Below are 51,497 nucleotides of genomic sequence, written 5' to 3' on the forward strand. Positions count from 1 at the left end.
GACTGGCACACGCAGTGATGGCCCCAGCCTCGCGGCGGCGAGCCTGCCACGGAGGGCGCCAGGAGTTCCGGCGGACCGCGTATAGAGTTTTCGCGTGCACACTAGGTCAGCGTGGCGGAGGCTAGGCGCACTCACTGCGCGCTTATCCCCGCCACGCCCGCGACGCCTTCGGGGGTCGATTCGTCGCTCTGAATCTTTGCGGCATTGTCGACTACACCTGAGATTGCTCGATGACGAGATTAGCTCGACGTTGTCCAGATGTTTTGCCATATCACCCCACTGTCTCAGTTAAGACAGATGGATGTGTCGCAGCCGCCAGCTACCGTTGTCGCTGGTCCAAACCATCGTGAACGGCGCCCGAAGCTCAGTAGACGGCTTGTCCTTCGGGCCCACGAGCTAACACGTACGCCCGTTACGACTGCAGTGCTACCGAGGCGTTGCACGTTCACGTCTTCGGCGCGGAGCTTGATCACCGCATCCGAATTGAACAGCGCCTCAAATGCCGCAGGCTTCAGGATGTGAACCGAAGGTGCCGACGGGCCGATCTCGGTGAATCCGGCAGCAGGGATGTAGCGAAGGACGCCAGCCAGATCCCGTGCAGTCATCCGCGCGTAGAGGTCAACCGCAGTAGCAGCGATATCGGCAGCAGCGACCTCCTTGCCTATCGTCGAGGCCGCCCGTGCCGCGGCCAACACGACGCCGGTGTCGCGCCGAGAGATGGCCGCGTTCACTTGGCGACCTCAAAGCCTACGGCCCTTAGCGCAGCAACAGCCACGTCGTGGTCTTGCTGGGCATTGCCGCCGGAGATGCCAATGCCACCGACCACACGACCGCCCACCACGATGGGAACGCCGCCACCCACAGCCATGACGCGCGGATGGTTGGCCAGCGGGGCCGTGGCCGGCTGAGCGACAACCTGGTTCCAGGTCATCGTGTCCAGACCGAAGGACGCGGCAGTCCAAGCCTTGTTGATCGCCACTTCGGCGGCCAGGAACGGCGTGGCATCGGCGCGCTCGAAGGCGATCAGGTGGCCGCCGTCGTCGGTGACCGCAATGGCCAGGTTCAGACCGATCTTGGTGGCCGCGTCGCGCGCAGCGATGGCCAGGGCCAGCGAGCTGTCGCGGGTGATGGAAGCCTTGGTTTGAACTTGGGTGGCGTTGCTTTGAGACATGGCGAATTTCCTTGAGATGAAGTTGACGGAGGAGTGCAACAATCGAAATGGTGCGTTTGGGTGCTCGTCGGACTGCAGATCAGAAGCCTTCGAGCACGATCTTGCCCACGGCCTTGCCGCTTTCGATCAGCGCATGCGCGCGGGCCAGGTTTTCCGCGTTGATGCGGCCAAAGACGGCGTTGGCGGTCGTCTTGACGCGGCCGGAGTCGACCAGCTCGGCCACGCGCCGCAGCAGCACGCCCTGCTCTTGCATGTCAGGCGTCTCGAACATCGAGCGCGTGAACATCAACTCCCAGTGCAGCGAGAGCGATTTGCTCTTGAGCGCGATCGGATCCAGCCCTTCCATGTCGTCGATGACGGCCAGCGCGCCCTGCGGCTTCAGGCTTTGGATGATCTCTTGGTAGTGCGTGCCGGTCTGCGTGAGCGAGGCCACATAGTCGACTTGCTCGATGCCGGCCGAGCGCAGCGCCTGCGACAGCGGCTTGGAGTGATCGATGACCGCGTGCGCGCCCAGCTCCAGGCACCATTCCCGCGACTCTGCTCGCGACGCCGTGGCGATCACGCGCAGCTTGGTCAGCTGCCGGGCCAGCTGAATCAGGATCGAGCCCACGCCGCCAGCGCCGCCCACGACCATCAACGTCTGGCCTTCGCCACCGCCTTGGGCGATGCGCAGCCGATCGAACAGCAGCTCCCATGCGGTAATGGCCGTCAGCGGCAGCGCCGCGGCTTGCGCATCCGAAAGCGACTTGGGCGCCTTGGAGACGATGCGCGCATCCACTGAATGCAGCTCGCTGTTGGCTCCCGGGCGCTTGATCGAGCCGGCGTACCAGACGCGGTCGCCGACCGCAAAGCCAGTGGCCTGCGCACCAACGGCCTCGACCACGCCCACGGTATCCCAGCCGAGCACCTTGACCCCGCCCGCGGCCGGCGCACTGCTGGCGCGGACCTTGGTGTCGACCGGATTGACCGAGACCGCGTGCACGCGCACCAGCAGGTCACGCGGCCCAGGCACCGGCACGGGCAGCTCCACGTCCTCAAGCGCCTTGGGCGCGTTGATCGGCAGATTCTTGCGATAGCCAACAGCTTTCATGGCACCTTTCCTTCCAGCGTTGAAGTGATGTCGAGGGAAGGCAATGTAGGTAATATTGCGGCGCTTGATAAGGTGGCCTTTCGATGTTTCACTTTCAAACCAGAATTGAAAATATCGCCGACCTCCAGGTGCTGCTGCACACGGTCGGCGGAGGATCATTGACGGCAGCGGCTCGGGCGCTCGGCATCACGCCAGCGGCGGCCAGCGCGACGCTCAAGCGGCTCGAGACGCAGTTGGGTACGCGGCTCTTTGAACGCTCCACACGTGCAATGCGGCTTACGCCGCCGGGTCAAATCCTTCTGGAGTACGCCCAGCGCGCGTTCGAACTGCTTGCAGAGGGGGAATCCCAGCTCGATGCCGAACGCGGCGCACTGGTGGGCACCGTGCGTGTCTCTGCACCGTCGGACCTTGCTCGAACCGTGCTGATGCCAATGTTTGACGAGTTCCTGCAGCTTCACCCCGGCGTGAAGCTGGCGCTCAATGTCGGCGACCGCGTGCTCGACGTGCTACGAGACGAGGTGGACCTGGCTATCCGGTACGGCGAGTTGAGCGACTCCCGCCTCGTGGCTCGTCCACTTTCGCTTGCGCATCCTGTCCTCAGCGCTTCTCCCAACTATTTGAGCCGACACGGTACGCCGCGTACACCAACCGATTTGGTGGACCACAACTGCATCTCTTTCATGCGCGGCGGGCGCACGTTCAGTTCCTGGCGCTTCGGCCAGAACGGCCAATGGGCCACGGTAAGGGTCAGTGGCGACCGGGTCGTGGATGACGCCTCGCTGGCACGCGAATGGGCGGTTTCGGGGGCCGGAATCATCTTCATGACGGAGATCGAACAACGGCGCGATCTGCAAAGCGGCAATCTGGTGCGGCTGCTGACCGAATGGGAGACAGATCCGTATCCGTTGCATGCACTCTTACCTAGCGGGCGCTTCGTTCCCAGTCGCATTCGCGCACTCGTGGACTTCATCGCTGGGCGCTTTGCTGAAATGCGCCTTTCAAACGCGGGGCGCTGAAGACAACAGAAGTTACTGACGCTGCATGTTTGCGAGATATTTCGGGCCACTGGCTTTGTAAAAGCCAGAATGTCGTTTCTAGACTCCTGCTTTTTTCGGAGACCAGAAATCGGCACAGGCAGCGTTGTCGACAAACTCCACTGGGCGTCCAGCCTATAGGATGCAAAGTCCTGCCTAAGCCCCGAACGTGTGGAAGTACATGTAAAAACAAAGATTGAAAAGGTGGCGGTGCAGATTCAAAGATGAATTGAAAGTCGCAGTGGATCGTCATGCGTGCATGGCTGCAAATGCAACACATCGTCGCCAGCTTCTTTCATGCATCAACATGCATATGCGAAATCATGAGGCTTTCGCTGTTTGGTAATGCCGCGCCAGACGATGATTGCTAAGCGCTGCCATCTCACTTACCGGACCGTGCTCGAACACCCGGTCGCCGGCCTGATTTACCTGATGCCTTCTTGACACTGTTACTCAGCGGTTTCGTCAGGATGGCGCTCGCGATAACGTGGAAGAGGTGGTCGGCCCGCGATGCGAAGGAGGGTTGGCCGGCGAGCCAACCGAGCGCCGACATCATGGCGAACAGATCCTCCCCATCCATGTCGGCACGCGCGGTTCCTTCGGCCTGGGCACGCAGCAGCAATCGCGCGCCCACGGCGTGCACCGCGGCGCATGAGGTGTAAAGCGCGGAGTTCGGGTCCGCGTGCGCGCTCGCCATCAAGTCGACAACGCCGCGGTAGCTTTGCACGAATGCCACTCCTTCCCGGAACCAGGATACGAGCGCTTCATCCGGTGACTTCGACGTTTCGAGTTCGTCCGCCTGCTGCGTCAGCGCGTCCAGGTTCGAACACATCAGCGCTTCGAACAACGCTTCTCTCGTCGGGAAATGACGAAGCAGTGTGGCCAGGCCGACGTCGGCCCGGCGAGCGATATCCCGCATGGACGCGTCGACACCGTGCTCGGTGACGACCTCGCGCGCTACGGCAAGCAGGTGACTGTAATTTTTTCTGGCATCGGCTCGCATGGTTTGCCTTGACAAATGGATCAGTGCTCCATATATTTGGACCACTGATCCGATTATATGGATCAGCGATCCACAAGATACAGCGCACCGGTATAAATGGAAACAAGGGCGCTGTTCCGACACGACGAAAGGCGAAAAATCATGGGAAAGCTTGAAGGTAAGGTGGCAGTGATTACGGGCGGATCGAGCGGCATGGCGTTGGCAAGCGCCAAGCGGTTCGTTGAAGAAGGGGCGTACGTTTTCATTACGGGCCGGAGGCAAGCGGCGCTCGATGAGGCCGTGAAGCTCATTGGCCGGAATGTGACTGGCGTGCGCGGCGACGCGGCCAACCTCGACGACCTCGACCGCCTGTTTGAAACCGTCAAACGTGAAAAAGGCCGGATCGACATCCTGTTCGCAAGCGCCGGCACGGGCGAGGCCGTCCCGCTGGGCGAGATTACCGAGCAGCATTTCGATGCGACGTTCGGCCTGAATACGCGTGGCACGATGTTTACGGTTCAGAAGGCGTTGCCGCTGTTCAACGATGGCGGATCGATCTTCATGACCGGGTCGGTTGCTTCAGTGAAGGGTTTTCCTGGTTACGGCGTGTATGCGGCGAGCAAGGCGGCGTTGCGCTCATTCGCACGCACCTGGCTCAACGAGCTGAAAGGCAGAAACATCCGGGTGAATGTGCTGAGCCCGGGGCCGATCGCCACGCCGATGCAGGACCAGGTTCTCACCGAGGAGGCGAAGCAGATGTTCGAATCCTTGATCCCGCGGGGAAAGATGGGACGTCCCGAGGAAATTGCCACGGTCGCGGTGTTTCTTGCTTCCGACGATTCGAGCTTCGTCAATGGCGTGGAGTTGTCTGTCGACGGCGGTTTCTCGGCCATCTGAGGTCGCGCCTAAAAGCGCACTCCGGGAAGACGCCGGTCACACCTGGATCGTTCGGGGCAACCCATCTCAACAGGAATCGGAACGCCAACATGAATTACGCAATCGTAGGTTTCGGCGCGGTTGGCCAGGCGCTGGCCCGCATGTTCGCCCGCAAGGGCATCGACGTGGCGGTGGCAAGCCGGCATTCGCCTGAAACACTTGCGCCGCAGGCAAACGCGATCGGTTCGACGATCGTTCCCAAGACCTTGAAGGATGCGCTCGAGGCCGACATCGTGCTGCTGGCTGTGCCGTACTGGCAGCATCGGGAAGTGGCGAAGGCACGGGCGAGCTGGAAGGGCAAGATCGTCATCGACGTGACGAACACGCTCGACGATTTGGATGGCGTGCCCTCCTCGTCGGTCGTCGCCCAAGCGCTGCCCGGCGCGCAATTGGTCAAGGCGTTTAACCATCTGCCTGCCCGCGTTCTCGCGGAAGACCCGGCCATCAACGGCGGGCGACGAGTCGTGTTCCTGTCCAGCGACGATGAAAGCGCGACGGCAACGGTCGCTGCCCTGGTCGAGCAGCTCGGTTATGCGCCGGTGAATCTCGGCAAGATCGCGGAAGGCGGCCTGCTCGTGCAGGGGCGGAACGGGGCATGGGCGCCCCTGATCTTCCAGGACCTGTTCAAGAAGGCACAGTGACTGCGCAGTAGCAGCGACAGGAGCCGCCTCGGCTAACGACAGGATACGGACTATTGGTTTTTATCCTGCTTGCCGCTCAAAGGTGACAGCACCAGCACGCCTGCGTAGCCGGTTGCCAAATCGGTGTTCTCGTTGCGCCGGTAAGCGCCGTCGATCGCCGTGATGCGCAACAGCTGCGCCGGCCAGCGCTGGCTCGAAACCGTGCGGCGACCACAGCACCCCACTGCGTTGGCCCGGAACCGCCCGACGCCGCGCCCATGTCGAGTGCCGCTGCATTCACATGTCGAGTTCGGATTTCGTCATTCGTCGTCATGGCGAATGGCGCGATTCCAACGCAACGCACACCACTGTTCAGAAGACTCCCATATGGAGGCTTTGCATGGCCAGGTTCGTATTCGAATTGAACGTATCGCTGGATGGCTATATCGAGCACCAGCATTTCGGGCCGCCTGATCCCGCACTCTTTCGTCACTTCACAGAGCGCGTACGCGACCTGGCCGGCATGGTGTACGGCCGCCATATGTACGAGGTCATGCGTTATTGGGACCAAGACCATCCCGATTGGGATGCGGAAGAACGCGACTATGCAGCGACATGGCGGGGCAAACCCAAATGGGTCGTGTCGCGCACGCTGGCATCAGTCGGTCCGAACGCCACCCTGGTTGCCGATGACGTCCAAGCGTCGGTGCGAAAACTGAAGGCCGAGCTTACCGGGGAGATCGAAGTCGCCGGAGCGGATCTGGCGCGAAGCCTGGGCGATCTTGACCTGATCGACGAGTACCGACTCTACCTCCATCCCATCGTGGTGGGTCGCGGCAAGCCGTTCTTCGCTGGCCCGCGGCCGCGGCTCCGGCTTGTGTCCAGCGATATCATCGTCGAGGACGTGGTTCGATTGACGTACGTGCCTGCTTGATGGCGTGACGCGCGCCACCGGACCGGCACGAAAGCCATCACTTCTTTTGCACGTTGTTTTTTTCGGGCGCCTGACCTGAATGCTGTGCATCGCGCGCGAAGTTGTTGGTGGACTTGAATTCTTTAGCCTGCTCGACCACCGAAGTAATTTTCTTGCCGGAATAAACCGAGTGAATGGCCGCTACCGACAAAGGCTTGGGTGAGTTGTTCATACGAGCACCTGGAAAAGGACGGCTTGAACTGTCGAACATACTCCGAAACGGCCAGCCGCGCTGCCTGTTTGCTTTCGTATATCAGCCCAGCCCTGCCGGTACACCATCTGTGATGTATCATGGGTCTTTGCAAGCCGCCTGCCTCTTCCCGCGTCCCGCGCGACTTTCGTGGTTGCCCGCTTCGCTTCCTCATCTCACGCGTTAAGCATTCTCCCTTGCGGGAGTGGCGCCCTTCGCGAGCATCCATGCCGTTTCAATCGCAACCATGACTCCGCCAAGCAGGCATGCCAAAGGCAAGGCGCATTGCTCAATTTGCGATGCCGTATGCTGCCGCCTGGTGGTGGTGCTGGAAGCCGGGGACGACATTCCCGCTCATTTCACCAGCCAGCTTCCGCAAGGCCACCGTGTGATGGCCCATGCTGAAGACGGCTGGTGCGTCGCGATGGATCGCACGCACATGAATTGCAGCATTTATGAAAACCGCCCCGCCGTATGCCGGCGATTCGTGATGGGCGGCCCGTACTGCAAGGCCATTCGCTCGGAGTACGGCAAACAAGACATTGGCAACACAACGATCATTCCCAAATGAGAGGAACCCCACCATGTCCAACTATCGCCAACCCAGCACGCCTTACACCGGTTCGAGCTCGCCCAAGACGCTGACCAGCGAGCGCATCGCGGCAGACATTGCCGCTTTCAACAAAGCCGGCGGCCATATTGAAGTGCTGGGCAATACGCCGTTCCACCATAAGCCCCAAGACGCCAAGGCATCCGCCGAAGCTAGCAGCGCTGCGAAAGAGGCGGAGTCCTCTTCCGGCAAGAAGTAAGCACCCCATGCATGGAGAGCTGCATTGCGCGCAGCTCATCAGCAACATCTGATTGAAGCGAGATAAATCACTTGGCAAAGACAAACTATTCCTTTGAAAAGCGTCAGCGTGAGTTGGCGAAGAAGAAACAACAAGACGCGAAGCAGGCCAAGAAGAAAGCGGCGCGCGATAGCACTAGCCCCGGCGATACCAAGCCCGGACCGCCCGACGGCTACGTATGAATGCTTCCGGGCCCGCCGCGCCGCAGATATGGGTGGATGGCGATGCGTGCCCGAGCGTGATCAAGGCCATTCTTTTCCGCGCGGCCGAACGGGCCAGGATCCACGTCACCTTGATTGCCAACCACAGCTTGTCGCGGCCGCCATCGCGCTACATTCGCGCGCTGGTGGTTAGCGGTGGCCTGGACGAAGCCGACAATGAAATTGTCGAGCGCATGCAGCCGCGCGACCTGGTCGTCACACAGGACATTCCCCTTGCCGCGCGCGTCGTCGAGAAAGGCGGCGTGGCGATCAATCCACGCGGCGAGCGCTACACGCCTGACAACATGGCCGAACGCCTGTCGATGCGTAATTTCAGTGAAGAATTGCGCGGTGCTGGTGTTCAAACCGGTGGCCCATCGGCTTTTCACGCACGCGATCGACAGGCCTTCGCCAATCAACTTGACCGCTGGCTGGCCCAGCACGCGCCGAAAAACATCGTGTCCGGCGAATGATCTTCGGGCTGATGGAACACGCCGGTGCCATCGCTCAATCTGAAGACTATGCGATCATGCTGCATGACCGCCTTCAGCAAACTCCCGCTCAAACCCGCCTTGCTCGCCAGTGTCGAAACACTCGGCTACAGCGAGATGACGCCCATCCAGGCGCAAAGCCTTCCTGCCATGCTGGAAGGACGCGACGTCATCGCCCAGGCACAGACCGGCAGCGGCAAAACCGCTGCTTTCGGCCTGGGTTTGCTGCAGGCCCTGCAGGTGGAAACCATCCGCCTGCAAGCGCTGGTGCTGTGTCCCACGCGTGAACTGGCCGATCAGGTCAGCAAGGCCATCCGGAAACTCGCGGCCAATATTCCCAACGTCAAGCTGCTGACCTTGTGCGGCGGCATGCCGCTGGGGCCGCAACTGGCTTCGCTCACGCACGATCCGCACATCGTGGTCGGCACACCCGGCCGCGTGCAGGAGCATTTGAAGCGCGGAAGCCTGCATGGCGGCGGCATCAAGGTGCTGGTGCTGGACGAAGCCGACCGCATGCTGGACATGGGCTTCAGCGATGCCATCGACGACATCGTGGGCCGTATCGCCAAGCATCATCAGACGCTGCTTTTTTCGGCCACCTATCCGGATGGCATCCGCGAAGCAAGCCGGCGCATGCAGCACAATCCGGTCGAGGTCATCGTCGAGGCGCCGCACGATGCGCAACCTGCGATCGAACAACGTTTCATCGACGTTGAACCCGCCCGCAAACTCGACGCGCTGGCGACGCTGCTTACGGGCGAACGCGGCCAGCACGCATTAGTGTTCTGCAATATGCGGCGCGAGGTTGACAACGTGGCGAGCGAACTGGACAGCCGTGGCTTTTCCGCGCTGGCGCTGCATGGCGATATGGAACAGCGCGATCGTGACGAAGTGCTGGTGCAATTTGCCAACCGCAGCTGCGCCGTGCTGGTTGCCACCGACGTGGCCGCGCGCGGGCTCGACATCACTGCGCTGCCGCTGGTGGTCAGCTACGACGTTGCCCATGATCCTGATACGCACACCCATCGTATCGGCCGCACCGGCCGTGCCGGGCAAACCGGCTTGGCGATAACGCTATGCACGCCGCGCGAGCAACCCAAGGCACAGAACATCGAACAGGTGCTCGGCAAGCCGTTGCCATGGCATCCATTGAAGTTTTCGTCCACACACGGCAAGACATTGAACCTGGCGCCGATGAAAACGCTGGTGATCGATGCCGGCCGCCAGGACAAGCTACGCCCCGGCGACATTCTTGGCGCGTTGACCGGCAGCGCGGGATTGAGCGCGGATGATGTCGGCAAGATCGATGTTTTCGCCACTCGCGCCTACGTGGCGGTGAAGCGGATGCTGGCGAACAAGGCGTTGGAGCGTTTGCGTGCCGGGAAGATCAAAGGGCGCAACTTGCGGGTGCGTGCGCTGGGTTAGTGCTTGCTCCACGCCATCGACCGAAGGCTAGGCTGGGATGGAAATCCCGCCTGCTTTTGGCTGCTGATACTGCGATTTCATTCCAGCCTGCGTGCTGGAATTCAAAAATGTCATAAGCTCAATGCTGTTATTCCCGCGAAAGCGGGAATCCGTTTTAAGCGCGCATCAGAGCAAAATGGATTCCCGCTTTCGCGGGAATGACGGCCGTGTGGATTGCCTGCGAAGCAGCGCAAAATACGTGCTGGACAGCAGTGAGCTTTCGCTGGAATGACGGACCGGGGGATTTGGCGTAGATGTCAAAATGCCAAAGGCGCTGGATTCCAGCCTTCGCGGGAATAACGAGCAAAGATTGTGGCGAACCTTGAAATATCCGCTCCAGCCAACACCATGGAAGCCAAATCGTTAGCCAGTCAAAGAACACACTGCCGATGACGCCGGAGAATGCAGATGATGAAAATGCTTTCCTTCTTGGCAGCGAGCATGGTGCTGGGAACCTCGGCACAAGCAACCGCGCTGGCTTCGACCTCCGCCACCACCACCTATCACCGCACCCGCGTCGATGGCGTTGGCATTTTCTACCGCGAAGCCGGCCCCAAGGACGCGCCGACCATCGTGCTGTTGCACGGCTTTCCATCGTCCTCGCGGCAATTTGATGCCCTCATTCCGCTGCTCGCCACGCGCTTTCATCTGATCGCGCCGGACTACCCCAGCTTCGGCCAAAGCGATACGCCTGCTCCATCCACATACACGTATACGTTCGATCATCTGGCAAAGACGACCAACGATTTGCTGGAGCAACTCGGCGTGAATCGCTACACGCTGTATATGCATGATTACGGCGGCCCGGTCGGCTTTCGAATCATGCTGGCGCATCCGCAGCGCGTGCAGGCTCTGATCATCTCCAACGCCAACGCGTACCAGGAAGGGCTCGGTAAAAAGTGGAGCGCGATCGCGCAGTACTGGGCCGATCCCAAAGCGCATCCGGAAGTGCTGGATGCCTTCATTTCGTTCGATGCCACCGAAAAGCGCCACACGCTGGGGACCACGCATCCGGAACACTACAACCCGGATAGCTGGACGGACGAATATGCGCATCTGTCGCGCCCGGGACAACGCGAGATCCAGGGCGACCTGCTTTACGACTACCGTACCAACGTGGCCGCCTATCCGGCGTGGCAAGCATGGCTGCGGCAGCACCAGCCACCGACGCTGGTGGTCTGGGGCAAAAACGATCCATCGTTTATCGCCGCCGGAGGGGATGCGTACAGACGCGACCTGCCGAATGCCGAGATCCACCAACTGGATGCCGGCCATTTTCCGTGGGACGAAAAAGTGGACGAGATCGCTGCGCTGATCCTGGCTTTCATGGCTAGGCAGCGCTTGTAGTTTTGCGTGCTGGCGCGCTCAAACCGTGAGCGCGCTATCGACGTATCGGCCACGTTTCGCGGAGTACGTGCAGCGTTCCAGCAACAGCGGCAAAGCCACTCACCACTTCATCCTGAAACCAAGCGTGCCGGTCACCTCATGGCTGTCACCGAAGTGCGACAACCCTGTTTTCCCCTGCACTTCGCCATAGACGGAATAGGTACCGCCACCCCAGTCGAGCGAACCGCCAACGCCCAGGCCGCCCCACAAGCGTTCATTGCGGCTGGCCAGGTCGGTGCCGGAAACATCCACGCGCGTAGCGCCCTCGGCATCGCGATACAGATTGGCGATGACGTAGAGATGGCTGTCGATGGTTCCACGCGGTCCTTGCCAGGCACTGCGATAGTCGACCGCCATGCCGGCGCGGCCGACCAGATCCCTGCCTTGCTGCACGGACACATAGGCGCCGTACGGGTCATTGAAGGCGTTGAATGCCGCGCGCCCGTAACTCACCTGCGCCTGCGGGATCAGCGACCATGCGTCGCCAAGGCGGAAACGCTGGCCCACTTCCACGCCGATGGCATAGCCGCTGCCGTGGTTGCCGCTCTTGAGTACTTGCGCAGCCGTCGTTGAATACAGGTCGCTGTCGAAGCGCGTCCAGCGCCATTGGCCATCCACGTAGAAGCCGCCGTCGCCGTACCAGGTGAGCGTGGTGCCGATGCCGTAGCTGCTGGTCTTGATCCGCCCCATGCCGTAGATCGAATCGACGTTGGTCTGGTAACGGCCGACCTGCAGCGCCATGCCGCCGACCAGCACGCCGCCGGCGGCATCGTTGAACTTGGCGTCGACACCCGCCTGCGCCTTCCAGGTGGAAATGTCGTAGTCGGCGCCACTGGAGCTGATCTCCGGCTTGTACGTCTGGTCTGCGCCTTGTACGCGTACCCACGCCCCATTGCCTGGCGTCATGGCGTCTGTCGCGGGCGTATTGCCCGCCCACGTGCGATCGCCGACGCGCTCATACAACGAGTCGAGCGTATTGATCTGCCGCAACATGGCGCCGTAGGCCTCGTACAGCGGCACGCCGGGCTGATAGAGCGGTGGCGGTGGGGTGGGATCGCCGCCGCCACCCGTGCTGCTGGAGGGATTGATGAGCGCCGAACGCAAATACCAGTCGCCGTCGTTCGGCGTGCTGGTGCCGCCCTGATAAAGGCGATAGGCGTACGCGCCCGCCACTACCGCTTGTTGTCCCTGGAACACGTAATTGCCGGCCAGCGTAAAGCTGCCGTTCGATGCGCCCTGCACGTCGATCAGCTTGATGCCTTGCGTGGTCGGCGCACCGGTGCCGCCCACATTGGTCACATGCACGACGCTGCTGCCGGACGTATTGCCGTTGACGATCAGTTGGTCCGTGACGGAGTTGTCGCCACCCAGCACGGTGTTGAAGTCCAGTGTGCCGCCCTGGCCCAGGTAATCGCCCTGCACCGTCAGCGTGGTGCCTGGCGCGCTGCCGAAATGCACCGTGCCTGCATGGGTCAGCGACGCCACGTTCTGCGCAAAGCCGGCAAGATCCAGCGTGCCCGTTGCCGCCACGGTGACTGCCGACGAAGCACTGAACGCATTCGCCACTGCCGCTTGCAGCGTACCGGCAGTGACGGTGGTCGCGCCGCTATAGGTGGATGCGGCGCCGAGCACCAGCGTGCCGGAACCGGTCTTGGCAAGACTGCCGCTGCCGGTTACAGCACGGCCCAGCGTCAGCGTCGTTCCATCATCGGCCTGGAATGTACCGTTGCCGGTGAGGCTTACCGCGCGCTTGGTCTGGAAAGTTGCGATGGTATGCAGCGTGCCGTCGCCCAGCGTCAGCGCGCCTGCGCTGTTGCCGAGGTTGGCGTCACTCGATACCTGCAAGGTGCCGGCCTGTACCGTAGTGCCGCCGGCGTAGCTGTTGTTGCCGGTGAGCACCAGCGTGCCGAGGTCATCCTTCACCAGCGTGCCGGTACCGGCGAGCTGCGCATCGATCGTTGCCGTCATGCTGGCGCCCGCCGCGGTGCCATCACCCACGCGAACGGTTGGCGTGCTGCCAGCCAACACCAACGTACCGCCAGTGAGGTGATAGCCATCGACCTCGAATTGCAGGCCGGACGCCTGCACCTGGCCGTTGCCGTTGTCGATCGCCACCGTGCCTGGCGTACCGGCGAACACGGCGAACGCGCCGTTCGAATACGGCGCATTCACCGCGCCGCTGGCCTCCGTCCAATCGTCGTTGTCGGTAAGACGCCAGGTGCCATTGCCGCCGTTGATCACATGGTTGTCCTGGCCAGCGGGACCATCCCAGAAGTTGAGCGCGAGGCCGGTGTTGTCGACCAGGTTGACCTGGTGCGCGATCGAAGTCTGCACGTAGAGGTTCGCCGCAGGCAGCGTGCCGAGCACGAGGCCATTGTCGGTGAGCGTGCCGTCGTAGTTGAAAACGCGATACACGCCAGGGCCGAAACTTCCGCCGGGTGTCGTGCTGACGTTGAGCGTGCCGGCCAGCGTCAGGTTGCCGTGCACCGCGGTGAGATCGTTGAGTGCACCGCCCGCCGTGCCGGCCTGGCCGAACTGGTAATCCAGGGTGGCGCCGCTGTTCAACTGCAGGTTGCCATTGATCGTGAGCGTGCCGGCGGCGCCGATATTGCCGGGACTGAGCGTGGCGCCGCTGGCCAGCGTGACGTCGCCGCCGAGCGTGCCGGTGCCGCCCAGGGTGGCGCCGCCCTGCACGGTGGCAAGGCCGGTCGCGGCGGATTGATCGCCGTTCACCAGCAGCGTGCCCGCCTGCACCGTGGTCGAGCCGGTGTAGGTATTCGTGCCGTTCAACATGGTGATGCCGCTGCCGGCCTGCACCACGGCGCCGCGGCCGGAGATCACGCCACCGAAGGTGTTGGTATCGGAGCGGTTGAAGGCCAGCATGCCGTTGTCCACCACGTCACCGGTGATCGAGCCGCTGGCGCCGCCGTTGCCGAGCTGCAGCGTGCCCGCGGTGATGGTGGTGCCGCCGGCATAGGTGTCGGCGCCGGCAAGCACCAGCGTGCCCAGATCCGCCTTCTGCACACCGCCGGTACCCGTCAGCACTGCGGCGATGGTGGCCGTCATGTTCGCGCCATCGCTGGTGCCATCGCCCACGCGAATGATGTTGGGCGCGCCCACCAGCGTGATCGGGTCACCCTGGATGGTGTAGCCGTCCACGGCGAACTGCATGCCGGCACTCCTTACGCTACCCAGGCTGTTGTCGACCGTCACCACGCCAGGCGCGGCGGTGAAGATGGCGAAGCTGGCGTCCTGGTATGGCGCATTCACGCTGCCGTCGACCAGCGTCCAGTTGTCGTTGCCGGTGTTGTTCTGCCACAAGCCGGTGCCGCCTTCGATGACGTTGTCGTTCTGGTGGCCGGGGCCATCCCAGACATTCACCGGCAGCCCGGCCGTGTTCACCAGGTTCACCTGATGGTTCACCGACGTCTGCACGAAGAAATCCGGCGACGGCATGGTGCCGACCGCAAGCCCGTTGTTGGTCAGCGTGCCGCCGTAGTCGATGACGCGGTAGATGCCCGGATCGAAACTGCCGCCGGAGGTGGTGGTGACGTTGATGGTGCCGCCGAGGGTGAGGTTGCCGCTCACCGTGGTCAAATCGTTGTAAGCGCCGCCGACCACGTTGGCCTGGCCGAAGTTGTAGTTCAACGTGGATGCATTGCCCAGCGCGAGGTTGCCCTTGATGCTGAGCATGCCCGGGACGGTGCCCACGTCGCCAGGGTTGAGCGTTGCCCCATCGGCAATCGCCACGTCGCCGCCGATGATGCCGTCGCCGCCAAGCGTGGCGCCGCTTGCCGCCGTGGCGAGTCCGGTCGCCGCCGTTTGATCGCCGTTGACGATCAGGCTGCCGGCGTTGATGTCGGTGGCACCGGCGTAACGGTTGTTGCCGGTCAGCACGGTGGTGCCGGCGCCTTGTTGCGTCACGAAGCCGGTGCCGGAAATCACGCCGGCAAAGCTGCTGGCGTCGGAACGGTTGAAGACCAGTGTGCCGTTATCGACCACGTTGCCGGTGATGGCGCCGGTGGTACCGCCATTGCCGAGCTGCAGCGTGCCCGCCGCAATCGTGGTGCCGCCGGCGTAGGTGTCGTTGGTGGTGAGTATCAATGCCGCCGTGCCGGTCTTGGCCAACGCTCCTGCGCCACCGATCGCGCCGGACAACGTGAGATCTCCGATGGTCTGGAACGTGCCGCCGCCCGCGTTCAGCGTCACCGTGCGTGCGGAAGCGAGCGTTGCCGTGTTCTGCAGCGTGCCGCCGTTCAACGACAGCGCGCCGGCCGCATCGCCCAGGTTCGCATCGCTCGCCACCGAAACGGCACCGCCATTGATCGCCGTGCCACCGGCGTAGGTGTTGGTGGCGGTCAGCGTCAACGTGCCCGCGCTGGTCTTGGTGAGCGCACCGCTGCCGCCGATGACGCCGTCCAGTGTGAGATTGGCTTGCGTGTCGAACGTGCCGCCGTTCGCGCCAAGCGTGACTGCGCGCGGTGAGGTGAATGCAGCGGTGTTGCGCAGCGTGCCGTCGTCGAGTGTCAAGGCACCCGCGGCATCGCCGAGATTGCCATCGCTCGATACCTGCAAAATGCCACCATTGATCGCCGTGCCGCCGGCGTAGGTGTTGGCGCCGCCGAGCACCAGCGTGCCGAGATCGGTTTTCTGCAAGCCACCGGTGCCGACCAGTGCGGCGTCGATGGTGGCCGTCATGCTTGCGCCGGCCGCCGTGCCGTCGCCGACGCGAATGATGTTGGGCGCACCGGCCAGCGTGATCGCACCACCGGTGATGGTGTAGCCATTCACCGCGAACTGCATGCCCGACGAGGTGACGTTGCCGAGGCTGTCGTCGACGGTCACCGTGCCCGGCGCGGCTTCGAACACCGCAAACGCGGCGTTGGCATACGGCGCATTCACCACGCCGGTGCTGTCCGCCCAGTTGTCGTTGCCGCTGGCGTTCTGCCATACACCGTTGCCGCCGTCGACGGCGCTGTTGTTCTTCGGGCCGACTGCGCCATCCCAGAAATTCAAGGTGAGGCCGGTGCTGTTGACCAGGTTCACCTGATGATTCACCGAGGTTTGTACGTAGTACGTGCCAGCCGGCGTGCTGCCGACGCTCAAGCCGTTGTTGGTGAGCGTACCGGCGTAATTGATGATGCGGTACACGCCAGGATTGAAACTGCCGCCCGGCGACGTGCTGACGTTGAGCGTGCCACCCAGCGTGAGGTTGCCGCTGACGGTGGTCAGATCGTTGAGTGCGCCGCCAGGCGTATTGGCCTGCCCGAATTGGTAATTGAGCGCGCCGCCACTGTTCACCGCCAGATTGCTGTTGATCGCCAGCGTGCCCACCGCAGCGGTGTCGCCGGGATCGAGTGCGCCACCGCTGGCGATCGTCACGTCGCCACCGACGGTGCCGGTGCCGCCAAGCGTGCCGCCGCCCTGCACCGTGGTCGCACCCGTGGCGGCGGATTCGTTGCCATCCACCAGCAGCGTGCCGGCTTGCACGGTGGTGGTACCGGAGTAGGTATTCGTACCAGTGAGCGTCACTGTGCCGGTGTTGATCTTGGTCAATCCGCCGGTACCACCGATCGCACTGGTTACCGTGAGATTCGCCGCTGCATCGAACGTGCCGCCGCTCGCGCCGAGCGTGATGGTGCGTGCCGTGCTGAACGCTGCACTGTTGCGCAACGCGCCACCATTGATGGTGATGCCGCCGCTTGCAGCGCCAAGATAGGCATCGCTGGCAACCTGCAACGTGCCGGCAGTAATGGATGTGCCGCCGCTGTACGTATTGGTGTTGGTGAGCACGGTGGTGCCCGTACCGGCCTGCTGCACACCGCCGGCGCCGGAAATCAAACTGTTCAACGTCACCGTGTCGGAACGGTTCACCGCCAGCGTGCCGCCGACGATGATGATGTTGTTGCTCGCGACGGAACCGGTGGTGCCGCCGTTGCCGATCCACAGCCGGCCCTGGTTGATCACCGTGTTGCCGGTGTAGGTGTTGTTGCCGGTCAATACCCAATCGCCGACACCGTTCTTCGCCAGCGTGGTCTGGCCGGTCGTCGCGTTGGCATCGCCGATCGTGCCGCCCAGGGTGTTGGTGCCGGTGTTGGTGCCATCCAGCGACAGCGTGCGCGGCCCCGCGCCCACCAGCGTCACGCCTGCCGTGTTGGTGAAGTTGACCGGCCCGGTGCCGGACGAGGCAATGGTCGAGGTACTGCCAGAGAGCGAGAACAAACGATTGGTGCTGTCGCCGCTACCGGTGTAGAGCAGCACGGAGCTGTTGCCGATCACCAGGTTGGCGGGTGAATTGGTGGACGAACCGATACTGCTCGGCAAGCCGGCATCACTCAGCTTGCCGACGCCGAGCGTGCCGCCGTTGATGTTGGTGATGCCGGTATAAGTGCTGCCCGGATTCTGCAATATCCAGGTGCCGGTGCCGGTCTTGCTGAGCGAGGTCTTGCCGGTGCCGTTGTCGGTGAGCTGTGCCGACAAACTGTTGTTATCCGCATCTGTTCCGGTGAGTGTCAGCGTCTGGCTGGAGTTGGCCGCCGTGAAACCGATCGCCCCCGTATTCGTGAAGCTGACGGCACCTGTGCCGGAAGAGTCGAGCGTGCCACCGCCGGTACCGAGCGAAAACAGATGATCGGTCGTGCCGGCGCTGCCGCCGGTGCCGAGGTATTGCAAAGAGCCGTTGTTGCCCAGCAGCAGATTGCCCGACGCCGCCGTCGCCGCGCCGATGCCGCTCGCCTGGCCCGAGTTGGCCAGGCATTGCACGCTCAGCGTGCTGCCATTGATGTTGGTGACGCCGGTGTAGGTGTTCAGGCAACCGTTCATCTGCTGCGGATAACCGCCACCCGTGCGCGTCACGCCGCCGCTGCCACTGATCACGCCGTCGAAGGTGCCGGCGTAGAAGCCGTTGATGGTCAGCGTGCCGGTGCCCAGCGTCACGTTGCCGTTGCCGCCGAGGCCGGTGACCGTATTGTTGAATCCGTTGAGATCGAGCGTCGCGCCGGCTTGCACGCTCATGCCACTGGTGGGGAGCGCGTTCGCCGAACCGGTGCGCAGCGTGCCGGCACTGACGTTCGTGCCGCCGGTCAGGCTATTGGTGCCCGATAGAACCAGTGTGCCGGCACCCGTTTTGGTCAATCCGCCAGCACCGCTGGCGATGCCGCTGAAGGTCAGCGTGGTGGCAGCATTGCTGACATTGATGCCGGCACCGGCGGTGTCGGAGAAACCGCGATCGGTGCTGACCGTGGCGCCGGTATAGGTCAGCGTACCGCCGTTGAAGACGAGATTGGACGACGCGTTGCTCGACGCACCGATACCGCTCGGCGAACCGCCATTGGCCAGGCAATCGGTGCTGATGCCTGCGCCGTTGAGCGTGGTGATGCCGGTGTAGCTGTTGTTGCAACCCTGCATCACGTGCGCGCCGCCGCCGCCGCTGGTGGTCAACCCGCCGGTGCCGCTGATCGTGCCGGTGAAGGTCTGGCCGTAGTAGCCGAACAACGTGAGCGTTGCCGAACCCAAGGCCACGTTGCCCCCGCCGATGAGGCTGTAGAGGGAGTTGTTGTAATTGTTGAGATCGAGCGTTGCGCCGGTCGCGATGGTGGCGGAGTTGGTCGATGTGGTGTTGCCGAACGCGGATGTCGAACCTGCTTGCAGTACGCCGGCATTGACGGTGATGCCGCCGGTGAAAGTGTTCGTGCCGGAAAGCGTCAGCGTGCCCGCCCCGCTTTTGACGAGCTGGCCCGGGCCTATCGCCGTTCCGCTGACGTTCAAGTCCGTGGCCGCGTTGGCAATGTCAAAGCCACCGTTGCCGGAACTGAGCGTGAAACCGCGATCGGTGCTGCTCGTCGCGCCGGTGTATTGCAAGGCGCCGCCGCCGCTTAGAACGAGGTTGCTGGACGCATTGCTCGACGCGCCGATGCCGCTCGCCAGCCCGCCGTTGGCGAGCGTGGTGACGCCAAGCTCGCCGCCGGCGATGTTCGTGGCGCCCACATAATTATTGGCGGCGTTGGCCAGCGTCAGCGTGCCGGCGCCGGTCTTGGTGAAATCCGAATTGTCGGGGCTGGTGACCTGGCCGGTGAAAGTGAGATTGGCGGCGGCGTTCGCAACGTTGATCGTGCGCGAAGGACCGCCATTGACCAGCGTAAAGCCGCGATCAGTGGTTGCCGTGGCGCCGGTGTAATTCAAAGTCCCATTCTGGATGACCAGATTCGACGGTGCGTTGCTCGATGCGCCGATACCGCTGGCAGTGCCACCGCTGCCGATCGTGCTGACGTTGAGTTGCCCGCCGCTGAGCGTGGTCACACCGGTATAAGTGTTGCTGCCGGAAAGCGTGACCTGCCCCGTGCCGGCCTTGGTGAAGCCGATCGCGCCGCCGCCGCTGTCGACGATGGTCGATGCGACCGTGAAAGTACCTGTGCTGTTCTGCAGAATGCCGAGTGTGCCGCCGCCTGAAAACCCGGTGAGATTGCCGCCGGTGATGGTGTCGTTGTTCGCGCCGACCGTGCTTGCCACGATGATGGTGCCGTTCACGCCAAGCGTGTTGCCGGCGCCTACCGTTACCGTCGAACCCACCGCGACGGTGTACTTCATGCCGCTGAGCTGCACGCTGCCGGCCACCGTGCCGAAATAAGGCGAATTGGCCGCGCCGCCCGCATCGCTGACGACGTCGCCGGACAGCCATGTCGCGGCATTGTCCTTGTTGGCATAGTTGGTGAAGCCGTTGATCACGCCGCTGCTCACCTGCGCGTAATCCGTGCCGTTGACGGTGGCCCAGCCCAGCGCGCCATCCGCATTGGTGGTGGTGATGCTGCCGCTGCTGGGCAGCACGAAATTCACCAGGCCACCGGTGCTGCTGATGGCGCCGAGGTTGAGCGTGGCGCTGCCGCCGGCACCGGACGTCACCGAGATCGTGTTGGTGCCGGCCGCGGCGGCCATGCCGTTGAACGTCTGGCTGTTGGACTGGCCGGCTGCGCCGGTGATCCTCAGTGCGCCACCGGACATGGTCAGCGCGGACGAACTCGAAAGAATGTTGCTGGCCGGCGCACCCGTCGCCGCGAAATTGAGCGCGAGCGTGCCGCCATTCACCACCGTGTTGCCGGTATAGGTGCTGGCGCCGCTGAGCGTGAGCGTGCCGGTGCCGCCTTTGGTAAGGCTGCCGCTGCCGGTGATGCTGCCGGCGTAACTTGTGCTGGTCGTGCCGCTGACGGTGAGCTTGTTCGCACCCAGCGCCACCGAGCCGCCGGTGCCGGCCAGCGACACGAGCGTCGCGTCGTAGCCGCCAAGATCGAGCGTGCCGCCGTTCACCGCCATGGCATTGCTTGCTGCGCCGAATGCCTGCGCGCTTCCCGCGCGCAGCGTGCCGCCGTTGACCGTGTTCGTGCCGATGTACGTGTTCGCGCCGCTCAGCAGCCACACGTCGGAAGGGCCGCCGTTGACGGTGAGATTGCCCGAACCGCTGATGACGCCGGCGGCCGTATTCACGCCGGCATACGAGCCGCCGAGCGTCAGCGTATCGGTCGAGCCGGCGATGAAACCGACATTGCCGGTAAGCGTGACGGCGCCACCGGCGCTGTTGTTGTTGATGCCGCTGCTGTTCTGTACCGACCAGGTGAAATCCGTCGCCCCGGCAGCGGCGCCGGTGTAGTTGACCACGCCGGTGACCAGGCTCAGTTGCGTCTGGCTGCCACTCAGCGGTTCGGTGCCGGTACCGAACGAACTGGCGCTGCCCGTGTTGGCCAACGCGCTCGCGTTCACGGTGACGTTATTGATCTGCGATATGGCGCTATAGGTGTTGGCGCCGCCCAGCGTGATGCTGCGATTGGTGCCGCTGCCCCTGAAGAAGTTCTCCGTGAAGTTCTTGGTGGTGTCGACACTGCTGCTGATGACGCCGCTCAGCACCAGGTCGGCCGACTGTGCCGTGAAGATGTACGCCACGCCCGATGGATAACCCGGCGTGCCGTAGCTTTCGGCGATATTGCCGCTGAGTGTGAGTGTGCCGGTGCCGCCATTGACGAGCGTCTGTCCGCTGTAATAGGCGCCGCCCAGCGACCAGTTGCGGTCCGAGGAATTCCCTGCGCCCGTGTAGACAAGGCTGCCGATGTACTCGTTGACCGCAATCGTGCCGTTTGCGGCAGTGGTCGGCGCCCCGAGCGAACTCGGACCGCCGCCGACGTCGCGAATCGAGGTAAAGGTCACCGTGCCGCCGCCGTTGAACGTGGTGGTTCCGGTGTAGCTGTTGTTGTTATTGGAAAGATTGACGTTCTGTGCGGCGATCAAACTACCGGCACCCGTGTAGAGCGCGGCACCGAGATCGGCCGAACTCGAGCCGCCGGTGAGCTGGAGCGTGCCGCTGGAAATATTGACCGTGCGGCTGGCGCTGAGCGCGGTGCCGTTGTTGGTCAAACCAGCCGTGCCGGTCGTCGTGATGGTGTTGCTGGTCGGGCCGAGCGACGCATCGCCATTGAAAGCGAGCGTCGCGCCGTTGATGTTGATGCCGCCGGTGAACGTGTTGGTGGCATTGAGCGCGAGCGTCGCGCCTGCGCTGGTGCCGGCCACGGTGAGCCCGGCGTTGCCGGCGATCACCGAGTTGATCGTCGCGGTGTTATTGCTGCTGACGGAAATCGTCGGCGTCGCGCCTCCGAACGTCAGCGCGCCGCCGGTGAGCGTGTAGCCGGTGGTTCCAAAATTGAGGCTGTTGGCATTGATCGGCGTGCCGAGCGTAACCGTACCGGCCGTGCCATTGAAGAAGGCATGGTCGAACGTCGCGTTGTTCCAGGCCGCGTACGGGCCGCTGACGCCATCGTTGTTCGGACTCCAGAGCAACGAACTGGTATCCCACGTGCCGGTGCCGCCGCTGCCCGGCGAGGTGCCGTTGGCGTCCCAGTATCGGTTCGACTGAGCCCATACCTGCACGGGTGCACAGGCCGCCAGCAGGGCCGTCATTACGCCCAGGCGCAACAGCCAGGATGACGTCATCCGCACCTGCGTTCGGACGGGTGCCTGCCGCGTGCGCCGTGCGTCGATACTGCTGCGCTTGCCGCGCCGCATCGTCAGCTCTGAGGTGACCACCCAGGTGCCAAGCGCGCTGGACCAAATGACGCGAAAAATGCGATTCATCGTTCGTCCCCTGTCGAATCAAATGCAAGAAGCGCGGTGATTCGCATGCGTTGCGCAGTGCTTTGCCGCGTACAGCCCAGGCGCTTGGAAAAACAGGCCTGCGATCAGAAACACTTGATGCGAAGACGCACCCTGCCATGGCCGGCGATGACTCGCCGACACCTCATGCCCTGCGGAGAACGCGCCTGCTTACTCAGGCAGGCGTGCTTGCGTGCATGTCCGGCGGTGCGCCCTTGCGCACATGGAAGGCCGGATTGAATCTCTGACGGACGGTGTCAAGATGGATCGACATTTGCCAAAGTCCCCTTTTCGCGCTGCCCCTGTGCTTCGTCCGTGCCCGTGCACCACGCCCTTGTCCTAAAGCGTCAAAACCTGTCCCTAAGCGCCCTTATTAGAAAACGATTTCTTGCACGAGCGAAAGTCCCGTTCCGGTAAAAGAAATACCCGTATTCGGCATCGTCTATACAAATTCGGCAAGGGGTCTTGACTCATCACGAAGGAATCGAGCCTTTGGTTCTTCGCACCCATGGCAAGCCAGGCCGAAGCAGGCGGAGCAGCGCGGCCAGCGAAACGGCAACGGACCGGCAGCCTGCGCACCCGGCAAGCCCGCAGCGCCCAGATGTCATTCCAATCCGGCTTTATCCAGCCCGTAGGCCTTGTCGGCAGTGCCGGGCACGCTGGTGAACGCGACGTTGATGCGGTTCCACGCATTGATCGTCATCACCGCATAGGTGAGATCGGTGAGTTCTTTTTCGGAAAACTGTTCGCGCACGTGCGCGTAGAGGTCATCCGGCACGCCGTGCGACGGCAATTGCGTCAGCACTTCGGTCCAGGCAAGGGCGGCGCGTTCGCGGGGCGAGAACAACGGCGATTCGCGCCACGCCGCCAGGTGATGCAGGCGCAGCGGGCGCTCACCGTGTATCACCGCCTGCTTGATATGCATGTCCAGGCAAAAACTGCAGCCGTTGATCTGCGAGGCGCGGATCTCGACGAGGTAGTTGATGGTCTCTTCCAGGCCGGACTTGCCGATCTGCATATTCAAGGCGACCAATTTGTTGAAGAGCTCAGGCGATTGTTTTTGGTAGTCGATGCGCTGTGCCATGGTGCGGATCCTCAGTGGGGATGGCCATCTCCGGCCGGTCGGCGGAGATGCCCGCTAGCGTACGAGGGCATAAAGGCGCCCTGCGTAAATTTGGCGTGATCGCCTCTGGCGGACTGAACTTGCTTCACCCAAAAGCGGCGCGCCGTTCCTCATGCGGCTCGCCGCGAAGGGATCCTACGGACGCAAGCGCGTTATCCACCCGGCCCAGAGTTGAGCGTATCCACGTACTGCTGCAGCAAGTAAATGGCCGCGTGCAGGCCAGCGGCTTGCACCGGGTTGAGTGGCCAGTACGTCAGCGTGCTGGGTGGGGCGTTGGATTGCTTGCTGGCTTCACTGCGTTCCAGCAGCCCTCGAACGACGTTGATGGCCAACGAGGCGCCGGCGAGTTTCGCCATGCGGTTATCGAAGTTTGCCAATCCAAGGCCCAACGGGTCGCGCTGGTCGATGAACGGATCGGGCGGGGATAGTGGTTCGTTGCGAACCGGAGGGCGTGTGCGTGCCGTATGATCTATGGAGGCCATGATCAACATCCTGTGTGTTGGTTGTGGTTTAGCAGGTCGTGGGAGTGTCCGCTCTCACGATCTGCGCTTCTCCAAGCATTGCTGCATGGGTCATCGACGTCGCCCGGTTAAAGATGGCGTCGATGACGGAGCGAACGTAGCAAAATCATGCTTGGTGTGTCTGTAAGGGTTGATTGATCGGTCGTGTGCGTGGCATGTAGGCTGCCTTCCTGCGAGTGATGATCGTGGCGACATCAACTCAAACGCCTCTCTTTATCGTCAGCACGGGCCGTTCCGGCTCGACGATGCTGTCCAACCTGCTTTCGCTGCATCCGGACATACTGAGCTTGTCCGAGTTGTTCAATGCGTTGCATCCGCTTGGCTTCCAGCAGGGTTCTTTCGACGGGCCGCGTTTCTGGACGAAGCTGAGCGAGCCGCGTCCGCGCCATACGGCGTGGCTCCGCCTGATGGAGCGCGGCCTCGTCATCGATGAGTTTCGCTACCCGATGCCCGCCGCACTGCGCTTCCGCGAGACAGGCATTCCGCCATTGTTGGCGATGACGCTGCCACTGCTCAGCGAAGACCCTGATGGGCTGCACGACGAGTTGCGCGTGTTCGTGCAGTCACTGCCGGCAGGCCACGTTCCCCAGCACTATCTTCAAGTCTTTGAATGGTTGTGCGTGCGGCTTGGCCGCCGATTCTGGTGCGAACGCTCGGGTGCATCGCTTGGTCTTGTGCAGGCCTTGTCGCATTTCTTTCCCGACGCAAAATTCATTCACGTCTTTCGCGATGGCCGCGAGTTTGCAGTATCGGCACACCGCTTTGCGCTGACGCGGATGGGCATGATCAGCGCCATGTTCAAGCGCAGGTTCGGCTCAGCGCCCTATCTCACGCCAGCCTACGAAGCACCCGAAGACTTACCTCCGGCATGGCGTGGATTGCTGCCGGAAAGTTTTGACGTGCAGGTATTCCAGAACTTCGCGCTGCCGATCGAGCCGATTGGAACCGCCTGGTCCGAGATGGTTGCCATAGGCCTTGGCATGCTCGAAAAGCTGCCCGCCGAGCGGATCCTGCACGTACGCTACGAATCGATGCTGGATGCGCCGCATGTCGAGCTTCAGCGCATTGTTCGCTTTATGGACCCGGGCCTGGATGATCCTGCTTGGCTTGCACAGGCGGCGGGGCATGTGTGGAAGAATCCAGCGAAGTGGGTGAGCTTGCCTGGCGATGAGCGGATGCGCCTCGAAGCAGCTTGTGCGCCTGGCATGACATTGCTTCGGCCATTTTCGTGAGTCGTTGAAGAAGGCGTGGACATACGTTGGTGTTGCCTTAAGTGTTTCGTTATTACCGAGCAGGCACCCATCGAAGCTGGTAGCCCAATGCATTGGCGACCTTCATTGCCGTTGCCAGGCTCGGGTTGCCATCCGCTGACAACGCCTTGTAGAGACCTTCGCGAGTAAGGCCCGTGTCGCGCGCCAGCTGGCTCATGTTGCGTGCACACGCCACCGCGCCAAGCGCTACGGCCATCAGAGCTGGGTCGTTCTCATCGGAACAGGCATCGAGATAGGCTGCAATATCTTCTTCGCTTTTCAGATAGTCGGCTGAATCGTACCGGCTGAAAGATTCTTTCTTGGCTGCCATATCAGTTCTCCCAAGTGTCTGCGATACGGATAGCCTTGGCGCTATCTTCGCTAGGCCACGCTGCAAAATCTTGCGCACTCGCCAGCAATCATTCGCAAGACTCTGCATGGCAGTTCTGGCGCAAGGCATCCGGCAACTATGTGACCCACGCCACAAATCCATGTCAGGCGCGCATGCTTTACGTGGCGAAGCGTAAGGAACGCCGCTTCATTCACCCGGCAACGACGAAATCCACCCTAACCTCCGCCGGCCATTCGGCACCCCTGGGGAGGGGAGTACAGGGAACAGTACGTCTTCTAGTTTTCCTCGATTCTTTCTTTCGATGTCACTGACTACTTAACTTTGAGGAGTAGCTCCATGACCAGACAAGATTCGATTGGAACACGCACGACAAAAGGATTTCTTTCAACGCGCAAGACCGGTGCATTGTCATTGGCCGTTGCGATGGCGTTCGGCGCCAGTGCGGCGGCGAATGCGGGCCAGTTTTACACGCATCACGTACGTAACGCGGTAAGCAGCAACACGGCACAGCTGGTAAGCAGCCTGCCGGCCGGTCAGCTCATGAGCCTGGACGTGGTGCTGCCGGTGCGCGATCAGGCGGGCCTGGACAATTTCGTGGCGCAAGTCACCGATCCGATGAGCTTGAACTACCACAACTATGTCACGCCGGCGCAATTCACGGCGCGCTTTGGCCCGACGCAAAACGACTACGACACCGTCGTGCAATACCTGCAGCAGCACGGCCTGGTGGTGGCGGGGGGCAGCCGCGATCGCATGGATATCCAGGTGATCGGTCCGGTGTCGGCGGTGGAGTCGGCATTCAACGTAAAGATGCGCACGTATCGGCATCCCACCGAGAACCGCACGTTCTACAGTCCGGACCGCGAGCCGACCACGTCGCTGGCGATTCCGCTGTGGCACGTGTCGGGCTTGGATAATTTCTCGCAACCGCATCCGTTGTACGTGAAGAAGAGCGACTACGCGGCCGCGCACGGCATCAGTCCGGATGCGGTCGTGAGTCATGCCACCACCGGTTCGGGTCCCAGCGCCTCGTTCCTCGGCAGCGATATGCGCGCAGCCTATTATCCTGGCGGCACGCTCACCGGCACCGGCGAGAGCGTAGGCTTGTGGGAGTTCTACGGCATCAACACGTCCGACGTGGCGCTGTACTACTCGACTGCAAAGCAGACCAATCCCAATAACCTGCGCGTGCTCTCTACCGACGGCACGTCGACCGGTTGCAGCGGCAACTGTTCCGATATCGAGCAGACGCTCGACGTGACGCAAGCGCAAGGCATGGCGCCGGGCCTGAGCAATGTATTGATGTATGTCGGCTCCACCGATACCGCGATCATCAGCGCGATGACCGTGTCGACGGATGGCTATGCACCGCCGGCCACCATCGGTTGCTCGTGGGGCTGGACGCCGGCCGATCCGTCCACGCTCAATCCGTATTGGCAAAAGATGGCCGCGCAGGGCCAGAGCTTCTTCGCCGCCTCCGGCGACAGTTCCACCTGGTCCAGGCGCAATGAAGCGTGGCCGGCCGATGCGGCCTATGTCATCGGCGTCGGCGGCACCGATCTGACCACCAGCGGCGCAGCGGGCCCATGGGCCTCCGAAACGGCATGGGTGGACAGCGGAGGCGGCATTTCGCCGGACAAGATCGCCATTCCTTCGTGGCAGACCGGAGCGATCAACGGCAGCAACAAAGGCTCGACGACTTACCGCAATGGGCCGGATCTGTCGGCCAATGCCAACTTCACCTTCATGGCGTGCGGCAATGGCAGCTGTACTTACAACCAGTACGGCGGCACCAGTTTTGCGGCACCGATGTGGGCGGGCTTCGCCGCCTTGGTCGACCAGTCATTGGCCAGCCATAGCAAGTCGAACCTGGGCTTCTTCCTGCCCACCGTCTACAGCAACAACATCAACAACAGCAGCATCTACTCGGCGACGTTCCACGACGTCACCAGCGGCAAGTCCGGCAGCTATTCGGCTGTGACGGGCTATGACCTGGTGACGGGTTGGGGCAGTCCGGTGGGTTCGGGCTTCATGTCGCAGTACGGACAGTAAGCGCGTAGTGCAAGCAAGTGGTGAACGGAGGCCATGCGTGGCCTCCGTTCCTTTTTTGCGATGCGCGAGCGGCAAGGCGAGTATAAATGCGAGGTCTTTTCCGAAGAGACCCTCGCATGAACATGGTCCGCCGCATGCTCCTGATCACGCTGGTTGGATTCGTATCGACGCCGCTGGTTTCTCATGCACGGACGCAGGGCACCACTACGATTGTCGCCGGCAATGCACGTTTCGAATTCCTCACGCCCTCGTTGCTGCGCATGGAATACGCGCCGAGCGGGCATTTTGTCGACGTACCGTCGGCGGTCGTGCAGAAGCGCGATTGGTCGCCCGTCGGCGCTCAATCTTCCAAGGAAGACGGCTGGCTGGTGGTGCGCACCAGCAGCGTAACCTTGCGTTACCGCTTGAACTCCGGATCTTTCCAAGCGGACAACCTCGAGATTGCCTGGGCCAACCCCGGCGGCGCGCCACATACCTGGCATCCCGGCCAGGTCGATACGCAGAATCTCGGCGGCCTCACCTACTCGCTCGATCACGTCAGCGGCAGCAACTTGACCCAAGACGACACGCAGAGCCCGGTCAACGACATCATTCCCGGCATCGACATTCCGTTGTTGCCGGCCAAGCCGGGCTTGCTCAGCCGTAGCGGCTACGCCTTTATCGATGACAGCCAGACGCCGTTGTGGGACGGGAAAATGGCCTGGATCACAGCGCGCCCCACGCCTTACGGACAAGACTGGTACCTGTTTACCTATAACCACGAATACCCGCGCGTGCTGCAGGAATACGCGCAGCTTTGCGGCGGCATCCCGATGATTCCGCGCTACGTGCTGGGCAACTGGATCACCGATTTCAACTTCGAATATTTTCCGGATACCGCCGACGCGCATACACCGGAGTTCGAGCGCTACAACCAGCAGTACCTGGAAGACGAACTCTCGCGCCTGCGCGATTACCACATTCCGTTCGATACGCTGGTGCTGGATTTCGCCTGGCACAACTACGGCTGGCAAGGCGGCTATGACTGGAGCCCGCTGATTTCGCAGCCCACGCAGTTCCTGTAATGGCTGCACCAGCGCGGCATCAAGCTCAGTCTCAACGATCACCCCGGTTATGCGGGCACGAAGGAAAGCATTCTTTCCCATGCCGACAGCCACGCGGCCCAGGTGCTGACGGATCTGCGGCAGCCATTGCCGCCGAAGCCATCCTTCGATCTGGACGTTTCGGCGGGGTGGAAGTTCATGCCGGATGCGCACGATCAAGGCGTACAGCAACATTGGTTCGCCGCCGGCTACGACGATCATGCGTGGCAACCGATACGCACCGATCAATCATGGAATCGGCAGGGTTATCCGGATTACCAGGGCATTGGCTGGTATCGCACCTCGGTGTCGCTGCCGGCGGAGCTGCCGGATGCCTTGTATCTGTATCTGGGCGAGGTTGGGCAGGCGTATCGTCTCTTCGTCAACGGCACGGAGGTCGAGCACAGTCACGTGCAGTGGCCGAGGCGCCTTACGTATGCCGATATCAAGCCGTACGTTCACCCGGGCCAGCCCAATGCAATCGCCTTGCGCGTGGTACCGGGCGAGCAAGGCGGCGGTATTTTTCGTGGCCCGGTGGCGATCAAGAACGTGGCGCCGCCGCCGCGCATCGCGTTCGATCTTTCCGACCAGCGGCAGGCGGACGTGTTCATGCGCGATCTGCATGGGCCATTGATGCAGGCCGGCGTCAACTCCTGGTGGGTGGATGGCGGCGGGGGCACCACGGCGATGCCGGGGCTCAATCCGCAGTTCTGGACCAACCGGGTGTTCTACGATTTCTCGCAACAGGCCACCGGCCAGCGCGCTTTCATCCTGGGTCGCTACGGCGATTGGGGCAGCGAGCGCTATCCCGGCTTTTTCACCGGCGACACCTATTCGGAATGGCCGGTGCTGGCGTACGAAGTCGCTTTCACCGCGCGCGGCGGCAATGTGCTGGTGCCCTACATCAGCCACGATATCGGCGGCTTCCATGGCGCGAAGATCGCTTTTGATCTTTATGCGCGCTGGATCGAATTCGGCACTTTCAGCCCGATCCTGCGCATGCATAGCGCGCATGCCAATCCGCACGAAGGCAATGTGCGCATGCCATGGGTATACGGCGACAAGGGAATCGCGCTGATGCGCAAATACTTCAGCCTGCGCACGCAGCTTATTCCCTACATCTACACGTATACGTGGCAAGCTCACACCTTGTCGCTGCCATTGCTGCGTCCGTTGTACTTGCAGTATCCGCAATCGGAAGAGGCTTATCGCCACTCGCACGAGTACTTCTTCGGCGACGAGATGCTGGTGGCGCCGGTGCTGGACGCCAGCGGCAATCGCGCGGTGTATTTGCCGGCCGGCGAATGGATCGACTTCTTCAGCGGGAAGCGCTACGACGGCGGCAAATCCTTCACGGCGCACTACGACGTCGACCAGACGCCGGTGTTCGTGCGCGAAGGCTCGATTGTTCCGGAGCAGGAGCCGAGTGATTATTCCGATGCCAGGCCGCTGGATGCGCTGATCGTCAACGTGTATGGATCAGGCAAGGGACATTTCGATTTGTACGAGGACGATGGCGTGTCGCTTGATTATGCGAAGGGGAGTTATGCCATCACGCCAATGAGCTATGAGACCCGGGCGGACGGTTCGCATGTGCTGACGTTGGCGGCGGTGAAAGGGACGTACAAAGGCCAACCGTTGCAGCGTGCGTATGAAGTGCGGATTCATGCGATGACCAAGCCGCGGTCGGTCTGTGTAAACGGCAAGGTGGTGACGGCCTGGCATTGGGATGACAAAGAGGCGACGGCCAGCGTTACGGTGCCGCGGCGGGATATTCGCGATGCGGTGAGCGTCGGCTGGCGCTGAGTCGTGTTCTTGCCGCATACGGGCTCCCTACGTGTAACAGGGAGGGAGCTACGTCTGCGCAGAATGACCACTCTCGCGCGCATCAGCCAGCGGTTGCTGCACGCTGAAGCGCAACCGCCCCGCCTCCACGCGCACGTGCAGAGCACGATGCTTCACCAGGTAGCGCAACCCCACCAACACCGCGCCAAACCCCGCCGCAGCGCCCACGCCCAACGACCATCGCGGCCCAAACGTATCGGCCACCCAACCGACCACCGGCGCACCCAGCGGCGTACCACCCAGCGCAATCGCAAGCAGGATCGCCACCACGCGGCCGCGCATGGCCGGCTCCGTAGCGAGCTGCACCAGGCTATTGGTGGAGGTGGTGAAGGTCTGTGCGCAAACACCGATCGCCATCAGCATCGCCGCAAACATCCAGAAGTCGAACGACAGCGCCGCCAACACCAGCCCGCCACCGAATAACCCCGCCGCCGCAATCAGCAGCGGCACGCTCGGCCTCGCCCGCCGCGCCGCCAGCAATGCGCCGATTACCGTGCCGACCGCCATGCTGGAGGTAAGCAGGCCATAACGGCTGGCGCCGGCATGGAATACCTTCACCGACATGGTGGAAATAAAGATGGCGAAGTTGAGTCCGAAGGTGCCGAACAGGAATAACATCACGAGCACTGCGCGCAGGTCCGGCCGACGCCATACGTAGCGGAAGCCTTCGGCAAGACGCTCGCGTGCGCGATGGCCGCTCGTCTTTACGTGCAGCTCTTCGGGCCGCAACAAGCGCAACGAACACAGCACCGCCACGAACGATGCCGCATTCACCACGAATACCCAGCCCGTGCCTACCGCGGCAATCAATAAACCTGCGACAGCCGGACCGAGCATGCGCCCGGCGTTGAACGAGGTGGAATTGAGCGCTACGGCATTGGAAAGGTCATCCTCGCTCACCAGCTCCGACACGAACGTTTGCCGCGCCGGTGCATCGAACGCCGTGACGCAACCGAGCGCGAATGCAAAGGCATACACCTGCCACAGCTTGATCAAGCCCGTTACGGTGAGCAGGCCCAGGCCCAACGCCAGTACTCCCAGCGACGCCTGGGTGACGAACAGCAGCTTGCGTCGATTGATGTGGTCGGCCGCGTAGCCCGTCAGCGGCAACAACAGAATCTGCGGTCCGAACTGCAGCGCCATCACCACGCCGACGGCCGAGGCATTGTTGTGCGTGAGTTGCGTCAGCACCAGCCAATCCTGCCCGATGCGCTGCATCCACGTACCCACGTTGGATACCAGCGCACCACCGGCCCACACGCGGTAGTTGTAGCCGCGCAGCGAGCGGAACATGCTCATGCATTGCCGCTGTTGACGCGCCCGAAGGTGTGCGCATTGAACAACGCAAGCAACAGCGCGCCCAAGGCCGCCGCGATCATGTCCGGGATATGGCGCAGGTTGAAGTCGCCCACGCGGCAGAGCAGCAGATAGCCGATCACCGCATTGAGGAAACCCCACAGCACGTTGACGGTAGCGGACGAAAGCCCCCGGCCCGGTGGGCTGGCGAACGGACTTTGAAAAGCGCGCCCCATCGTGCCGCTGACGACATGCGGCACGGCGTTGAGCAGGAACAGGCCGCCGAAGAAGTAAGCCACGTAGTGCATGAGGAGACTCCGGGATGCGTTTGTGCGATGGCCGCCGTGCGCACTCATCGCGCGCAGGAAGAAAACTTCAAGGCTCGACGAGTCGTTTCAGCAGCTCGACGGCGCCAGCGAGTTTTTTCTGCTCGGCCGGCGAAAGCCGTGTCTGGATGGTGTGGAACAGCCAGTCTTCGCGCGCCGCGCGACTGGCCTTGATCCAGGCGCGCGCTTTCGACGTCAGTGAAAGCATGGTGCGGCGGCCGTCGGTAGGATGCGGCGCGCCTTTCAGCAAACCGGCTGTTTCGAGCGAAGCCACCGTGGCGCCCATCGATTGCTGGCGCACGCCTTCGAGTTCGGCAAGTTCCGTAACGGTTTTGGAGCCATCGCGTTCCAGATGGCCAAGCACCGATACCTGCGACCAGCTGAGCCCGTACGAACCGGTTTCCTCGCGCAGGCGGCGTTTCAGCTTGCCTAGCAGTACGCGGAGTTCGCCGGCGGTAGCCATGGCGGTATCGGAAGTGAGCGCGTTCATGGCGCGCAGTCTAGGGTATAGGAAGGTTAACTGCAAAGTTAGGCTTTCTATATGTCCCAGCCGCAAACCGGCGCCGGCACAGCCAGGCAGGTTGGGCTACCCCCAAGGGCACTAACTTGCGCCCAGAAACTTGCGATCGCCGCGATCGCCGCAAGCCTCGGGATGCACGCACAAGCCATTGTCCTGGGAATATGCGGATTTAGTCCGAGCAACCCGACCTGCGGTCAATCCTGCCGTCCCTTCCATGCGCCACCAAGTTCGGCGGTGGACATGCCGTAGACGGTATTGCGACCGGCCAGCTTGGCGGTATAGAGCGCGCGATCAGCCGCGTGCAGCAGGGCATCGCACGTTTCTTCCACGCCCTGGCCGTGCGGCACGCTGCCCAGGCTGGTCACGCCGATGCTCAACGTGAGCTTGCCGTAGCGGCTTTGCACGTGCGGCATGTTGAGGGCATTGATGGCATGCAGGATCGCGCCGGAAACCTTCAAGGCGCCGATCGCGTCGGTGTCGGGCAGGATGGCGATGAATTCCTCGCCGCCGTAGCGGCCGACCACGTCGCAGTAGCGATGCAATGATTTGCGCAGTTCCGCCGCGACGACACGCAAGCAGTCGTCACCACGCAGGTGGCCGTAGTGGTCGTTGTATTTCTTGAAGTAGTCCACGTCGATCATCAGCACCGACAGCGGATGGCCGCTGCGCATCGCGCGCTGCACTTCATCCACCAGTACTTCGTCGACGCGGCGGCGATTGGGCAGGCCGGTCAGGTGATCGTTGTTGGCGTAGTACTCGAGCTGGCGGTTGATGTCGGCCAGTTTCTGCTCGGCCTGCTTGCGATCGGTAATGTCGGTGAGCGCGGCGGTGATGCCGATCACCTGCCCCATGCGGTTGTGCACGGGATTGGCCAGCACCTGGTAGTGCTTGTCCTGGTGTTCGATTTCCTGCGCGGGCACATCCTGCCCTGACTCGAGCAGCCTGAGGCTGCGTCGGATGACCTGGCCGGCGCCCGGCATCAACTCGGCTACCTTGCGGCCTACCAGCGTTTCCGCGCGCACGCCGTGGATGGCGGCGTACGCCGTGTTGGCGGCCAGGTAACGGCCATCGCGGCCGATCAGGCACAGCGCGCTGGGGGCGGTGTCGTAGATGGCCATCATGCGGTACACGTTTTCGGCGTGCGTGAGATCCATCACGCCGTGCGCGACGCCACGATAGCCGGAAAATTCGCCGGCCTCGTTTTCCAGTGCCATCGCGTCGGATTCCAGCGCCACGGTGCTGCCGTCCGCGTGCAGGTGACGGCTGATGGCGCAGGAAAACGCCTTGGGGCGCGAGGCGAAGAAGCGCCGCACGCGGATCGCCTCGGTCGGCGCCATGAAGGCGTTCACCGGCTCGCCAAGCACGTCCGCGCGCTGGCGCCCCAGCATCTCAAGCAGGCCATCGGCCACGGTGGTGAAGCGGTGGCGCTCGTCGATCTCCCACTGCCACTGCGGATGCGCATGGATGACCGACTGCAGCCGATCGAGCGCGGCGCCTTGCATGTCCTTGAACATTGTCGATACCTCGCACCCGTTGCCGAACAGAAGATCCCGGCAGGCAGTACTCACAGGGGGTAATGCATGCCTGCCGCCGGCGTTAACTCGCCGACACACGTCCATCCGTGGGCGCGCGGGAAATCACGAACGCCATGGCAGTGGCGTTGCTTTATGGACGAGAAGGATGCGTTTTGGGGGTGGGTGGCTGTATCGGACGATTCCTAAAATGGAATCGTCGTGGCACCGCGCTGTGCTCCCTCCCCTGCGACGGCAGGGAAGGATTGGGGTGGGGTTGCTTGTGCTTTAGCGTGCAGCCGCATGTCGCCGAGATATGTCTGGCGGCGGCGTTTGGTCCTCGCCGCGCGTGGCGACCAGCCGCTACAACAACCCGTACGTCCGCGCATACTCAAACAACTGCGTATTGCTGGTGATCCCCAGCTTGCGCATCGCATCGTTCTTCTGCTGGCTGACGGTCTTCACGCTACGGTGCAGCTGCTCGGCGATCTGGGTCACCGACAGCCCCTGCGCATACAGGCGCACCACCTCGGCCTCGCGCTGGGAGAGCGAGGCCGGGTCGGCGGCACGCTCCGATCCTTCCGGGGACCAATCCATGACGTGTTCGCGCATGGACTCGCATATGTACGTGCGGCCGTTCATCACCGCGCCGATCGCCAGCTGCAGCTCTTTGGTCATCGCCACCTTGGCGACCAGGCCGTTCACCTCGGCGGCCAGCATGCCGCGGGTCAGGGCGGCGTTGTGCACCATGGTCAGCACGATGATCGGCAGCCTGGGATGCTCGCGGCGCACGCGCTTGAGCAAGGGCAGGCCATCGCCGGAGCCGTCTTCGTAAGGCATCGAAAAGTCGGTGATCAGCAGGTCGCATGGCGTGCTCGCCAGCAAGGCCAGCAATTCACGGCCATGGCTCGCTTCGCCAAGCACCTGCATGCCGCTGTGTTCTTTCAGCAGCGCACGGATGCCAAGCATCACGACGGGGTGATCGTCGGCAATGACGATCCGGGTTATCTCGCCAATCGGGGGCATAGCGGGGAGGCTCGGATTCCCATAGCGACGGCATGTCCAGCCGTCATGGTTAGGATTCTACCGAAGAACGCGCAGCCTCTTTCCCCAGCCGACATGTCATCATGCGCCCACAGCCGCTACGGAGCCGGCTGCACAGGGACAACTTTCTTTCTCAGCACGCCCTCACACGCCACCGTGACCCTAGCCCTATTCCTCAGCGACGCGGCCGCCGGCTGGTTCGATACCGGCCCGATCGGCATGGCGGTGGTGGTGCTTGCCGCCCTGCTCAGTCTTACCGCCCTGCTCGCGCTGGCGGTGTTGCGCATGCTGTTCCTGCAGCGGGAAAAACTGGCCGAAGCGGAGAGGAAACTCGCGCAGCAAAGCGCGGTGACGCAGGCGCAGCTGGATGCCGTGCCGTTTCCGGTGCTGGTCAAGGATGCGTCCGGCACCTACGTGGCGCTCAACCGTGCGTGCGAGCTGCGGCTCGGTATCGATGCGGCCAGCATGCTGGGGCACGAAAGCCTGGCACTTCCGGCGCAGCGCTGGGTTCCGCTGGCCGACGGCAGCTCGGCGCCGCAGCGCCTGCAGCAATCGAGCATCGACGCGCTACGCCAGAACAAGGTGCAGCGCTGCGAACTGGATTACCTGAGCAGCGATGGACACCAGCGCACCGGCCTGCTGCTGGAAGCGCCCACCCACGCGCCGCACGGCGGTGTGGAGGGCACCATCGCCATGCTGCTGGACATCACCGAATACCGGCAGATCGAACGCAGCGCGCGCGCCACCGAGCAGAGCCTGCGCGACATCACCCAGCGCATTCCGGTGGTGGTGTTCGTCGTGCGCCGCGGCGACGACCGGCGGCAGCGGCTGGCCTTCCTCGCCGGCAACCTGCACGCGTTGTTCGGCCTGGAACATGCCGATCTCTTGGAACAGGACGACGTGCTGCGCGACTGGCCGTTCCACGACAGCATTCATCCGGAAGATGCGCCGGCCCTACGCCGCCTGCTGCAGCGCGCGACGCGCCATCGCGGCACCGTCACGCTGGATTTTCGCGCCTACGGTGCGGAGGGCCTGCGCTGGATCCACCTGGTGATGGGCACGCGCCAGCTGGCGGATGGCCAGCTGGAATGGATCGGCTACGTCATCGACACCACCAGCATCAACGCGCACAACCAGACCCTGCTCGCCGCGCGCGACGCCGCCGAGCGCGCGTCCAAGGCGAAGGCCGACTTCCTCGCCACCATGAGCCACGAGATCCGAACGCCGATGAACGGCGTGATCGGCATGCTCGAACTGCTCGGCCGTACGCCGTTGAATGACGAGCAGCACGAATTGGTGCATGCGGTGGAAGATTCCGCCGGCGTGCTGCTGCAGGTACTCAACGATGTGCTGGATTTTTCCAAGCTGGAAGCCGGCAACGTGCGCCTGGACGACGCGCCGTTCGATCTGCGCACACTGATCGACAACGTGGCCGGCATGATGAGCGGTTCGGCGCACAAGAAAGGTTTGGGCCTGGACGTCGGCGCGGACGCCACGCTGGCCGGCAAGCTGCTGGGCGATAGCGTGCGCATCCGGCAGGTGCTGATGAACCTGCTCAACAACGCGGTGAAGTTCACCGAGCGCGGCAGCGTCGCCGTGGGTTTGCACGTGATCGGCGACGACGGTCACGCGCAGCGCGTGCGCATCAGCGTGGCCGATACCGGCATCGGCATCGCCGCCGACAAGCAGGCCAACCTCTTTACGCCGTTCTCGCAGGCCGAATCCTGGACCACGCGCCGCTATGGCGGCACCGGCCTGGGGCTGGCGATCTGCCGTCACCTGGTGCAATTGATGGGCGGCAGCATCGAACTCAGCAGCCGCCTCGGCGAAGGCACCAAGGTGACGCTGGAACTGCGCTTGCCGGTGGCGCAGCGCGAGGTTGAGCGTCCTGCCGAACTGGCCGGCCGGCATGCGATCGTGCGGCTGGCGTCGGTCGACACCGCCAATGCCCTCGCCGCCCATCTCACGACCTTGGGTCTGACGGTGGAGCAGATCCCGCCGGCGCAACCGATGCGGCGCGGCGCCGCGGCCAACCTGCTCTTTATCGACCAGCATGACCAGCAAAGCGCCGCGATGATTGCCGCGCAGCCGATCCTGGTCGATGCCGGCGCGAACGGCATCAGCGGCCCGCGCGGCGAGCGCCTCTGGCTCAACACCAATCCGCTGAAATGGCAGGCGGTGGCACGCGTTTGTGCCCGGACACTGACGCCGTCACCTGCGCCGCGCGAAGTTGTCGCGCCCGTGATGGCGCCGGTCGATGTCCTGCCGGCAACCGGCCGCATCCTGGTGGCGGAAGATCATCCGATCAGCCAGTCGCTGATCCGCCGCCAGCTTGGCTTGCTGGGCTGGGACTGCGACGTGGTCGGCGACGGCCAGGCCGCGCTGGCGGCCTTGCGCCAACGCGATTACGCGATGCTGCTCACCGACTGCCAGATGCCGCTGATGAACGGCTATGAATTGGCAACGGCGTGGCGCCAGCACGAATCGTCCACCCGGCGCGCCACCCACCTGCCGGTGATCGCCATGACCGCCAACGCGCTCGATGGCGAGATCGAACGCTGCTTCAAAGCCGGCATGGACGACTACCTCAGCAAGCCGGTGCAGTTGCGCCCGCTGGAAGACAAGCTGCGCACGTGGACCCCGCGCGCGGCTACGCCGAAAACGGAAGCCGGCTTGTTCGACGACGTGTTCGCCGAACCGGGCATGGAAGACCTGCGTGCCGACATGCTGCAGGCGATGTTGAAAACCAGCGGTCCGGATCTGGCCAGGCTCGAGCAGGCCATGGCGCAAGGCGACGGCGTGCAGGCGCAACGCACATTGCACCGGCTGCTGGGCGCGTTGCAGCTTTTTACGAATGGGCAAGTGATGGCGGAAGGACGCGAGTTGATGGCGGCGCTGGACGGCGAAGCGGCTGGGGACGCGCTACGGCAATTGCCCGGTTATCTGCAAAGACTGCAGCGCGAGCTGTCGGGATTGGCAGCGCAGGCCCATTCCGCGTAAGGCATGGACTCCCTGCGTCGAGCCCATTCGAAGCGAATCGTCATTCCGGCACCTGCGCCGGAATGACGAGCAAGGCTTCTGGCGATTGAACCATCCGGAAACCTGTTGCAAGCAACTGCAAGTTTCTCCGCGCAACAACAATAACTGGCACCCCGCCCTCGCATCCCGCACAATTCCCCCACCATTCGGCATCCCGGCAACCCTTGGACCCAAGGTTGCGCGCCGTTGCCGGCCCATGACGAACAGGGGGCGTCTTGATGGTTCTCAGGGGGAATGATGTATCCCACCCGTAACAGGTTGCTGCCACGGCTGGCCGCGCTGCTTTTGCTCGTTTCGATCGCACCGATGCTTTCCGCTGCCGACTGGACCTACCGCGTCCGGCCGCAGGACAACATCTGGGATCTTTCCAGCCGTTATCTGAAACCCGACGTGCCCTGGCAAAGGCTGCAGGCGTACAACAAGGTGGCCGATCCGTATCACCTGCCGCCGGGCATGACGCTGCGCGTGCCGATTGCCTGGCTGCGCGTGCAGCCGGCGAACGCCACGGTGGTGGCGGTGATGGGTAACGCGCACGTGCAGCTGCCTGGCGAAACGCAAACGGAAAACGTCACGCCGGGCATGACGCTCGGCTACGGCACGCACTTGAGCACCGACGCCAACGCCAGCCTCACCCTGCAATTTGCCGACGGCTCGCGCGTGCTGATGGAAGAAGACAGCGCGCTGGACCTTGACCAGATGAGCGCCTACGGACGCACCGGGATGGTAGACACGCGCCTGCGCCTGCAGCATGGCCGCGTCACCAATGCGGTAACGCCGATGACCGGCATCGGCGCGCATTTCAGCGTGGAAACGCCCGGAACGATTTCCAGCGTGCGCGGCACGCACTTCCGCGTGACCGCCGACCAAGGCCAGTCGCGCACCGAAGTGCTGACCGGCCGCGTGGACGTGGGTGGCGATCACGCACACGTGCTGGTGCCGAAAGAACACGGCGTGGCCGTGAGCGATGGCGCCAAGCCCACGCAGGCGCAACTGCTGTTGCCAGCGCCGACGTTGCACTGCCCCACGCAAGCCATCAACAAGCTGCCGTTCGTGCTGGCCTGGACGGCGCTCGATGGCGCCACGCACTATCGCGTGCAGTTGGCGCCGAACGACAAGTTCGAGATGCTGCTGCTCGATCACATTAGCAGCGCCGCGCAGCTCAGCCTGCCCGACCTGCCGGATGGCGACTACGCCATACGCGTGCGCGGCATCGATGCGCAAAAACTGGAAGGCGACGATGGCGTGTGCACGCTGCACATGAACGCCCATCCGCAGCCGCCGCTGGTGATCGATCCGCTGCCCGGCAGCAAGGTGCGCGATACGCGTCCGCGCTTCCATTGGACGGAAAGCCTGGAAGCGGCTTCCTACGTGTGGCAGCTGGCCGGCGAGCCATCCTTCGCCCAACCGCTGGCCAGCGAGGCGCAACTGACCGGCGACAACGTGCGTGCGCCCGCTACCCTGCCGTACGGCCACTACTACTGGCGCATCGCCACCCGCAGCAAGACTGGCAAGCTCGGCCCCTTCACCGATCCGATGCCGTTCGACCTGGTGCCGCAACCGCCCGCGCCGCAGGTGGGCAAGCCCACGTCATCGAAGAACGCGGTGAGCCTCGGCTGGCCACCCGGCACGCCGGGGCAGAAGTACCACATCCAGCTCGACCGCCATCCCGACTTTGCGCATCCGCAGATCGACCAGACGCTGGACCAGCCGCTGCTGCAAACCAGGAAGCCGGGCTCCGGCACGTGGTACGTGCGCGTGCAGACGATCGATACCGATGGGTATGCCGGACCGTGGGGAGCGGTGCAGAAGATTCGCCTGAGTGGTTGCCTGGCGTGCCGGATCGGTGCCATTGCCGCGGGCGGCGGCGTGGTGTTGTGGTTGTTGTTGTAGTTGGGTGAGACGAACTTGCATCTAAATGACACGCTTCATTCCCGCCATGAATGGCTCCCTCCTGTACGTGTAGTAGGGGAGGGTTGGGGTGGGGCGAAGTCCATGACCTCGCGCCGAACTAAAGCTGTACGGCAAGTCCATGCAACCCCACCCCAGCCCTCCCCTGCACGCAGGGGAGGAAGAAAAGCCGCGACGAGAATTTGAAGTGCCCGCGTCTTCCACCACCGCCTTCACCTGGCTCGTACGCGGCATGCTCTGGATGGCCGGCGTCGGCCTGCTCATGCTGATGATCGTCAGCGGTGTCACCGTGCCACTCGACAACGCGCTCTACGACCTCAACGCACGCCACTGGCACTACACGCCGGACGACCGCGTCGTGATCGTCGCGATCGATCCCAAGAGCCTGGATGAAATCGGCCGTTTTCCCTGGCCGCGCTCCGTCTACGCGCAGCTGATCGACCGCCTCACGGCGGACGGTGTGCGCGGCATCGGCATGGACGTCACCATGTCCACGCCATCCAACGATCCGGGCAACGACGAACAGATCGCCGCCGCCATCCGCCGCAACGGCAAGGTGGTGTTGCCGGTGTTCGCCGAAGCCGTCTCGCTGGGCGGCCCGCTGCAGGAAGCGTTGCCGGTCAGCAGCATCGCGCAGAGCGTGGCCGGATTGGGACACGTGGATGCCGCCAAGGACAGCGACGAACGGGTGCGCGGCGCATACCTGAAAGCCGGGCTTGGCAGTCCTTACTGGCCCTCGCTGGCGTTGGCGGTATTGCAAGTCGGCCACGCCGCACCCAGGGGCAAGCTGCCCGGCTTGCGCGATCCGGTGCGCAACGATGCATCGCCTTACCTATGGATGCGCGACGACTACGTCCTGCTCCGCTACGCCGGCGCCCGCGGCGCGTTTGGATATTTGTCGTCCGTCGACGTACTCAACAACCGTGTGCCTGTGAGCCTGCTGAAAGATCGCTGGGTGCTGATCGGCGCCACCGCCGAAGGCCTCGGCGACATTCTGCAGACGCCCGAATCGCCCATGCCGGGCGTGGAATACCAGGCGAACGTGCTGGAGTCGCTGGAGCGCGGCATGCTGGTGACGCCGCTCGGCTTCCTGCACCAGTTCGCCGTTGGCGCCGCGATGCTGGCAGTACCTCTGCTGCTCTACGGATTACCCGGCATCGGGCGGAACTGGCCCTTGCCGCTGATCAGCATGGCGCTGGTTTTTGCGGTAAGCCTCACCGCGTTGCGTACTTCTTACGTGTGGTGGCCGCCGGCGAGCTGCCTGGTCGTGATTGCCGTCGAGTTCATCGCCTGGCACTTGTTAATGCGCCATCGCCGTCCGGTGCACGCGTAAAGCAGCTTGCTGAAGAAAAGAACGCTCGTTATCAGCGTTCGCTATTTGCCTGACGAATTCTAAACACCTTTTGAACTTCCCCAAGTCCACATTGGCAACCGTAGGGGCAAAACTCGATCACACAGGCGATTCGTTATGCGCGTTGCAAGTTTCTCCAGGCTCGTTCCCATGTCGCTGGTGCTGGTATGGATGACGCTGGCGGCCGGACTCGCGCAAGCCGCCGACCCCGTCCAACCGTTGAACGCCGACGAACAGGCTTTTCTCAGCCGCGCCAAGGATGACAACGCCAACCAGATCGCCATGGCGAAGCTGGCCCTGACCAAGTCCACCAACCCGCGTGTGATCGATTTGGCCAACACGATCATTCAGGAACGTACCGCCCTCGGCACGCGCCTGGCGCAATTGTTGCCCGGTGCCAACGGCCATGCCCGCCAGCCGGCGGACGACAACGCGATGATCGATCGCATGCAGTCGCTTAACGGCGATGCGTTCGACAAGAGCTTCGCCAGCGCGGCGGTACGCAACCATTGCCGCATGATTTCCGCCTACGAGGCGATGAAGCTCACCTCCATCAATCCCGCCCTGAAGGATTTCGCCCACCAGGCCATTCCCGCCCTGCGCGGCAACTTGACGGTCGCCATGGCCGTGCTGCGTTCGTCCGGCTGGACGGTCCCGCATCACCAGGAAGCGGTGGCTTCGGCCGACACGCGTGGTGGATCGAAGGCACCGGTGTTCTGGGAGCCGGTCTCGCTGGTCGCAGCTCCCTGGTAAGGCGCTGACTGCCTGGATCAACCTGCCGCCGCGATGGGGACATCGCGGCGGTTTTATTTTGCCGGCATGGAGAAATTGGACGAGCTTGCTCGCTCAGGCTTCCGAAAAATGGATGGTGACGAGTGTCCCGGGCTGAGTGCGCTTCGCGACCAACCGCCAGCCATGCGCGTGTGCGATCTCCTTGCAGATCGCCAGACCCAACCCGGACCCTTCGGCTCGGTTGTTCGGTGCGCGCCAGAACCGGTTGAAAATAAAAGGCAGATGCGCTTCATCGATACCTGGCCCTTCGTCGTGCACTGAGATCGACGATGCACCGGCCGTCACCATGACGGTGGAATGCCGGGGTGCAAACGCCAGCGCATTCTCCAGCAGATTCTTCAGCAGGATGAACACCCCGCCCTCGTCCGCCCGGATCTGCTTGCCGGGCACGAGCATGCGGGTTTCTATCGCCACGTTCCGCGCCGAAGCGCGGCGTGCCAGATGGGAGGTCACGTCGCGCACCGCGTGCACCAGATCGACCTGGGCGAACTCGTAACTTTGCAGCACGCTGGCTTCCATCAGATGCAGCAGCTGGCGAACCTGCCGGGACATCGCGTCGACGTCGTGCAGGATCTGATGCGTGCCAGGCGAAGCCGGCTGCATTTCGACCTCGCCGCGAATCAAGGTCAACGGCGTCTGCAACTCGTGCGCCGCAGCGGCGAGAAAGGTCTGCTGCGCGAGATAGCCCTCTTCCAGCCTGTCCAGCGCATCGTTGAACGACGCCACCAACGGTCGCATCTCGCTGGGGATGCGTTGCAACGACAACCGTGTCGTGAGGTTCTGCGGCGTGATGCCGGCGGCGGCTTGCGACGCCTCCCGGATCGGCTTCAACAACCGCCGCAGCGTTATGAGCATGGTGACGACGAAGACCAGCGCAGCAACCAGAAAACTGATCCCGACGGTTTTGGGAACCGTGCTCTGCTTGATCCGGATCAGCGCCGTATCGAATGCCTCGCTGGTGACGATCTGAAGGAAGTACGCCCTGCGCACTCCGGGGATCGGCACGGTTTCCACATAAAAGGTCTTGCCGCCACTTTCAAACCGGGAACGTTGCGTCGTCATCCAGTCGCCCGCGTGCGGCACGGAAACGATCATCGGCATCGACGACAACACGGCATCGCCGAATTCGTCGACCACTTCGTATCCCGTATCCTGCGCAAACGCCGTGCTGAACCTTTTGATGTCCGCCGGTATCGGAAGCGAAACCGGCCGCCCCTGTGCGTCCAATTGCACGGACCTGGCCAATCGGTGCGCTACGCTCCCGAGGACGTCGCTCGCGAACATCTCGGCGGGATAATGCGCAAAAACAAAGCCGATGCGCGCCAGAACCACCGCGAGGCTCAGCGCCAAGGCCAGCAGGCAAGTCGCCAGAAGCCGTGAGGAAAGGCTATCGAACAGGAAAAACCGCGGCGCCGTCGATGGCCTCGTCGTTTCTATGTGTGCTTGTTGTGCATCGGGTGGCATCATGGTCATGGCGTTGCCGGCTTGGTTCATCGGGAATCCGCGGACGTCTTCTGCAATTGGTAGCCGATGCCGCGCACATTCACGATCTTGATGCCGGCATCGATGGCGAACAGTTTTTTGCGCAGGCGATGCAGGGCTACGTCGAGCGCGTTCGGCGTGACGTCGTCATGCAATCCCCAGGCGGCGTGTTCCAGTTGCGTGTGCCGGACCACGTTTCCAGCCGCCGACACCATGCGCAGGATGATCTGCAACTCCGACGGCGACAGCGACACCCATTCGCCCTGGCACCCCATGCAAGCACGTTCCGGGTCGACCGTGAGCCCTGCAAAGTCCGGCGAGAGCGGCGCCATCGCCGCAGGGCGCCGCATCAAGGAACGCACGCGCGCCACCAGTTCTTCCATGGAAAATGGCTTGGGCAAATAGTCGTCGGCCCCACTTTCGAGCCCTTCGACGCGATCGTGAATGGCGTCTCTGGCGGTAAGCATCAGGCACGGTATCGTTGAGCCGCCGACTCGCAGCCGGCGCAATAGCTTGATGCCATCGCCATCCGGCAAACCGCGATCCAGCACCAGCAGCGCGAATTCGAATCGCGCCAGCGCGTACAGGGCGGTGGCGGCATCGGGGAAGATGTCGGTTTCGATACCGCTTCGTAAAAGCGCCGCCTTGATCATCTCGGCGAGGCGCTCATGATCTTCCACTAGTGCTACGCGATGCATGCCGTTACGTCATTTGAAGCGATAAATGTAGCCAACCATGATGCTGGGCGCCGTCTTTTTGCCAACCAGCGGACTATCGGTGATACCCGAACCGAATTGCGTGATACCGACATCGCCGCGGATGGATTGGCGCGCATCCAGCCGCCACGTCACGCTGGCGCCGACACTGGCATTGACCGTCGACTTGCCATCGTAGACCGGGCGCGTGGGCGTAACTTCCGTCGGCCGCACGCCGTAATAGTAATCGACGTATTTGCGATTCATATATTGGAATTCGACGTGCGGTGCGATGCGCCAGCGCCCGAAGTCGAAACCTCGCTCCAGCGACAGCTCACCCTGATGCCCGCGGTTGCTGGACAGATATTCGGTTGAAATGCTGAATTGGCCATAGTGCCAGCCCATGTGCGGACCGTACCAAATCGCGCCGTTGCGGTTGGCCATGCCATGAAAGATGGTGGCGTCTGAATGCGTGTAACCATCGAACAGCGAAAACTTGGTGCGCAAGGAAAACGTAAAGCCGTCGCCTTGCCATGCCTTGAGGTCGAACGTCGTGCCGATAAAGCTGATCCATCGATTCTCATAGAAGACATAGGGCGCTGGAAGGACGCGCGTACCGAACCCTTTATAGGGCAGGCCTTCGGCAGCAATACCCCCGCCCAGCCCCCAATGCGATGACGCACCCTCCTGCTGCGCATCGAACCCGGTCGCCACGCCCGGCAGGGCTTGCGACTGGTTTGGTGGCGCTTCCCCCGTAGTGGTAGTGCTTTGTGCATGGACCATCGGCATCCAGGGAAGAGCGCCGAGCAAGGCAAGATACTTCATGCGGTTGCGCTGGAGTCGCATATGGCGGTGGTCCGGATCGAGGGTGGGAACTGCACTCTCGGGTCGGGCGACTTACCAAATACTTACCGCTTTGTGTGTTGCTCGCAGTGGGGCCGCAAGATCGGTGTCACCGGCCCCCGTATGCACCGCGTGAATTCGCAAGAACTATTCGCAATGAATACGTATGCATACCCTGGTTGTTGCACCGCGATGCTTCCTACCATCCAGCGCAACAGCTTTCCGCATAGCCAAGCAACGCGTTAGTCACCTGCGCCATCGATGGGGAGATCGATTCGGCGTACGGCAAGCTGCGGCCACGCAGATCGATACCTGCGTGCACTCGAAGGGAATACGCAACGAAACCTGTTCACCAGGAGGCACCCGTATGAAGTGTCCGAAGATGCTTGCCGTCTTGCTGGCCTGCGCCAGCCTCGCGGCCATTCCCGCCATGCCCGCGCATGCCGCCATCAACAGCATGAGCCTTGGCGCCAGTTACAACGCGCAACAAACGCAGATCAACTTTCGCGTGTATTCCTCGCAAGCCACGCGCATCGTGCTGTACCTGTACGGCGCCGGCTATGGCGCGCAGGAATCGGCCACGTATGCCCTGACCAACGAAGGCGGCGGCGTGTGGCAAGCGGTGGTGCCGGTATCGTCGATTCAAGGCGCCGGCATCACCGGCGCCGTGTATTACGGTTATCGCGCCTGGGGTCCCAATTGGCCGTACAACTCAAGCTGGACGAAAGGCTCGTCGGCCGGCTTCATCTCCGACGTCGACAGCAGCGGCAATCGCTTCAATCCCAACAAGCTGCTGCTCGATCCGTATGCGAAGGAGATCAGCCAGGACCCGCTCAACACGAACAACCAGAACGCCGATATCTTCGCCACCGGCGGCACCGTCGATTCTGCCTTCGGCAAGGCATATCGCCTGATCGACAGCGGCACGTACGCGCCCAAGGGCATCGTGCTGGTGCCGAGTACGCAGAGCACCGGCACCAAGCCGACGCGCGCACAGAAAGACGATGTGATCTACGAAGTAAACGTGCGCGGATTCACCAAGCAGGATCCCAGCATCGCCACGCAATACCAGGGCACTTACTACGGCGCAGGATTGAAGGCGAGCTATCTGGCCAGCCTGGGCGTCACCGCGGTGGAATTCCTGCCATTGCAGGAAACGCAGAACGACGCCAACGACGTGGTACCCAATTCGGATGCCAACCAGAACTACTGGGGCTACATGACCGAAGACTTCTTCGCACCCGATCGGCGCTACGCATACAACAAATCGGCAGGCGGTCCCACCGCGGAATTCCAGGCGATGGTGCAGGCCTTCCATAACGCCGGCATCAAGGTGTACATGGACGTGGTCTACAACCACACCGCCGAAGGCGGCAGCTGGAGCAGCACCGATCCCACCACCGCGACCGAGTATTCCTGGCGCGGGCTGGACAACACCACCTATTACGAACTCACCTCCGGCAATCAATACTTCTACGACAACACCGGCATCGGCGCCAACTACAACACCTACAACACCGTTGCGCAGAACCTGATCATCGATTCGCTCGCGTATTGGAGCAACACGATGGGCGTCGACGGTTTCCGCTTCGACGAAGGCCCCATCCTCGGCAACGCCTGCCTCAATGGCGCGGCCCAGTCCGGTGCGCCGAACTGTCCCAATGGCGGCTTCTACTTCGATGCGGCGGATCCGAACGTCGCCATCAACCGCATCCTCAAGGAATTCACCGTGCGTCCCGCAACAGGCGGCACCGGACTGGATCTCTACGCCGAACCGTGGGCGGCCAGCGGCAGCAATGAATACCAGCTTGGTGGATTTCCGAAAGGCTGGTCCGAGTGGAATGGCCTGTTCCGCGACAGCGTGCGACAGGCGCAGAACGAACTCGGCAACATGACCATCCACATCACGCAGGATGCGAACGATTTCTCCGGCTCGTCCAACCTGTACCAGGCCAGCGGCCGCGCGCCGTGGAACTCCACCAACTTCATCGACATCCACGATGGCATGACGCTGAAAGACGTCTATGCCTGCAACGGCGCCAACAACAGCCAGGCGTGGCCCTACGGCCCCTCCGATGGCGGCATCGCCAACAACTACAGCTGGGACCAAGGCATGTCCGCCGGAACAGGCGCCGCCGTCGACCAACGCCGCGCCGCACGCACCGGCCTCGCCTTCGTCATGCTCTCCGCCGGCACGCCCATGATGCAAGGCGGCGACGAGCATCTGCGCAGTCTCCAATGCAACAACAACGCCTACAACCTGGACTCCACCGCCAACTGGCTCAGCTACAGCTGGACGACGGATCAATCGAACTTCTACAACTTCGCCCAACGCCTGATCGCCTTCCGCAAAGCGCATCCGGCGTTGCGTCCGGTGACGTGGTACACCTCTAGCCAAGTCGTCTGGTACGAACCCAGCGGAGCCGTTGCCGACAGCAGCTACTGGAACAACACCAGCAACTATGCGATTGCGTACACGGTGAACGGATCATCGTTGGGCGATAGCAACTCCATGTATATCGCCTACAACGGCTGGTCCGGCAGCGTTACTTTCACGTTACCGGCGCCGCCCACTGGCACCAACTGGTATCGCGTTACGGATACCTGCGACTGGAACGATGGCCCCAATACCTTCGTTACACCCGGCAATGAAACACTGATCGGCGGCGCGGGCGCCACTTACGGCCAATGCGGGCAGTCACTGCTGTTGCTGATTGCCAAGTAATGTCCAATGCGTACGCTGGGGTACAAACCCCAGCTTACGCATGCTCGTGCATGGCGATGTCGGGGTTTACGCGGCGGCAATACCAGATTACTTCTGCGCCCCGCTCGACGCGCCGCTATTGGCCGGAAGTTGCTCGAGGTTGAATGACATGGTGGTGATCTTGGCGTCCAGGCCCTGCACCACGGCCGGTGTCAGGTCATTGGCCATGTTGCCGCCGAGCACGACGTTGCGATCCAGCAGCAGGCCGCAGTTCTTGCTGCGATACGCCTCGGTGATCACCGGCTGCGCGTATTGCGCGATCTGGCCCAGCGCTTTCACGCGCGTGGCTTCCAGTTCGCGGCTGCGCAGTGCCTGGTCTTCCTGCACTTTCTGCATGCGCTGCCCCAGCGCCTGTTCGCGCGACTGGCGCTGGTCGGCGGACAATGAAGCCGCTTGCGAGCGGTAGCTCTGCACGTCGGCATCGATCGGCTTGCGTTCGGTTTCGATCTCGCCCTGCGCCTGGTCAGCCAGCTGTTTCAAGCGCGCGGAAGCGGCCTTGCCGACCTTGGCATTGGCAAAGATCGCCTCGCGCGACAGGTAGCAGACACCCGATACCACCGGCCCGCCGAGGGGCGGGTTGTTGCCGCTGCTGGATTGGGCTTGTGCGGCAGCGGCCGGCACGGCGGCGAGGAGAATGGCGGCAATGGCTGGGAGCGTTCGATCGAGGCGCATGGTTGGTCCTTCAGTGGAAAGGGGGCGGTTGAAAAGGCTCAACGTACGCCAATTGCGTTGCGATTGCAGCTACGCAGCGGCCTGTCTGCGCATCGAGCGCAGGGCGAGGCCTGCGTGTCGAGCAATCCTGCCGGCTACCTGTTTCGCATGGCGGTCAACGCCGCGTAGGGCGCCAGGTCACCGCCTTGTCCGGCGGTATCGTGATTTTTGAGTTGAGGCGCCAAGCCGGCGGGAATTATTGGTCGCTGGAACGAATGAAAGACAAACCTTTGGGCGTGAGCTGGAGTCTCCTGCTGTGCCCCGCTTCACTCTGCTCCTGCACCAGCCCCATGGCGAGCAAGCGCGAGGCGATGGGTTCAGGCACGGCCGAGGCGCGCCCTTCCGCCACGCTTTCCAGGCATGACAGCTCAAGTTTTTCCAGCTTGATCGCCCCGTTCACGAGTGCGTCGTCTCGTCGTCTTGGATGGCGCAAGCTTGCATCCAGCCAAGTGACAAAGGCCTGCCCGGTGCGTGAAGCCCGGGTATGCGCGAGATCACCATTCAGGGGAAGGGACGGCCAGCAGAAGCCAAACGTTTGAAGCGACAGACGCGGCCGGGCCCGATTTGCATACCTCCCCGTTTTGCGCCACATTCGTCCCACGCTTAGGTGGGGCAGCAAGAAGGCGGGGATGAAAAACAAGCGGGAGAGTGCGCCGATGGGGGGGCCGGGCATTCCGGCCATCGGGGCACATGACAACACGCATGGTTTCGAGACGTTCCTGCGCGGCCAGTTCCGTGGCCTGCTGCAGTTTCTGCGTGCACGCACGGCCAGCGAGCAGGATGCGGAGGATGCGGCGCAGGAAAGCATGGCCAAGCTGATGCGCTATCGCGAATCCGAACCGCCTTCGGCCTGGAAGCAACTGCTCTACCGCATCGCGGTGAACGTGGCGCACGACCAGTACCGGGTGGCGCTCAGCCACCACAACAAGGACCACGTCGCGCTGGAAGGGCTGGACATCGCCACCGGCGAGCACACCCCCGAACAGCGGGCGCTTTACGAGCAGCAGGTCGCGCGCCTGTCCAGGGCGATCCTGGAGCTGCCGCCCAAATGCCAGCGCGTGTATCTGCTCAAGCGCGTGCATGACATGAGCCATGCGGATATCGCCAGCCGCTGCGGCATCTCGGTGAAGATGGTCGAGAAGCACCTGGCCACCGCGCTTGCGCAATTGCGGCGCAAGGTAGGTGATTCGTCGACGGAAACGTTTTAATGAGCATGGACAGGGAAAATGCCAACGAGCGGACCCCCGCCGGCTCGCAAAGCGAGGCGGAGCAGTGGTTCGCGCGCCTGCTCGACCGGCATTGTCCGCCGGAAGAACGCGCCGCTTTCGAGCGCTGGCGCAACGCCGATCCCGCCCATGCGGCGGCCTATCGCGAGCTGGAATTGTTGTGGAAGCGTAGCGAAGAGGCCGTCAAGGATCCGGCCGTGATGGCGGCAGCGCGGCGCGCCTTGCGCCACGAGCCCGAACCGCGCGCCTCGCGGCGCTGGCTGCTGCCGGCCATGGCTACCGGCTTGGCGCTGCTCGTCGCGGCGATCGCCCTGCCCCGCTGGGTGTCGACCTCGACCAACGTGGCCGCGACGACCTACGCGACCGTGCCGGGCCAGCAGCGCAGCGTGCCATTGGCGGACGGCTCCCTGATCCTGCTCGATACCGACAGCGAAGTCTCGGTGAGCTATAGCCCGGATACGCGGCGCGTGGATCTCAAGCAGGGCCAAGCGCAATTCAGCGTGCAGGGCAATCATGCGTGGCCGTTCGTGGTGCATGCGGGCAGCGGCACCGTAACGGCGGTAGGCACGCAATTCCAGGTGCGCCTCGATGGCGACTCCACCGACGTGGCGCTGCTGAAAGGCAAACTCGCCATCGCCACCCAGACCCCGGACGGCATGACGCAAAGCGCATCGCTGATCGGTGGCGAGGGACTCGCCTTCGATGCCAGCGGGCACATCACGCCGGTGCATCCGCTCGACCTGCAGCAAGCGCAAGGCTGGACGGAAGGCAAGCTGTTCGTACACGACTGGCGCTTGCCGAAGTTGCTGCTTGAAATGAATCGCTATAGCAGCACGAAGCTTTCGATCGGCGATCCGTCGCTGCAGAACATCCATGTCAGCGGCATTTTCCGCACCAACGACCAGCAGACCTTCCTGCAGCTGCTGCAGCAGGGCTGGGCGATTCGCGCCAAGCGCGTGAGCGATACGCAGGTTGTGTTGTTGCGTTGATGGCTTGCGTAGGCCGGGATGAAATCCCAGCTTTTTTGCGCCTTCCATGCTGTGATTTCATCCCGGCCTACGCGTTCGAAATGCCGTAAGCTCCATGGCCGTCATTCCCGCTTTCGCGCACTGCTGTCCGGGGAAATTTTTCGCCGTTCTTGCGGGAAAAGCTAAAACAACGTCATTCTAGCGAAAGCTCACTGCTGTCCGGCACGTATTTTGCGCTGCTTCGCAGGCAGTCCACACGGCCGTCATTCCCGCGAAAGCGG

The 51,497-nt window shown here is 62.8% G+C and carries 39 protein-coding genes; 21 read left to right on the forward strand and 18 right to left on the reverse strand.

The genetic code is table 11. The features are described 5' to 3' along the window. Window positions 1–727: 727 nt before the first annotated feature. Both V7M64_RS14255 and V7M64_RS14260 read right to left on the reverse strand, forming a co-directional pair. Window positions 728–1,171, reverse strand: coding sequence for a heme-binding protein (locus V7M64_RS14255; RefSeq protein WP_333679945.1), 444 nt, complete (start codon window positions 1,169–1,171; stop codon window positions 728–730). A gap of 79 nt (window positions 1,172–1,250) precedes the next feature. Then, window positions 1,251–2,261, reverse strand: a complete 1,011-nt coding sequence (locus V7M64_RS14260) for a zinc-binding alcohol dehydrogenase family protein (RefSeq protein WP_333679946.1) — start codon at window positions 2,259–2,261, stop codon at window positions 1,251–1,253. Window positions 2,262–2,344: 83 nt separating this feature from the next. Between V7M64_RS14260 and V7M64_RS14265 the strand changes: the two genes are divergently transcribed. Then, window positions 2,345–3,277: a LysR family transcriptional regulator gene (locus V7M64_RS14265; protein ID WP_333679947.1), complete on the forward strand. Its 933-nt coding sequence runs from the start codon at window positions 2,345–2,347 to the stop codon at window positions 3,275–3,277. Window positions 3,278–3,677: 400 nt separating this feature from the next. On the opposite strand, the gene V7M64_RS14270 is transcribed toward V7M64_RS14265, so the two are convergent. Next, window positions 3,678–4,298: a TetR family transcriptional regulator gene (locus tag V7M64_RS14270; RefSeq protein ID WP_333679948.1), complete on the reverse strand. Its 621-nt coding sequence runs from the start codon at window positions 4,296–4,298 to the stop codon at window positions 3,678–3,680. 141 nt (window positions 4,299–4,439) lie between these two features. Between V7M64_RS14270 and V7M64_RS14275 the strand changes: the two genes are divergently transcribed. From V7M64_RS14275 to V7M64_RS14285, 3 genes are all read left to right on the forward strand, one after another. Further along, window positions 4,440–5,174, forward strand: a complete 735-nt coding sequence (locus V7M64_RS14275; RefSeq protein WP_333679950.1) for an SDR family oxidoreductase — start codon at window positions 4,440–4,442, stop codon at window positions 5,172–5,174. Next, complete coding sequence (locus tag V7M64_RS14280) at window positions 5,171–5,854, forward strand: NADPH-dependent F420 reductase (protein WP_333679996.1); 684 nt, start codon at window positions 5,171–5,173, stop codon at window positions 5,852–5,854. The genes V7M64_RS14275 and V7M64_RS14280 overlap by 4 nt, the downstream gene beginning before the upstream one ends. A gap of 379 nt (window positions 5,855–6,233) precedes the next feature. Further along, window positions 6,234–6,767 carry a dihydrofolate reductase family protein gene (locus tag V7M64_RS14285; RefSeq protein WP_333679952.1) on the forward strand — a complete coding sequence of 178 codons (534 nt, stop codon included), beginning with the start codon at window positions 6,234–6,236 and terminating at the stop codon, window positions 6,765–6,767. A 37-nt stretch (window positions 6,768–6,804) separates the two neighbouring features. Here the strand turns inward: V7M64_RS14285 and V7M64_RS14290 are convergent, their stop codons facing one another. Beyond that, a complete protein-coding gene (locus V7M64_RS14290) occupies window positions 6,805–6,978 on the reverse strand; it encodes a hypothetical protein (RefSeq protein WP_333679954.1) in 174 nt (57 codons plus the stop codon). Window positions 6,979–7,243: 265 nt separating this feature from the next. On the opposite strand from V7M64_RS14290, the gene V7M64_RS14295 reads away from it, so the two are divergent. The 6 genes from V7M64_RS14295 (at window position 7,244) to V7M64_RS14320 (ending at window position 11,346) form a co-directional block, all read left to right on the forward strand. Then, window positions 7,244–7,567 carry a YkgJ family cysteine cluster protein gene (locus V7M64_RS14295; protein WP_333679955.1) on the forward strand — a complete coding sequence of 108 codons (324 nt, stop codon included), beginning with the start codon at window positions 7,244–7,246 and terminating at the stop codon, window positions 7,565–7,567. A gap of 13 nt (window positions 7,568–7,580) precedes the next feature. Further along, entirely contained in the window at window positions 7,581–7,805 is a 225-nt protein-coding gene (locus tag V7M64_RS14300; RefSeq protein ID WP_333679956.1) for a hypothetical protein, read from the forward strand. A gap of 71 nt (window positions 7,806–7,876) precedes the next feature. After that, window positions 7,877–8,026: a hypothetical protein gene (locus V7M64_RS14305; RefSeq protein WP_333679957.1), complete on the forward strand. Its 150-nt coding sequence runs from the start codon at window positions 7,877–7,879 to the stop codon at window positions 8,024–8,026. Next, the gene (locus tag V7M64_RS14310) at window positions 8,023–8,517 is read left to right on the forward strand and encodes a YaiI/YqxD family protein (RefSeq protein ID WP_333679959.1); all 495 of its coding nucleotides are present in this window, start codon (window positions 8,023–8,025) and stop codon (window positions 8,515–8,517) included. The genes V7M64_RS14305 and V7M64_RS14310 overlap by 4 nt, the downstream gene beginning before the upstream one ends. 63 nt (window positions 8,518–8,580) lie before the next feature. After that, window positions 8,581–9,960 (forward strand): ATP-dependent RNA helicase DbpA, encoded by a 1,380-nt coding sequence (gene dbpA, locus V7M64_RS14315; protein ID WP_333679960.1) that lies wholly within the window; start codon window positions 8,581–8,583, stop codon window positions 9,958–9,960. A gap of 450 nt (window positions 9,961–10,410) precedes the next feature. Beyond that, the gene (locus tag V7M64_RS14320; RefSeq protein WP_333679961.1) at window positions 10,411–11,346 is read left to right on the forward strand and encodes an alpha/beta hydrolase; all 936 of its coding nucleotides are present in this window, start codon (window positions 10,411–10,413) and stop codon (window positions 11,344–11,346) included. Between the two features lie 99 nt (window positions 11,347–11,445). Here V7M64_RS14320 and V7M64_RS14325 read toward each other — a convergent pair whose 3' ends face one another. From V7M64_RS14325 to V7M64_RS14335, 3 genes are all read right to left on the reverse strand, one after another. After that, a complete protein-coding gene (locus V7M64_RS14325) occupies window positions 11,446–22,497 on the reverse strand; it encodes an autotransporter-associated beta strand repeat-containing protein (protein ID WP_333679962.1) in 11,052 nt (3,683 codons plus the stop codon). Between the two features lie 622 nt (window positions 22,498–23,119). After that, window positions 23,120–23,599, reverse strand: a complete 480-nt coding sequence (locus V7M64_RS14330; RefSeq protein ID WP_333679964.1) for a carboxymuconolactone decarboxylase family protein — start codon at window positions 23,597–23,599, stop codon at window positions 23,120–23,122. 191 nt (window positions 23,600–23,790) lie between these two features. Further along, window positions 23,791–24,120 (reverse strand): hypothetical protein, encoded by a 330-nt coding sequence (locus tag V7M64_RS14335; protein WP_333679965.1) that lies wholly within the window; start codon window positions 24,118–24,120, stop codon window positions 23,791–23,793. 224 nt (window positions 24,121–24,344) lie between these two features. Between V7M64_RS14335 and V7M64_RS14340 the strand changes: the two genes are divergently transcribed. Continuing rightward, entirely contained in the window at window positions 24,345–25,391 is a 1,047-nt protein-coding gene (locus tag V7M64_RS14340) for a sulfotransferase (RefSeq protein ID WP_333679966.1), read from the forward strand. A gap of 52 nt (window positions 25,392–25,443) precedes the next feature. On the opposite strand, the gene V7M64_RS14345 is transcribed toward V7M64_RS14340, so the two are convergent. Continuing rightward, window positions 25,444–25,740 (reverse strand): addiction module antidote protein, encoded by a 297-nt coding sequence (locus V7M64_RS14345; protein ID WP_333679967.1) that lies wholly within the window; start codon window positions 25,738–25,740, stop codon window positions 25,444–25,446. Window positions 25,741–26,097: 357 nt separating this feature from the next. On the opposite strand from V7M64_RS14345, the gene V7M64_RS14350 reads away from it, so the two are divergent. From V7M64_RS14350 to V7M64_RS14360, 3 genes are all read left to right on the forward strand, one after another. Beyond that, window positions 26,098–27,813 (forward strand): S53 family peptidase, encoded by a 1,716-nt coding sequence (locus V7M64_RS14350; RefSeq protein ID WP_333679968.1) that lies wholly within the window; start codon window positions 26,098–26,100, stop codon window positions 27,811–27,813. A gap of 116 nt (window positions 27,814–27,929) precedes the next feature. Continuing rightward, window positions 27,930–28,877 (forward strand): hypothetical protein, encoded by a 948-nt coding sequence (locus V7M64_RS14355; protein ID WP_333679969.1) that lies wholly within the window; start codon window positions 27,930–27,932, stop codon window positions 28,875–28,877. 102 nt (window positions 28,878–28,979) lie between these two features. Further along, window positions 28,980–30,701: a TIM-barrel domain-containing protein gene (locus V7M64_RS14360; protein ID WP_333679971.1), complete on the forward strand. Its 1,722-nt coding sequence runs from the start codon at window positions 28,980–28,982 to the stop codon at window positions 30,699–30,701. A 48-nt stretch (window positions 30,702–30,749) separates the two neighbouring features. Here the strand turns inward: V7M64_RS14360 and V7M64_RS14365 are convergent, their stop codons facing one another. The 5 genes from V7M64_RS14365 to V7M64_RS14385 all read right to left on the reverse strand — a co-directional run bounded on the left by V7M64_RS14365 (window position 30,750) and on the right by V7M64_RS14385 (window position 35,419). Next, window positions 30,750–32,039: an MFS transporter gene (locus V7M64_RS14365; protein WP_333679972.1), complete on the reverse strand. Its 1,290-nt coding sequence runs from the start codon at window positions 32,037–32,039 to the stop codon at window positions 30,750–30,752. Next, window positions 32,036–32,344 (reverse strand): hypothetical protein, encoded by a 309-nt coding sequence (locus V7M64_RS14370; protein ID WP_333679973.1) that lies wholly within the window; start codon window positions 32,342–32,344, stop codon window positions 32,036–32,038. Before V7M64_RS14370 ends, V7M64_RS14365 begins: the two co-directional genes overlap by 4 nt. 67 nt (window positions 32,345–32,411) lie before the next feature. Continuing rightward, window positions 32,412–32,852: a MarR family transcriptional regulator gene (locus tag V7M64_RS14375; protein ID WP_333679974.1), complete on the reverse strand. Its 441-nt coding sequence runs from the start codon at window positions 32,850–32,852 to the stop codon at window positions 32,412–32,414. Window positions 32,853–33,076: 224 nt separating this feature from the next. Beyond that, on the reverse strand, window positions 33,077–34,396 hold the full coding sequence (locus V7M64_RS14380; RefSeq protein ID WP_333679976.1) for a diguanylate cyclase: 1,320 nt from the start codon (window positions 34,394–34,396) through the stop codon (window positions 33,077–33,079). Between the two features lie 360 nt (window positions 34,397–34,756). After that, window positions 34,757–35,419, reverse strand: a complete 663-nt coding sequence (locus V7M64_RS14385; protein WP_333679977.1) for a response regulator transcription factor — start codon at window positions 35,417–35,419, stop codon at window positions 34,757–34,759. Window positions 35,420–35,593: 174 nt separating this feature from the next. Here V7M64_RS14385 and V7M64_RS14390 point away from each other — a divergent pair, with 174 nt between their 5' ends. From V7M64_RS14390 to V7M64_RS14405, 4 genes are all read left to right on the forward strand, one after another. After that, on the forward strand, window positions 35,594–38,437 hold the full coding sequence (locus V7M64_RS14390; RefSeq protein ID WP_333679978.1) for an ATP-binding protein: 2,844 nt from the start codon (window positions 35,594–35,596) through the stop codon (window positions 38,435–38,437). Window positions 38,438–38,713: 276 nt separating this feature from the next. Beyond that, the gene (locus V7M64_RS14395; protein WP_333679979.1) at window positions 38,714–40,366 is read left to right on the forward strand and encodes a FecR domain-containing protein; all 1,653 of its coding nucleotides are present in this window, start codon (window positions 38,714–38,716) and stop codon (window positions 40,364–40,366) included. A gap of 205 nt (window positions 40,367–40,571) precedes the next feature. Then, window positions 40,572–41,717 (forward strand): CHASE2 domain-containing protein, encoded by a 1,146-nt coding sequence (locus tag V7M64_RS14400; protein WP_333679981.1) that lies wholly within the window; start codon window positions 40,572–40,574, stop codon window positions 41,715–41,717. Window positions 41,718–41,852: 135 nt separating this feature from the next. Then, window positions 41,853–42,488 carry a DUF4142 domain-containing protein gene (locus V7M64_RS14405; RefSeq protein WP_333679982.1) on the forward strand — a complete coding sequence of 212 codons (636 nt, stop codon included), beginning with the start codon at window positions 41,853–41,855 and terminating at the stop codon, window positions 42,486–42,488. A 93-nt stretch (window positions 42,489–42,581) separates the two neighbouring features. Here the strand turns inward: V7M64_RS14405 and V7M64_RS14410 are convergent, their stop codons facing one another. Genes V7M64_RS14410 through V7M64_RS14420 form a run of 3 tightly spaced genes read right to left on the reverse strand, consistent with a single transcriptional unit; the run spans window position 42,582 to window position 45,550 of the window. Beyond that, entirely contained in the window at window positions 42,582–44,021 is a 1,440-nt protein-coding gene (locus tag V7M64_RS14410; protein ID WP_333679983.1) for an ATP-binding protein, read from the reverse strand. Further along, the gene (locus V7M64_RS14415; protein ID WP_333679984.1) at window positions 44,018–44,707 is read right to left on the reverse strand and encodes a response regulator transcription factor; all 690 of its coding nucleotides are present in this window, start codon (window positions 44,705–44,707) and stop codon (window positions 44,018–44,020) included. The genes V7M64_RS14410 and V7M64_RS14415 overlap by 4 nt, the downstream gene beginning before the upstream one ends. A 9-nt stretch (window positions 44,708–44,716) precedes the next feature. Next, window positions 44,717–45,550, reverse strand: a complete 834-nt coding sequence (locus V7M64_RS14420; RefSeq protein ID WP_333679987.1) for a MipA/OmpV family protein — start codon at window positions 45,548–45,550, stop codon at window positions 44,717–44,719. 364 nt (window positions 45,551–45,914) lie between these two features. Between V7M64_RS14420 and V7M64_RS14425 the strand changes: the two genes are divergently transcribed. After that, entirely contained in the window at window positions 45,915–48,272 is a 2,358-nt protein-coding gene (locus V7M64_RS14425; RefSeq protein WP_333679989.1) for an isoamylase, read from the forward strand. An 87-nt stretch (window positions 48,273–48,359) separates the two neighbouring features. Here V7M64_RS14425 and V7M64_RS14430 read toward each other — a convergent pair whose 3' ends face one another. After that, the gene (locus V7M64_RS14430) at window positions 48,360–48,983 is read right to left on the reverse strand and encodes an OmpH family outer membrane protein (RefSeq protein WP_333679991.1); all 624 of its coding nucleotides are present in this window, start codon (window positions 48,981–48,983) and stop codon (window positions 48,360–48,362) included. Window positions 48,984–49,218: 235 nt separating this feature from the next. Further along, on the reverse strand, window positions 49,219–49,422 hold the full coding sequence (locus tag V7M64_RS14435) for a hypothetical protein (protein ID WP_333679992.1): 204 nt from the start codon (window positions 49,420–49,422) through the stop codon (window positions 49,219–49,221). 229 nt (window positions 49,423–49,651) lie between these two features. On the opposite strand from V7M64_RS14435, the gene V7M64_RS14440 reads away from it, so the two are divergent. Next, window positions 49,652–50,230: an RNA polymerase sigma factor gene (locus tag V7M64_RS14440; RefSeq protein ID WP_333679993.1), complete on the forward strand. Its 579-nt coding sequence runs from the start codon at window positions 49,652–49,654 to the stop codon at window positions 50,228–50,230. Continuing rightward, the gene (locus tag V7M64_RS14445) at window positions 50,230–51,237 is read left to right on the forward strand and encodes a FecR domain-containing protein (RefSeq protein WP_333679994.1); all 1,008 of its coding nucleotides are present in this window, start codon (window positions 50,230–50,232) and stop codon (window positions 51,235–51,237) included. Before V7M64_RS14440 ends, V7M64_RS14445 begins: the two co-directional genes overlap by 1 nt. The last annotated feature ends 260 nt before the right edge of the window (window positions 51,238–51,497 follow it).

This window comes from Dyella sp., from assembly GCF_036746095.1.
Classification (GTDB): domain Bacteria; phylum Pseudomonadota; class Gammaproteobacteria; order Xanthomonadales; family Rhodanobacteraceae; genus Dyella_B.

Excerpts from the sequence above, each read along its gene's own strand:
- V7M64_RS14355 (WP_333679969.1), top strand. The coding sequence starts at position 27,930 with ATGAACATGGTCCGCCGCATGCTCCTGATCACGCTGGTTGGATTCGTA.
- V7M64_RS14430 (WP_333679991.1), bottom strand. The coding sequence starts at position 48,983 with ATGCGCCTCGATCGAACGCTCCCAGCCATTGCCGCCATTCTCCTCGCC.
- V7M64_RS14265 (WP_333679947.1), top strand. The coding sequence starts at position 2,345 with ATGTTTCACTTTCAAACCAGAATTGAAAATATCGCCGACCTCCAGGTG.
- V7M64_RS14405 (WP_333679982.1), top strand. The coding sequence starts at position 41,853 with ATGCGCGTTGCAAGTTTCTCCAGGCTCGTTCCCATGTCGCTGGTGCTG.
- V7M64_RS14285 (WP_333679952.1), top strand. The coding sequence starts at position 6,234 with ATGGCCAGGTTCGTATTCGAATTGAACGTATCGCTGGATGGCTATATC.
- V7M64_RS14425 (WP_333679989.1), top strand. The coding sequence starts at position 45,915 with ATGAAGTGTCCGAAGATGCTTGCCGTCTTGCTGGCCTGCGCCAGCCTC.
- V7M64_RS14415 (WP_333679984.1), bottom strand. The coding sequence starts at position 44,707 with ATGCATCGCGTAGCACTAGTGGAAGATCATGAGCGCCTCGCCGAGATG.
- V7M64_RS14260 (WP_333679946.1), bottom strand. The coding sequence starts at position 2,261 with ATGAAAGCTGTTGGCTATCGCAAGAATCTGCCGATCAACGCGCCCAAG.
- V7M64_RS14395 (WP_333679979.1), top strand. The coding sequence starts at position 38,714 with ATGTATCCCACCCGTAACAGGTTGCTGCCACGGCTGGCCGCGCTGCTT.
- V7M64_RS14275 (WP_333679950.1), top strand. The coding sequence starts at position 4,440 with ATGGGAAAGCTTGAAGGTAAGGTGGCAGTGATTACGGGCGGATCGAGC.
- V7M64_RS14290 (WP_333679954.1), bottom strand. The coding sequence starts at position 6,978 with ATGAACAACTCACCCAAGCCTTTGTCGGTAGCGGCCATTCACTCGGTT.
- V7M64_RS14330 (WP_333679964.1), bottom strand. The coding sequence starts at position 23,599 with ATGGCACAGCGCATCGACTACCAAAAACAATCGCCTGAGCTCTTCAAC.
- V7M64_RS14295 (WP_333679955.1), top strand. The coding sequence starts at position 7,244 with ATGACTCCGCCAAGCAGGCATGCCAAAGGCAAGGCGCATTGCTCAATT.
- V7M64_RS14325 (WP_333679962.1), bottom strand. The coding sequence starts at position 22,497 with ATGAATCGCATTTTTCGCGTCATTTGGTCCAGCGCGCTTGGCACCTGG.
- V7M64_RS14420 (WP_333679987.1), bottom strand. The coding sequence starts at position 45,550 with ATGCGACTCCAGCGCAACCGCATGAAGTATCTTGCCTTGCTCGGCGCT.
- V7M64_RS14445 (WP_333679994.1), top strand. The coding sequence starts at position 50,230 with ATGAGCATGGACAGGGAAAATGCCAACGAGCGGACCCCCGCCGGCTCG.
- V7M64_RS14345 (WP_333679967.1), bottom strand. The coding sequence starts at position 25,740 with ATGGCAGCCAAGAAAGAATCTTTCAGCCGGTACGATTCAGCCGACTAT.
- V7M64_RS14310 (WP_333679959.1), top strand. The coding sequence starts at position 8,023 with ATGAATGCTTCCGGGCCCGCCGCGCCGCAGATATGGGTGGATGGCGAT.
- V7M64_RS14335 (WP_333679965.1), bottom strand. The coding sequence starts at position 24,120 with ATGGCCTCCATAGATCATACGGCACGCACACGCCCTCCGGTTCGCAAC.
- dbpA (WP_333679960.1), top strand. The coding sequence starts at position 8,581 with ATGACCGCCTTCAGCAAACTCCCGCTCAAACCCGCCTTGCTCGCCAGT.
- V7M64_RS14255 (WP_333679945.1), bottom strand. The coding sequence starts at position 1,171 with ATGTCTCAAAGCAACGCCACCCAAGTTCAAACCAAGGCTTCCATCACC.
- V7M64_RS14410 (WP_333679983.1), bottom strand. The coding sequence starts at position 44,021 with ATGAACCAAGCCGGCAACGCCATGACCATGATGCCACCCGATGCACAA.
- V7M64_RS14380 (WP_333679976.1), bottom strand. The coding sequence starts at position 34,396 with ATGTTCAAGGACATGCAAGGCGCCGCGCTCGATCGGCTGCAGTCGGTC.
- V7M64_RS14300 (WP_333679956.1), top strand. The coding sequence starts at position 7,581 with ATGTCCAACTATCGCCAACCCAGCACGCCTTACACCGGTTCGAGCTCG.
- V7M64_RS14270 (WP_333679948.1), bottom strand. The coding sequence starts at position 4,298 with ATGCGAGCCGATGCCAGAAAAAATTACAGTCACCTGCTTGCCGTAGCG.
- V7M64_RS14320 (WP_333679961.1), top strand. The coding sequence starts at position 10,411 with ATGAAAATGCTTTCCTTCTTGGCAGCGAGCATGGTGCTGGGAACCTCG.
- V7M64_RS14350 (WP_333679968.1), top strand. The coding sequence starts at position 26,098 with ATGACCAGACAAGATTCGATTGGAACACGCACGACAAAAGGATTTCTT.
- V7M64_RS14440 (WP_333679993.1), top strand. The coding sequence starts at position 49,652 with ATGAAAAACAAGCGGGAGAGTGCGCCGATGGGGGGGCCGGGCATTCCG.
- V7M64_RS14370 (WP_333679973.1), bottom strand. The coding sequence starts at position 32,344 with ATGCACTACGTGGCTTACTTCTTCGGCGGCCTGTTCCTGCTCAACGCC.
- V7M64_RS14365 (WP_333679972.1), bottom strand. The coding sequence starts at position 32,039 with ATGAGCATGTTCCGCTCGCTGCGCGGCTACAACTACCGCGTGTGGGCC.
- V7M64_RS14375 (WP_333679974.1), bottom strand. The coding sequence starts at position 32,852 with ATGAACGCGCTCACTTCCGATACCGCCATGGCTACCGCCGGCGAACTC.
- V7M64_RS14385 (WP_333679977.1), bottom strand. The coding sequence starts at position 35,419 with ATGCCCCCGATTGGCGAGATAACCCGGATCGTCATTGCCGACGATCAC.